At 70.9% G+C, this 57,671-nt stretch carries 50 protein-coding genes (2 of these 50 running past the window's edge); 27 read left to right on the forward strand and 23 right to left on the reverse strand.

The genetic code is table 11. The features are described 5' to 3' along the window. On the forward strand, positions 1-770 hold the 3' portion of the coding sequence (locus BLT21_RS08420) for an intradiol ring-cleavage dioxygenase (protein ID WP_091501000.1). 214 nt of this gene lie to the left of the window's left edge; only the last 770 of its 984 coding nucleotides appear in the window; the start codon falls outside the window, past its left edge; its stop codon occupies positions 768-770. 31 nt (positions 771-801) lie between these two features. Here the strand turns inward: BLT21_RS08420 and BLT21_RS08425 are convergent, their stop codons facing one another. Continuing rightward, the gene (locus tag BLT21_RS08425; RefSeq protein ID WP_091501003.1) at positions 802-1,800 is read right to left on the reverse strand and encodes a bile acid:sodium symporter; all 999 of its coding nucleotides are present in this window, start codon (positions 1,798-1,800) and stop codon (positions 802-804) included. An 86-nt stretch (positions 1,801-1,886) separates the two neighbouring features. On the opposite strand from BLT21_RS08425, the gene BLT21_RS08430 reads away from it, so the two are divergent. Then, positions 1,887-2,909 (forward strand): zinc-dependent alcohol dehydrogenase family protein, encoded by a 1,023-nt coding sequence (locus tag BLT21_RS08430; protein WP_091501005.1) that lies wholly within the window; start codon positions 1,887-1,889, stop codon positions 2,907-2,909. A gap of 6 nt (positions 2,910-2,915) precedes the next feature. Here the strand turns inward: BLT21_RS08430 and BLT21_RS08435 are convergent, their stop codons facing one another. Next, on the reverse strand, positions 2,916-4,271 hold the full coding sequence (locus BLT21_RS08435; protein WP_091501007.1) for an APC family permease: 1,356 nt from the start codon (positions 4,269-4,271) through the stop codon (positions 2,916-2,918). Between the two features lie 112 nt (positions 4,272-4,383). Between BLT21_RS08435 and BLT21_RS08440 the strand changes: the two genes are divergently transcribed. After that, entirely contained in the window at positions 4,384-5,148 is a 765-nt protein-coding gene (locus tag BLT21_RS08440) for an EI24 domain-containing protein (RefSeq protein WP_091501009.1), read from the forward strand. A gap of 3 nt (positions 5,149-5,151) precedes the next feature. On the opposite strand, the gene BLT21_RS08445 is transcribed toward BLT21_RS08440, so the two are convergent. Then, positions 5,152-6,102: a cation diffusion facilitator family transporter gene (locus BLT21_RS08445; RefSeq protein ID WP_091501011.1), complete on the reverse strand. Its 951-nt coding sequence runs from the start codon at positions 6,100-6,102 to the stop codon at positions 5,152-5,154. After that, on the reverse strand, positions 6,102-6,494 hold the full coding sequence (locus tag BLT21_RS08450; RefSeq protein ID WP_091501013.1) for an ArsR/SmtB family transcription factor: 393 nt from the start codon (positions 6,492-6,494) through the stop codon (positions 6,102-6,104). Before BLT21_RS08450 ends, BLT21_RS08445 begins: the two co-directional genes overlap by 1 nt. 146 nt (positions 6,495-6,640) lie before the next feature. Here BLT21_RS08450 and BLT21_RS08455 point away from each other — a divergent pair, with 146 nt between their 5' ends. The 10 genes from BLT21_RS08455 to BLT21_RS08500 all read left to right on the forward strand — a co-directional run bounded on the left by BLT21_RS08455 (position 6,641) and on the right by BLT21_RS08500 (position 16,915). Further along, a complete protein-coding gene (locus tag BLT21_RS08455; RefSeq protein WP_371113433.1) occupies positions 6,641-7,555 on the forward strand; it encodes a phosphodiester glycosidase family protein in 915 nt (304 codons plus the stop codon). A 4-nt stretch (positions 7,556-7,559) separates the two neighbouring features. Then, positions 7,560-8,687 carry a glycosyltransferase gene (locus tag BLT21_RS08460; protein WP_091501017.1) on the forward strand — a complete coding sequence of 376 codons (1,128 nt, stop codon included), beginning with the start codon at positions 7,560-7,562 and terminating at the stop codon, positions 8,685-8,687. Then, a complete protein-coding gene (locus BLT21_RS08465) occupies positions 8,684-9,277 on the forward strand; it encodes a DUF4956 domain-containing protein (RefSeq protein WP_091501019.1) in 594 nt (197 codons plus the stop codon). Before BLT21_RS08460 ends, BLT21_RS08465 begins: the two co-directional genes overlap by 4 nt. Beyond that, positions 9,274-10,107: a polyphosphate polymerase domain-containing protein gene (locus BLT21_RS08470; RefSeq protein WP_091501022.1), complete on the forward strand. Its 834-nt coding sequence runs from the start codon at positions 9,274-9,276 to the stop codon at positions 10,105-10,107. The genes BLT21_RS08465 and BLT21_RS08470 overlap by 4 nt, the downstream gene beginning before the upstream one ends. Further along, positions 10,092-11,915: a carbohydrate-binding domain-containing protein gene (locus BLT21_RS08475; protein ID WP_091501025.1), complete on the forward strand. Its 1,824-nt coding sequence runs from the start codon at positions 10,092-10,094 to the stop codon at positions 11,913-11,915. Before BLT21_RS08470 ends, BLT21_RS08475 begins: the two co-directional genes overlap by 16 nt. Before the next feature lie 71 nt (positions 11,916-11,986). After that, the gene (locus BLT21_RS08480) at positions 11,987-12,721 is read left to right on the forward strand and encodes a response regulator transcription factor (RefSeq protein ID WP_091501027.1); all 735 of its coding nucleotides are present in this window, start codon (positions 11,987-11,989) and stop codon (positions 12,719-12,721) included. Next, positions 12,718-14,160, forward strand: coding sequence for a sensor histidine kinase (locus BLT21_RS08485; RefSeq protein ID WP_091501030.1), 1,443 nt, complete (start codon positions 12,718-12,720; stop codon positions 14,158-14,160). The genes BLT21_RS08480 and BLT21_RS08485 overlap by 4 nt, the downstream gene beginning before the upstream one ends. A gap of 54 nt (positions 14,161-14,214) precedes the next feature. Beyond that, on the forward strand, positions 14,215-14,931 hold the full coding sequence (locus BLT21_RS08490; RefSeq protein ID WP_143024957.1) for a FadR/GntR family transcriptional regulator: 717 nt from the start codon (positions 14,215-14,217) through the stop codon (positions 14,929-14,931). A gap of 77 nt (positions 14,932-15,008) precedes the next feature. Then, a complete protein-coding gene (locus BLT21_RS08495; RefSeq protein ID WP_256335997.1) occupies positions 15,009-15,743 on the forward strand; it encodes a YoaK family protein in 735 nt (244 codons plus the stop codon). Further along, positions 15,740-16,915: an acetamidase/formamidase family protein gene (locus BLT21_RS08500; RefSeq protein ID WP_091501036.1), complete on the forward strand. Its 1,176-nt coding sequence runs from the start codon at positions 15,740-15,742 to the stop codon at positions 16,913-16,915. Before BLT21_RS08495 ends, BLT21_RS08500 begins: the two co-directional genes overlap by 4 nt. Here BLT21_RS08500 and BLT21_RS08505 read toward each other — a convergent pair. The 9 genes from BLT21_RS08505 to BLT21_RS08545 form a co-directional block, all read right to left on the reverse strand. Beyond that, a complete protein-coding gene (locus BLT21_RS08505) occupies positions 16,816-18,519 on the reverse strand; it encodes a glycoside hydrolase family 13 protein (RefSeq protein WP_091502178.1) in 1,704 nt (567 codons plus the stop codon). The genes BLT21_RS08500 and BLT21_RS08505 overlap by 100 nt on opposite strands. Positions 18,520-18,645: 126 nt before the next feature. Then, complete coding sequence (locus BLT21_RS08510) at positions 18,646-19,035, reverse strand: DUF2256 and DUF3253 domain-containing protein (protein WP_091501038.1); 390 nt, start codon at positions 19,033-19,035, stop codon at positions 18,646-18,648. Positions 19,036-19,097: 62 nt separating this feature from the next. Further along, a complete protein-coding gene (locus BLT21_RS08515) occupies positions 19,098-19,817 on the reverse strand; it encodes a Type 1 glutamine amidotransferase-like domain-containing protein (RefSeq protein WP_091501040.1) in 720 nt (239 codons plus the stop codon). Continuing rightward, positions 19,814-22,579 (reverse strand): glycoside hydrolase family 2 protein, encoded by a 2,766-nt coding sequence (locus tag BLT21_RS08520; protein ID WP_091501042.1) that lies wholly within the window; start codon positions 22,577-22,579, stop codon positions 19,814-19,816. Before BLT21_RS08520 ends, BLT21_RS08515 begins: the two co-directional genes overlap by 4 nt. Positions 22,580-22,582: 3 nt before the next feature. Beyond that, a complete protein-coding gene (locus BLT21_RS08525) occupies positions 22,583-23,419 on the reverse strand; it encodes a carbohydrate ABC transporter permease (RefSeq protein WP_091501045.1) in 837 nt (278 codons plus the stop codon). Next, entirely contained in the window at positions 23,416-24,408 is a 993-nt protein-coding gene (locus BLT21_RS08530) for a carbohydrate ABC transporter permease (protein ID WP_091501047.1), read from the reverse strand. The genes BLT21_RS08525 and BLT21_RS08530 overlap by 4 nt, the downstream gene beginning before the upstream one ends. Further along, the gene (locus tag BLT21_RS08535) at positions 24,405-26,504 is read right to left on the reverse strand and encodes a DUF6259 domain-containing protein (RefSeq protein ID WP_091501049.1); all 2,100 of its coding nucleotides are present in this window, start codon (positions 26,502-26,504) and stop codon (positions 24,405-24,407) included. The genes BLT21_RS08530 and BLT21_RS08535 overlap by 4 nt, the downstream gene beginning before the upstream one ends. A 119-nt stretch (positions 26,505-26,623) precedes the next feature. Further along, positions 26,624-27,886, reverse strand: a complete 1,263-nt coding sequence (locus BLT21_RS08540) for an ABC transporter substrate-binding protein (protein WP_091501051.1) — start codon at positions 27,884-27,886, stop codon at positions 26,624-26,626. Further along, entirely contained in the window at positions 27,883-29,145 is a 1,263-nt protein-coding gene (locus BLT21_RS08545) for an ABC transporter substrate-binding protein (protein ID WP_091501053.1), read from the reverse strand. The genes BLT21_RS08540 and BLT21_RS08545 overlap by 4 nt, the downstream gene beginning before the upstream one ends. A gap of 181 nt (positions 29,146-29,326) precedes the next feature. Here BLT21_RS08545 and BLT21_RS08550 point away from each other — a divergent pair, with 181 nt between their 5' ends. Continuing rightward, complete coding sequence (locus BLT21_RS08550) at positions 29,327-30,643, forward strand: DUF3863 domain-containing protein (RefSeq protein WP_091502181.1); 1,317 nt, start codon at positions 29,327-29,329, stop codon at positions 30,641-30,643. Then, positions 30,640-33,174 carry a family 78 glycoside hydrolase catalytic domain gene (locus BLT21_RS08555; protein WP_176786847.1) on the forward strand — a complete coding sequence of 845 codons (2,535 nt, stop codon included), beginning with the start codon at positions 30,640-30,642 and terminating at the stop codon, positions 33,172-33,174. The genes BLT21_RS08550 and BLT21_RS08555 overlap by 4 nt, the downstream gene beginning before the upstream one ends. Before the next feature lie 13 nt (positions 33,175-33,187). On the opposite strand, the gene BLT21_RS08560 is transcribed toward BLT21_RS08555, so the two are convergent. Further along, the gene (locus tag BLT21_RS08560; RefSeq protein ID WP_091501057.1) at positions 33,188-33,940 is read right to left on the reverse strand and encodes an SDR family NAD(P)-dependent oxidoreductase; all 753 of its coding nucleotides are present in this window, start codon (positions 33,938-33,940) and stop codon (positions 33,188-33,190) included. A gap of 62 nt (positions 33,941-34,002) precedes the next feature. On the opposite strand from BLT21_RS08560, the gene BLT21_RS08565 reads away from it, so the two are divergent. Genes BLT21_RS08565 through BLT21_RS08575 form a run of 3 tightly spaced genes read left to right on the forward strand, consistent with a single transcriptional unit; the run spans position 34,003 to position 36,916 of the window. Next, positions 34,003-34,965 (forward strand): SIS domain-containing protein, encoded by a 963-nt coding sequence (locus BLT21_RS08565; RefSeq protein WP_256335999.1) that lies wholly within the window; start codon positions 34,003-34,005, stop codon positions 34,963-34,965. Then, complete coding sequence (locus BLT21_RS08570; RefSeq protein WP_091501060.1) at positions 34,962-35,930, forward strand: NAD(P)-dependent oxidoreductase; 969 nt, start codon at positions 34,962-34,964, stop codon at positions 35,928-35,930. Before BLT21_RS08565 ends, BLT21_RS08570 begins: the two co-directional genes overlap by 4 nt. Further along, positions 35,927-36,916: a phosphotriesterase family protein gene (locus BLT21_RS08575; protein ID WP_256336000.1), complete on the forward strand. Its 990-nt coding sequence runs from the start codon at positions 35,927-35,929 to the stop codon at positions 36,914-36,916. The genes BLT21_RS08570 and BLT21_RS08575 overlap by 4 nt, the downstream gene beginning before the upstream one ends. A 30-nt stretch (positions 36,917-36,946) precedes the next feature. Here the strand turns inward: BLT21_RS08575 and BLT21_RS08580 are convergent, their stop codons facing one another. Further along, complete coding sequence (locus BLT21_RS08580; RefSeq protein ID WP_091501062.1) at positions 36,947-39,415, reverse strand: glycoside hydrolase family 2 protein; 2,469 nt, start codon at positions 39,413-39,415, stop codon at positions 36,947-36,949. A gap of 134 nt (positions 39,416-39,549) precedes the next feature. Here BLT21_RS08580 and BLT21_RS08585 point away from each other — a divergent pair, with 134 nt between their 5' ends. From BLT21_RS08585 to eda, 7 genes are read left to right on the forward strand one after another with little or no spacing between them, the layout of a single operon-like run. Further along, positions 39,550-40,155 carry a glucose-6-phosphate isomerase family protein gene (locus BLT21_RS08585; protein ID WP_256336050.1) on the forward strand — a complete coding sequence of 202 codons (606 nt, stop codon included), beginning with the start codon at positions 39,550-39,552 and terminating at the stop codon, positions 40,153-40,155. Then, positions 40,148-40,867, forward strand: a complete 720-nt coding sequence (deoC, locus tag BLT21_RS08590; RefSeq protein ID WP_176786849.1) for a deoxyribose-phosphate aldolase — start codon at positions 40,148-40,150, stop codon at positions 40,865-40,867. The genes BLT21_RS08585 and deoC overlap by 8 nt, the downstream gene beginning before the upstream one ends. Beyond that, positions 40,864-41,835, forward strand: coding sequence for a shikimate dehydrogenase family protein (locus BLT21_RS08595; protein ID WP_091501069.1), 972 nt, complete (start codon positions 40,864-40,866; stop codon positions 41,833-41,835). The genes deoC and BLT21_RS08595 overlap by 4 nt, the downstream gene beginning before the upstream one ends. A gap of 2 nt (positions 41,836-41,837) precedes the next feature. Beyond that, the gene (locus BLT21_RS08600; RefSeq protein ID WP_091501071.1) at positions 41,838-43,349 is read left to right on the forward strand and encodes a xylulokinase; all 1,512 of its coding nucleotides are present in this window, start codon (positions 41,838-41,840) and stop codon (positions 43,347-43,349) included. Then, on the forward strand, positions 43,346-44,071 hold the full coding sequence (locus BLT21_RS08605) for an SDR family oxidoreductase (protein ID WP_091501074.1): 726 nt from the start codon (positions 43,346-43,348) through the stop codon (positions 44,069-44,071). Before BLT21_RS08600 ends, BLT21_RS08605 begins: the two co-directional genes overlap by 4 nt. Next, positions 44,071-44,463 (forward strand): D-ribose pyranase, encoded by a 393-nt coding sequence (rbsD, locus tag BLT21_RS08610; protein WP_091501076.1) that lies wholly within the window; start codon positions 44,071-44,073, stop codon positions 44,461-44,463. Before BLT21_RS08605 ends, rbsD begins: the two co-directional genes overlap by 1 nt. Next, complete coding sequence (eda, locus tag BLT21_RS08615) at positions 44,460-45,119, forward strand: bifunctional 4-hydroxy-2-oxoglutarate aldolase/2-dehydro-3-deoxy-phosphogluconate aldolase (RefSeq protein WP_091501078.1); 660 nt, start codon at positions 44,460-44,462, stop codon at positions 45,117-45,119. The genes rbsD and eda overlap by 4 nt, the downstream gene beginning before the upstream one ends. Before the next feature lie 17 nt (positions 45,120-45,136). On the opposite strand, the gene BLT21_RS08620 is transcribed toward eda, so the two are convergent. Genes BLT21_RS08620 through BLT21_RS08650 form a run of 7 tightly spaced genes read right to left on the reverse strand, consistent with a single transcriptional unit; the run spans position 45,137 to position 52,852 of the window. Next, positions 45,137-46,291 (reverse strand): ROK family transcriptional regulator, encoded by a 1,155-nt coding sequence (locus tag BLT21_RS08620; protein ID WP_176786850.1) that lies wholly within the window; start codon positions 46,289-46,291, stop codon positions 45,137-45,139. Positions 46,292-46,307: 16 nt separating this feature from the next. After that, complete coding sequence (locus tag BLT21_RS08625) at positions 46,308-47,612, reverse strand: hypothetical protein (protein ID WP_091501082.1); 1,305 nt, start codon at positions 47,610-47,612, stop codon at positions 46,308-46,310. Continuing rightward, entirely contained in the window at positions 47,609-48,397 is a 789-nt protein-coding gene (locus BLT21_RS08630; RefSeq protein WP_091501085.1) for an ABC transporter ATP-binding protein, read from the reverse strand. The genes BLT21_RS08625 and BLT21_RS08630 overlap by 4 nt, the downstream gene beginning before the upstream one ends. Further along, the gene (locus BLT21_RS08635) at positions 48,394-49,242 is read right to left on the reverse strand and encodes an ABC transporter ATP-binding protein (RefSeq protein WP_091501088.1); all 849 of its coding nucleotides are present in this window, start codon (positions 49,240-49,242) and stop codon (positions 48,394-48,396) included. Before BLT21_RS08635 ends, BLT21_RS08630 begins: the two co-directional genes overlap by 4 nt. Continuing rightward, positions 49,239-50,147, reverse strand: a complete 909-nt coding sequence (locus BLT21_RS08640; RefSeq protein WP_091501090.1) for an ABC transporter permease — start codon at positions 50,145-50,147, stop codon at positions 49,239-49,241. Before BLT21_RS08640 ends, BLT21_RS08635 begins: the two co-directional genes overlap by 4 nt. Positions 50,148-50,150: 3 nt before the next feature. Then, positions 50,151-51,140: an ABC transporter permease gene (locus BLT21_RS08645; protein WP_091501093.1), complete on the reverse strand. Its 990-nt coding sequence runs from the start codon at positions 51,138-51,140 to the stop codon at positions 50,151-50,153. A gap of 41 nt (positions 51,141-51,181) precedes the next feature. Then, a complete protein-coding gene (locus tag BLT21_RS08650) occupies positions 51,182-52,852 on the reverse strand; it encodes an ABC transporter substrate-binding protein (RefSeq protein ID WP_091501095.1) in 1,671 nt (556 codons plus the stop codon). A gap of 253 nt (positions 52,853-53,105) precedes the next feature. Between BLT21_RS08650 and BLT21_RS15750 the strand changes: the two genes are divergently transcribed. Next, positions 53,106-56,324, forward strand: coding sequence for a chitobiase/beta-hexosaminidase C-terminal domain-containing protein (locus BLT21_RS15750; protein WP_143024960.1), 3,219 nt, complete (start codon positions 53,106-53,108; stop codon positions 56,322-56,324). 57 nt (positions 56,325-56,381) lie between these two features. Here the strand turns inward: BLT21_RS15750 and BLT21_RS08665 are convergent, their stop codons facing one another. Beyond that, complete coding sequence (locus tag BLT21_RS08665) at positions 56,382-57,413, reverse strand: LLM class flavin-dependent oxidoreductase (RefSeq protein WP_091501097.1); 1,032 nt, start codon at positions 57,411-57,413, stop codon at positions 56,382-56,384. Positions 57,414-57,553: 140 nt separating this feature from the next. On the opposite strand from BLT21_RS08665, the gene BLT21_RS08670 reads away from it, so the two are divergent. Beyond that, positions 57,554-57,671 carry the 5' portion of an ATP-grasp domain-containing protein gene (locus BLT21_RS08670; RefSeq protein WP_091501099.1) on the forward strand. The gene runs 839 nt beyond the window's last position, so the window shows 118 of its 957 coding nt (coding positions 1-118); the start codon lies at positions 57,554-57,556; the stop codon falls past the right edge of the window.

Below are 57,671 nucleotides of genomic sequence, written 5' to 3' on the forward strand. Positions count from 1 at the left end.
CATCCCCGTCCGGCACGCCGACGACGTCGCCCTCGGCGATCGCGACGCCCGACGCGGGTTCCTCGGCCGGCGCGATCGAGCTTCCCGCGGGCGAGATCCCCGACGAGACCGCAGGTCCCTATCCCGGCGACGGCTCGAACGGACCCGACATCCTCGAACAGTCGGGAATCGTCCGCGGCGACATCCGATCATCGCTCGCCGGCGGCGCGACCGCCGAGGGCGTGCCCATGAGCCTGCGGCTGACCGTCCTCGACGCCGCCGGCGGAGACATCCCGTTCGTGGGAGCTGCGATCTACGTGTGGCACTGCGACTCCGCGGGCGGGTACTCGATGTACTCCAGCGGCATCGAGAACGAGAACTACCTGCGCGGCGTCCAGATCGCCGACAGCTCGGGCGCTGTGACCTTCACCTCGATCGTCCCCGCCTGCTACTCCGGACGCTGGCCCCACATCCACTTCGAGGTCTACCCCGACGCGAACTCGATCACCGACGCCGCCAATGCGATCGCGACATCGCAGGTCGCACTGCCCCAGGACGTCTGCGAGAGCGTCTACGCTCTGCCCGCCTACGACGGCTCGACCCGCAACCTGTCGCAGGTGACGTTGAACTCCGACAACGTGTTCGGCGACGACGGCGGTGCGCTTCAGCTCGCCACGGTCACCGGCGACGCCGCATCCGGCTACACGGTGTCGCTCATCGCACGCGTCGACACCCGCACCGCCCCCACTGCGGCAGCCGCCCCGGGCGGCGGATCACCCGGCCGCCCCTGACGCACGGCCCCACCCCCGGCCCCCGTCACGATCACGACCCCACCCCCGGCCCCGCGCCGACCGCCGGCCCCCGATCCCGAACGAGACGCGGCGCCACCGCGACGAGCACGACCATCACCACCAGTTCGACGAGCGTCTGGGTCACGACCACGAGCGGCGTCATCGCGAACGACCCCGGCAACGCCAGCGCCAGAGGAAGGACCACGAGCGAATTGCGCGTCACCGCGGAGAAGACCACGGCGCGCCGCCGCGGTGCGTCGAGCCTCGCGACGCGTCCGACCACCGCGCCGACGACCGCGGCGCACAACGCGAAGGCGACGAAGATCGGCACGACCGGAGCGAGCGACGCGAGCGCAGCCCCGACCGCCGCGGTCTGAGTCGACGCCGCGACGAACAGTGCGATCATCACCACGGGCACCATGCCGGACCCCACCCCGCCCGCGAGGCGTCGGACCCGGGCCGAGCGGCCGGCGAGCGCCTGGGTCACCCCGGCGAGGCCGAGCGGCACCACGATCAGCAGCACGAACGCCTCCACGAACGGGCGGGGGTCGATCGCGGCGACCGTGCCCGGCGCGGCCATGAGCCAGACATAGCCGGGCAGCAGCGCGAGCTGCGCGACCATCAGCAGCGGAGTCGCCGCGAGCACGCGATCGCGGGCACCGCCGGCGAGACCCGTGAAGACGACGACGTAGTCCACGCACGGCGTCAGCAGCACGAGCAGGACCCCGACCAGGAGCGCCTCATCCCCGGCGACGAACCTCGACAACGCCCACACCACCAGGGGGACCACGACGAAGTTCGCGACCATCACGGACACGAGGAATCGCACGTCGCTCACGGCGTCGCGCAACCCCGCGAACGGAACCGAGAGGAACGTGAGGAACAGGAGCACCCCGAGGACCGGCATGAGCACGGGCCCGGCCGCGCCGCCCACCGCGGGCACCGCGATCCCGACGGCCGCGCCCGCGGCGAGGGCGAGCAGGAAGAGGCCCGCCTGATGGCGTTCGGCCGCCGCGAGAGCCCGCATCATGCCAGCATGCCGCACGCCTCGCCAGCACGGCCCCGGCCCGGCCCCGGTGGGGTGGAATGGGAACACCGCTACGGAAGGACAACACCATGCGCGGAGTCATCATGCACGCCCCCGGCGACGTCCGCGTCGAGGAGCGCGACGACCCCATCATCGAGAAGCCGACGGATGCCGTCATCCGCGTGGCGGCAGCCTGCATCTGCGGGTCGGACCTCTGGCCCTACCGCGGTGAGGACACGCTGCGACGCCCGACCCCGATGGGGCACGAATACGTCGGGGTCGTCGAGGAGATCGGCGATGACGTGGGCAGCCTCTCGGTCGGCGACTTCGTCGTCGGCTCGTTCATCGCCTCCGACAACACCTGCGAGATCTGCCGCGCCGGCTACCAGTCGCACTGCGTCCACCGCGTGGCGATGGGCCGCATGGGCTCGCAGGCCGAGCGCCTGCGCGTGCCCCTCGCCGACGGCACGCTGGTGGTCGTCCCGGGCGAGCCGACCGAGCACCAGGTGCGCGGACTGCTGGCAGCGTCCGACGTCCTGGGAACCGGCTGGTTCGCCGCCGTCGCCGCCCAGGCCGGGCCCGGCACGACCGTCGCGGTCGTCGGCGACGGCGCGGTCGGGCTCCTCGGCATCCTCGCCGCGAAGCAGCTCGGCGCCGAGCGGATCATCGCGATGTCGCGCCACGCCGACCGGCAGGCCCTCGCTCGGCGGTTCGGCGCGACCGACATCGTCGAGGAGCGTGGCGCAGACGGCGTCGCGCGCATCAAGGACCTCACCGACGGGCTCGGCGCGCACTCCGTGATCGAAGCCGTCGGCACCCAGGAGTCCATGATGCAGGCGATCCGTTCGACCCGCGCCGGCGGCCACGTCGGCTACGTCGGCGTCTCGCACGACGTCGAACTGCCCGGCGCCGAGCTCTTCGGCTCGGGCGTGCACCTGCACGGCGGGCCCGCGCCGGTGCGCCAGTACCTGCCCGAGCTCATCGAGCTCATCATGTCGGGCGCGATCGATCCCGGCGCGGTCTTCGACCTCGAGCTCCCGCTCGACGAGGCGGCCGAGGGCTACCGCGCCATGGACGAGCGGCGAGCCACGAAAGTGCTGCTCACCCTCTGAACCGGCTCACTCCTGCGCCGCCGCGCCGGCCGCCTTCCGCTCCGAGCGACGGCGGCCGGCGCGCGCGATGAAGAACAGGACGGTACCCACGACGATGTAGCCCGCCGTGCCCAGCCAGACCGGGCCGGTCTGCTGCGTCAGAAGGACGACGCTCGCGATGATGGCGAGCACGGGCACCACCCGGGGCACCGAGAAGTGCTTGTGGTCGACCTTGTCCTTCTTCAGCACCAGCACACTGACGTTGGCCGAGAGGAAGACGAGCAGGAGCAGCAGCACGGTCGTCTCGGCGAGCGTGCCGATGTCACCCAGCACCGTGAGCAGGATCGTGCCGCCGGCGACGACGAGGATCGAGACCCACGGCGTCTGGCGCTTCGGCAGCACCCGGCTGAAAGCGTGCGGCAGCAGGCCCGACTCGGCGAGCCCGTACCCGACCCGGCTGGCCATCACCATGAACAGCAGCGCACCGTTCGCGATGGCGACGAGCGCGATGAGGCTGAACAGCCACGGCGGCACCGGGAATCCGCTGGCGTTCACGACGTCGAGCAGAGGCCCGGTCGACGTCGCGAGCTCGGTGGGCGGCACGACGATCACGGCGCCGACCGCGATGAGCAGGTAGATGACGGCCGCGGTGATGATCGCACCGAAGAGCGCACGCGGGTACGACCTCGAGGGATCCTTGACCTCCTCGGCCATGTTGGCCGCCGCCTCGAACCCGAGGAACGAGAAGAACGCGACGATCGACGCCGCGAAGGCCCCCTGCAGGGGCGGCACGTCGGGCGCGAACTCGAAGATGCGCGCCGGCTCGCCGCCACCGCTGCCGAACACCATCGCCGCGAGCACGATCACGATCACGAGACCGCTCACCTCGATGACCGAGGCGACGAGGTTCGCACCCAACGACTCGCGCACGCCGCGGAGATTGATGAGGGTCAGCACCAGGATGAAGCCGATCGCGGTCGGGATCGCCGGGATGTCGAAGAGCGCCGACAGGTAGTCGCCGGCGAAGGCGTTCGCGAGGGCCGCAGCGGTCGTGATGCCCGACGCCATCATCAGGAAGCCCACGAGGAACGACAGGAACGGGATGCCGAACGCCTTGTCGACGTACCGGGCCGCGCCGCCGGCGTGGGGGTACTTCGTGATGAGCTCCGCGTAGGTTCCCGCCGTCAGCAGCGCGACGACCAGCGCTATCAGCAACGGGAGCCAGATCACGCCGCCGACATCGTTCGCCATCGTCCCGACGAGGGTGTAGATGCCGGCGCCGAGGGTGTCGCCGACGATGAACGCGAACAGGAGGGGGGTCCCGATGGCCCGTTTCAGCCCGGGCCGGTCGTCCGCGATCGGCGCGCTGGTGTCGTTGGTCATCGCAACAGTGCACCGATCCCGACCCGGATCCGACAACCCCTGGCGCAAGAACACGATCTGTGGTTGAGGGAGCCGGCCGCGGGGCGCCGCGGATTGCAGGCAGGATGTCAGCATGCCGGATGCCGTCGCCCCGCCCGCCGCGCCCGCGCGCTCATTCCTGCGCGGTGCCGCCGACCTCGGCCGCGGCTTCGGGTTCTGGTCGCGCCGGCCGGGCGTGATGGCGCTCGGCCTCATCCCCGCCGCGATCGTCGGGCTCGTCCTGCTGGGTGGGCTCATCACCCTCGTCGCGTTCCTGCCGCAGATCGTCGACGCGCTCACCCCCTTCGCGGACCGGTGGCCCGACCTGTGGGCGGACGTCGTGCGCATCGCGGCCGGAACCGCCCTGCTCGGAGCGGCGATCGTCCTCGTCGCGGTGTCCTTCACCGCGCTCACCCTGATGGTGGGCGAACCCTTCTACGACCGCATCTGGCGCGCCGCCGAAGCCGACCTGGGCGGGGCCGTGCCCGCCAGCGAGAGCGGCTTCTGGCGCTCCGTCGGCGATGCGATCGGGCTCGTCGCGCGCGGCCTGCTCGCCGCCCTGATCGCCGCACTCGTCGGGCTCGTGCCCGTCGTCGGCGGCGTTCTGGGGTCGGTCACGGCCGTCTCGTTGACCGGCTGGCTGCTCGCCGACGAACTGACCTCCCGCGCCCTCGCGGCGCGCGGCGTGCAGGCGGCGGGACGGCGCCGACTGCGCCGTGCGCACCGCGCACGATTCCTCGGCTTCGGGGTCGCGACGCAGCTGTGCTTCCTCGTTCCCCTCGGCGCCGTCGTGGTCATGCCCGCCGCGGTCGCCGGCTCGACCCGACTCGTCCGCACGGTGCTCGCCGACCGCGACTGACGATCAGGCGTGACGGACCGAATCGGGTTCGTCGTCGCGTATCTGCTCGTTCTCGATCTGGAACGTCGAGTGCGGCACCGACACCTCGAAGTGGTCGGCGACGCACGAGCGCACCTCCTGCAGCACCTCAGCGGCATGACCGTCGGTGAAGCAGCGGTCCTCGACCACGACGTGCGCCGTGATGGTCGGCAGGCCCGACGCGACGGTCGACGCGTGCAGATCGTGCACGTCGGTCACGTGGTCGAGGCGCATGATGTGCGCGCGGACGTCGTCGAGGTCGAGCCCGCGCGGCGTGAACTCCATGAGCACCGAACCGGTCTCGCGCATGAGCTTCGCGGCCCGCGGCACGATCAGACCGGCGATGAAGAGACCGGCGATGGCGTCGGCCTGCGCGAAGCCGGTCGTCGCGATGACGATCGCCGCCACGATGACCCCCACCGACCCGAGCGCGTCGTTCAGCACCTCGAGGAACGCGGCGCGCATGTTGAAGTTCGCGCCGCGGCTCGAGGCGAGCAGGGCGATCGCGACGATGTTCGCGACGAGCCCGACGATGCCGAAGACGAGCAGTTCGAACGCGGGCACCTCGGGCGGCTCGAAGAGTCGACGGATCCCCTCGATCGCGGCGTAGACGCCGACGCCGAGCAGGAGCGCCGCCTGGGCGAGAGCCGCGATCACCTCGATCCGGCGGAAGCCCCACGTGCGGCGCGCAGTGGCGGGACGCAGCATCAGAGTCGCCGCCACGAGCGCGACGAGCAGTCCCGACGCATCCGTGAGCGCGTGGGCGGTATCGGTCAGGAGGGCGAGACTGCCCGTGACGACCGAGCCGACCGCCTGCGTCACGACGATCGCGGCGGTGATCCCGAAGGCGATCCAGAGGCGCCGACGGAAGTCGCCGGGGGCGCCGTCGCCCGACCCCGCGGCGTCCGAGGGGCCGTGGTCGTGCCCGGCGCCCATCAGCCGGCAGCCTCGGCGACCGGACGCGGCCGACGGAGGTGGGTGCAGAGCGTGGCGCGCGTGCCCGTCGCGCGCAGCAGGGCCTCGGCGGCATCGACCAGGCCGGCCGTCGCGTCCGGCTCGGCGAGCGCGTACCACGACGAGCGGCCTTCGGGACGGAGGGTCACGAGCCCGCACTCGAGCAGGAACGCGACGTGCTTGCTGACGGTCGACTGGGCGAGGCCCACGTGCTCCACCAGATCGCGCACGCGGTGCTCGCCATAGGACAGGTGCTGCAGCACCGCGAGGCGGGTGGGATCGGCGAGCGCCTGGAACAGGTGTGCGTAGATCTCGGTCGCCCGCTCGTCGATCTGCGCCGGCTCGCGGCCGACCAACGCGGGATTCATCGTCATGCGGCGATGATATCGCTCGCATGCGAGAAAGGCGAGCACCGTTAATGCCGCTCTCAGGAGACCGCGATGTCCTGCCGACATCCCGCACGTATCCCTGAGGAATGCGTCGCACAGCCTCACACCCCCGCCCGATTCGTACCACCCTCATGGTCGGCAGTCTCGTGCTCGCCCTCTCGATCGCCGGCGGCGGCGTGTGGGCGGCCGACCGCTTCCTCATCGAGCACGTCGAGATCGCCGACGTCTCCTCCTACGAGAGCGCGAACTCCGCCGTCGACCCCGCGGCGCTCGGCGATGCCGGAGATCCGGCGGGCACCGTCGACGGCGACACGTACACGGACGGGACGACGAGCGTCACCGTCTCGCAGGTCGTCACCGGCACGGGCGACGACACCCTGACCTACTACGTCGCCGACGTCGTCCTCTCCGAGGCGACCAGATTGCGCTCCGCGTTCGCGAAGGACCAGTACGGCGAGAACATCACCGAGACCACCAGCGCGATGGCCGCCGACAACGACGCGATCTTCGCGATCAACGGCGACTACTACGGATTCCGCGACACCGGCATCCTCATCCGCAACGGCGTCGTCTACCGCGACTCGCCCGCTCGAACCGGGCTCGCCTTCTCGACCGACGGATCCGTCCGGCTCTACGACGAGACCGAGACGACCGCCGACGAGCTCGTCGCCTCGGGGGTCTGGAACACGCTGAGCTTCGGTCCGGCCCTCGTCGACGACGGCGCGGTGGTCGACGACATCGAGGATGTCGAGGTCGACACGAACATCGGCAATCACTCGATCCAGGGCGAACAGCCCCGCACCGCCGTCGGCGTCGTCGACAAGAACCACCTCGTCTTCGTCGTCGTGGACGGCCGCTCGCCGGGATACAGCCGGGGAGCGACGCTCACGGAGCTCGCCGAGATCCTGATCGGCTGGGGCGCCGAGACCGCCTACAACCTCGACGGCGGCGGCTCGTCGACGATGTACTTCGACGGCGAGGTCGTGAATCAGCCGTCCAACGGCGGCGAGCGCGGCACCAGCGACATCCTGTACATCGCGGAGTGACGCCGTGCTCGTTCTGATCCCCGCGTACGAACCCACGGGCACGCTCATCGATCTGATCGACGACCTCATCGACTCCGCCCGGGTCGTGGTCATCGACGACGGCAGCGGGGATGCGTTCGCCCCGGTCTTCTCCCGGGCTCGCGAGGCGGGGGCAGAGGTGCTGACTCTCGCGACGAACCGAGGAAAGGGCGCCGCGCTGCGCACCGGCTTCGAGCACGTCCTCCGGACCGACCCCGCACAGATCGTCGTGACCGCCGACGCCGACGGACAGCACACGCCCCGCGACATCCGGCGCGTCGGCGAAGCGGTCGCCGAAGGCGGCGCGCTCGTCCTGGGCTGCCGGCGCTTCGACGGCGCGGACGTCCCGGCTCGCAGCCGCTGGGGCAATACGGCGGCTCGCGCCGCCTTCCGGGTCGCCGCCGGCTGGGCGCTGTCCGATACGCAGACGGGGCTGCGCGGCATCCCTCCCGCGATGCTGACGTGGCTGACGGCGCAACCGGGCGACCGGTTCGAGTACGAGCAGAACGTGCTGCTGCGCTGCCAACGGGCCGGGTGGCGCACGCGCGAGGTCGCCGTCGACACGGTCTACATCGCCGGAAACGAATCGAGCCACTTCCGCCCGCTCGCCGACAGCATCCGCGTGGGTCTGCCGCTGCTGCTGTTCGCCGCTTCCTCGCTCGGCGCCTTCGTCGTCGACACCCTCGTCATGCTGCTGCTCACCGAGCTCACCGGCTGGCTCGTACCGTCGATCATCGCCGCGAGACTGCTCAGCGCATCGCTGAACTTCGCCGTCAATCGGCGCGTCTTCGCCCCCGGCCGAGATCGCGCGAGCACGGCGCGGGCGGCAGCCCGGTACGCGGCTCTCGCGGCGACCCTGCTCGCCTCGAACGTCGTGTGGATGACCGCCCTCACGGCGGTCGGCCTGCCCCTGCTGCTCGCGAAGGCGACGACCGAGGCGGCCGTGTTCGCTCTCGGCTACCTGCTGCAGCGGACCGTCGTGTTCGCGCCGCCGCGCTCCGCGCCCTCATCCCGCGTCGACATCGAATCCACCGTCAAAGCGCCTCTTAGGAACGGTGAAGGAATCGGGACTCGAATGATCCCAGCAACCGACAACACACGGAGAAACCCATGACCCTCCCCTCGCTTCTGCTGATCGCGATCGACCTCGTCGCGGCCGTCGTCCTCAGCGTCGCCCTCTATTACCGGCGTCACCGCCGCCGCGACCTGGTCGTCGCGTTCCTCGGCGTGAACGTCGGCGTGCTGTCGGTCGCGACGGTGCTCGGCACCGCAGAGGTCGCCCTCGGCCTCGGACTCGGGCTCTTCGGCGTCCTGTCGATCATCCGCCTGCGGTCGTCCGAGATCTCCCAGCGCGAGGTCGCCTACTACTTCGCCTCTCTCGCCATGGGCCTGATGGCCGGGCTCCCCGCCGCCGATCCCGCACCCATCGCCGGCCTCATCGGCCTCATCCTGGTCGTGCTGTGGATCGCGGACCACCCGAAGCTGCTCGCGCGCAGCCGGCACCAGATCATCCGCCTCGACCGGGCCGAGGCCGACGAGCAGGTGCTCCGGATGCTGATCGGCGAGCGCATCGGGGCGACCGTCACGTCACTGACCGTGCAGGAGCTCGACCTGGTCAACGACACGACCCTCGTCGACGTGCGGTTCCGCCTCGACGCCGGAACCCGCGCGGCCCACCGGACGATGGCCGAGGCTCTCCGGTGAACCCAACGTCGGACGCCCTCGACCGCTTCGGCGTCGTCGCCCTCGATGAGATGGTCGCCGAGGCCGCACTGCTCGCGCGCGTCGACCGGAAGTACGTCGTGCCCCGCGCCGAGCTCGACCCGATCCTGCGGACGATGGACCCGGCGACGCGCGTCCTCGAGATCGACTGCGCCCGCCGCTTCGCCTACGAGTCGGTGTACTTCGACACCCCCGACCTGCTGAGTTTCCGCATGGCGGCTCATCCGCGGCGGCGTCGATTCAAGCTGCGGACGCGGGCCTACCTCGACACCGACACGGCGTTCCTCGAGATCAAGACACGGGGAGCCCGCGGCACCACCGTCAAGGAGCGCTCCGCCTACGATCTCGAGCTGCGGTCGACGCTGACCGACGTCGCCCGCGAGGAGGTCACCGCGGCTTTCGTCGCCATCGGCGTCGATCCGGGCCGCGCGGATGAACTCGAGGCGACGCTGGTCACGCGGTACTCGCGAAGCACGCTCCTCGCCCCCGACGGCTCCGCTCGCGCCACCATCGACACCGGACTGCGTTGGGACGGCCTGAACGGGGCGGGCTTCACCCTCCCGGGGCTCGCGATCGTCGAGACGAAGTCGCCCTCGTCTGCCTCGGCCATCGACCGACTGCTGTGGCGATCCGGCCACCGTCCCGTCTCGGTCAGCAAGTACGCCACGGGGCTCGCAGCCCTCCGATCCGAGCTCCCGCGCAACCGCTGGGACCGACTGCTGCGCGGCGCCTTCTCCGACGCGCGGCACCATCCGCACGCACGACCCACCACCCCGTCCCGAACCGAGGAGCTGCCATGCGCCGCCGCCTGATCCTGCCCGCCATCCCCCTCGCCCTCGCCGGCGTCGTGCTGGCCGGCTGCACCGCCACCGGAGTGACCGCTCTCGGGCAGTCCGTCGACGACACCGCCGCGACGCAGACCACCACTGCCGTCGTCGACACCGATCTCGCGTCGAGCGCGGTGCTCGCCGCGAACGACGCGGCCACCGTCGTGACCGACGACGAGTGGTCGGATGCCGCAGCCGTCGACATCGATCTCGAGGACACGACCGCGAGCACGACGGGAGAGGGCGTCGCCATCGACGGTGCGACGGTGACCATCACGGCGGCGGGCGTCTACCGCCTCAGCGGCGAGCTCGACGGCTCGGTCGAGGTCGCCGCGGCGGACGACGCCCAGGTCGTGCTCATCCTCGACGGGGCGACGATCTCGAGCAGCGCGGGGCCGGCGATCACCGTCGTCACCGCGGACGACGTCGTGATCTCGCTCGCGGCGGGATCGACGAACACCGTCTCGGACGCATCCTCGTACGCCGACGACGCGGCGGCGAACGCGGCGATCTACGCCGACGCCGATCTGACCGTCTCCGGGACGGGGGCGCTCGATGTCGCCGGGAACGGCAACGACGGCATCGCGAGCACCGACGACCTCGCTGTCATCGGAGGCACGATCACCGTCGACGCGGTCGACGACGCCCTTCGCGGCAAGGACGCGCTGGTGGTCTCGGGCGGCACGCTCGATCTGACCGCCGGCGGCGACGCGATGAAGAGCGACGATGACACGGCGACCCGCGGGTACGTGTGGCTCTCGGGCGGCGACATCACCGCCGCGAGCGGCGACGACGGGATCGCCGCGGCGACCGACGTCGTCGTCACCGGCGGCTCGGCGACGTTCTCGGCCACCGGCGATTCCAGTGACGCCGACGCGTCGGCGAAGGGCGTCACCGCCGGCGTCGTCATCGCCATCGACGGCGGTGCACTCGAGATCGACGCGACCGACGACGCCCTGCACTCGGACGGCTCGATCGGCATCGGCGGCGGCACGGTGACGCTCGCCGCGGGCGACGACGGCGTGCACGCCGAGGCAGCCCTGACCATCGCCGACGGGGTCGTGACCATCACGTCGTCGTACGAGGGGCTCGAGGCCACCGACATCCTCATCAGCGGAGGGACCGTCGATGTGATGGCATCGGACGACGGCCTCAACGGAAGCGGGAGCGCCTCCGCCGATGAGACCAGCACCGGTGGGACGAGCGCCGACGGGACCGACGCCGAGGGGACCGCGGGCGCACAGGCAGGCGCCCCCGGCGGCGGCATGGGCGGCGGGATGGCCGACACCGGCGAGACCATCGTCGTATCGGGCGGCACGTTGACCGTGGACGCGGGCGGCGACGGCATCGACTCGAACGGCTCCGTGTCGATCACCGGCGGCGACATCCTCGTATCGGGACCGACGACAGCGGGCAACGGTGCACTCGACAGCAACGGCGGCATCAACGTCAGCGGCGGCACGCTCGTCGCACTCGGGAGCGCCGGCATGGCCGAGTCGCCCGACGCCTCGTCGGCTCAGGCGTGGCTCGCCGCGTCGGTCACCGGCTCGGCCGGCGACACGATCGAGATCACGGATGCCGCGGGCGCGGTGGTCGCGACCTTCACCGCCGAGAAGGACTTCGAGACCGTCGTGTTCTCGTCGGCCGAACTCGTCTCGGGGTCAAGTTACACGATCACCGGCAGCGGCGGCACGAGCGTCACGGCGACGACCGGAGAGGCGTTGGCCGGCGGCATGGGCGGCGGGTCGGCGCCGGGCGCCGGCGCCCCCGGCGGCCCCGGCCAGCGCCCGTGACCGCGGCGACCGTGCGGCGCCCCTCGCGCCGCACGGTCGCTTTCCGCCCGAGAAGAAGGAAAGCTGAACGCATGACCGTCCCCGGTTCCCGCCCCCTCCCCCTGACCCGCGTCGACGGGTCGCCGATCCGCGTGGCCGTCGTCGACGACGAGGCCAACCTCAGCGATCTGCTGCGCATGGCGCTGCAGAACGAGGGCTGGGACGCGCGCACGGCAGCCAACGGCCAGGAGGCCCTCAACCTCGTCCGCGAGTTCGCGCCCGACCTGCTGGTGCTCGACATCATGATGCCGGGCATCGACGGCATGGAGGTGCTCCGCCGCATCCGCGACGCGGGCAACGACGTGCCCGTCCTCTTCCTCACGGCGAAGGACGCCGTCGAGGATCGGATCGCCGGGATCAGCGCGGGCGGCGACGACTACCTGACGAAGCCGTTCAACCTCGAGGAGGTCGTCGTGCGTCTGCGCGCCATGGCGCGACGACACGTCGCCGCCGTGGCGAACGCCGACACCGTGCTGCGCGTGGCCGACCTCACCCTCGACGAGGAGTCGTACGAGGTCTCCCGGGCGGGGGTGCCGATCGCGCTCACGGCCAAGGAGTTCGACCTGTTGCGCTACCTGATGCAGAACCCTCGGCGCGTGCTGACCCGGGCGCAGATCCTCGACCAGGTGTGGAGCTACGACTTCGGCGGCACCTCGAGCGTCGTGGAGATCTACATCTCCTACCTGCGGAAGAAGATCGAGCCGCTCGGGGAACCGCTCATCCACACGGTGCGCGGTGTCGGCTACACCATCAAGCCCCCGCGATGAGGCACTGGACACTGCGCCGCACGCTCGTCGTCGGCATCGGCGCCCTCGTGGCGCTCGCGCTGCTCGCCACGGGCGTCGCGACCTCGGTCGCGCTGCGCAGCTTCGTGTACGAGCGACTCGACGCTCAGGTGCTCGAGACGCTGCAGATCACCCGTGTCGATCAGGGTCAGACATCCGGCGGACCCTCGCAGCAGAACGGCGGATTCCGTGGCGACGGCCCGGCTCCCCGGATCGGGACGCTCCACCTCGTGGTCGACGGCGGGGGTACGGTGATCGACTCGAGCTACACGGCGAACGACGGGCAGGAGACCGACCTCGACGCCGATCAGATCGCCACGATCGAGGCGGCCTCGCTCTCGGACCGGACCCCGACGACCGTGGACCTGGGCGGTGAGCTGGGCTCGTTCCGCCTCGCGCAGGAGGAGCGCGACGGCGTGAGGGTCACCGCGGGGAACTCCCTCGAGGAAGTCGAGGCGACGACGAGCGCGCTCACCGTCATCCTCGTGAGCGTCGCCGGCAGCGCCCTGCTGCTCGTGCTGCTGGGGCTGTCGTTCTGGGTGCGGCGCACGCTGCGCCCGCTCGACCGCGTGGCGGCGGTGGCTCAGCGGGTGGCGGCTCGGCCGCTCGCCGCGGGCGAGGTCGACATCCCCGAACGGGTCGCCGAGCCCGACACCGATCCCGTCACCGAGGTGGGCCGCGTGGGCCATTCGCTCAATGTGCTGCTCGCCCACATCGAGGACGCCCTACGATCTCGTCAGCACAGCGAGGACCAGCTGCGCCGGTTCATCGCGGATGCGAGCCACGAGCTGCGCACTCCGCTGGCATCGATCCGCGGGTACGCGCAGCTGTCTCTCGGCGAGGGCGCCCCGATGACCCCGACCCAGCAGCGTGCTTTCGACCGGATCGCATCCGAGTCGACCCGCATGGCCGATCTCGTCGAGGATCTGCTCCTTCTCGCCCGACTCGACGCCGGCCAACCGCTTCGGCGAGAGCAGGTCGACCTCACGCTGCTGGCCATCGACGCCGTCAGCGATGCCCACGTCGCCGATCCGGGGCGAACGTGGCTGCTCGATGTGCGCGAGGAGGACGTCGTCGAGGTCGTCGGCGACGACAACCGCCTCCGCCAGGTCGTCGCCAATCTCCTGCGCAACGCGCGGACTCACACCCCGCCGGGCACGAGGGTCGTCACGACCCTCCGGCGCGACGAGCAGCACGCGGTCATCGAGGTCGTCGACGACGGGCCGGGCATCGATCCCGCGGTGCGACAGCGACTGTTCGAGCGTTTCGCTCGGGGCGATGCCTCGCGGAACCGCGATGCGGGGAGCACGGGCCTGGGCCTGTCCATCGCGGAGGCGATCGTCTCCGCGCACGCGGGCAGCATCGCGGTCGCGAGCGAGCCGGGCCGGACCGCGTTCACCGTGCGCCTCCCGCTCGGCTAGCACGAGGACCTGCAAGACTGCATCGTGGCATCGCCCGGACGAGGAGGACGCGTCGTGCCCGACACCGCCAACGCGGACCTCGGTCCGCTCCCCCGGACGCACGCCCTCGTCGCCGACGACATCGCCCGTCACCTCGAGCGGCTGATCGTCGCGGGCGACCTGCCCGCGGGGACTTCGCTGCCGCCCGAGCGCACCCTCGCGCAGACGCTCGGCGTGTCACGAAACGCGCTGCGCGAAGCGCTCACGAGCCTCACGGGGCTGGGTCTCGTCGAACGGCGTCAGGGCAGCGGGACCCGGGTCAGCGAAACGGTCCCGCTCGCCGCCGCCCTCGCTGGACGGATGCGCGACGTCGCCGCCGAACTCCGCACCGCGGCCGAGTTCCGCGCGGTGATCGAGCCGCAGCTGGCCCGGCTGGCGGCGGACCGGATCGACGCGCGACAGCTCGATGGGCTCCGCGCTCTGCTCTCGCCGGGCACCGCACCCGAGGTGCCCGCGGGCGCCGAGGAGTCCGCGCGACGCGACATCGCCTTCCACACCGCGATCGCCGCCGCCACCGGGAACTCCCTACTCGCGGCCCTCGGCGAGCTGACCGCGTCGTGGACGGTCGAGGCGCGCCTCTTCTCGCACCTCGACGAGGACGGCCGGCGACTGTCGCACGAGGGCCATGCCCGCATCCTCGCGGCGATCGCGGACCGCGACCCGGAGGCGGCCGAGGACGCCATGCGCCGTCATCTCAGCGAGATCCGCGACCTCGTCGACCGCGTCCTCTGATTGGTAGGACCAATCAGAGCGACATCCGCTACTCTCATCTCGAACCGGCCCACTGCGGCCCCGACGAGAGGCGGACCGTGCGACGCGATCGATCGACGACCCGACCCGCGCGTCGTGACGTGGCTCCGGCGCAGCGCCGGACCGCCCTCATCGCGCTCATGATCCTGACCTTCGTGACCGGCATCGTCGATGCGGTCGGCTACCTCGCGCTCGACCGCGTGTTCGTCGGCAACATGACGGGCAACATCGTCATCCTCGGCATGGCCGTGGCCGGCGGCGACGACCTGCCCGTGCTCGGCCCCGCGATCGCCCTCGCAGCGTTCACCGTCGCCGCCTTCGCGGCCGGGCTCTTCCTGCGGACCCGCCGCAAGGAGTGGGGCGGAGCGGTCTCCGGCCTCCTGACAGCGGGCGCCGTCGTGCTCGCCGCCCTCGGCGTGACGTTCCTCATCCCCGGCGCGGTCGACTCGGATGCGGTCATCCTGACGGCGTCGACCGTCACCGCCGCCGCCATGGGCATGCAGGCCGCCGTCGCCCGCAGCCTCGCCGTCGCCGACATGACGACCGTGGTCGTGACGTCGACCCTCACGTCGCTCGCGAGCGAGTCGTTCGTCGACGACGGCGTCCGCGGCGTCTGGAACCGTCGCCTCGGGGCGATCGTGGTGCTGTTCCTCGGCGCCCTGCTGGGAACCGTCCTGCTCCCCCTCACCCCGGGCGTCCCGCTGCTGCTCGCCGCTGTCCTCACGGTCGCGGTCGTCGTGCTCGGGCACCTGCGCCTGTTCACCCCCGCGCGCCGCGAGCCGGTCGCCGCATGACCGTGCTGCAGCCCGGCGCGGGCGAGCGCCCCGGCGACCACTACCTGCCCGCCGGCCCCGACACCGTCCTGTGGGGCCGCCTGCCCTGCGCCGCCGACGCCCCGGTCTTGTCGATCGCGCCCGGCGCATCCGTCACGGTCGACACCGTCAGCCACGAGGGCATCCTCGAGGACCAGGGCAAGGACCCCCGCGCGTACTTCGGCCGTCACGGTGTCGCCCCCGAAGACGTGCTCGACGACGCCGCGGCGATCGCGGCGGCCCTGTCACGGGATGTCGCGCACGACGGGCCGCACGTCGTCACCGGCCCCATCCACGTCGAGGGCGCGCAGCCCGGCGACCTGCTGAAGATCACGGTCGAGCGACTCGTGCCGCGCGTGCCCTACGGCGTCATCTCGAACCGGCACGGCAAGGGCGCACTCGTGGGGGTGCTGCCGCGAGGCCCGCATCCGGTCAGCGTGTTCACCCCCGTCGAGGAACGCCCGACCGGACTCGTCGGCACGATGCCGCTGACCGACGACGCCGACCGCGTCGTCGAGTTCCCGCTCGCACCGTTCCTCGGGACGATGGGCGTCGCCGTCGCCGGCGACGAGCGCCCCCACTCCGTACCGCCGGGAGCGCACGGCGGCAACCTCGACGTGAAGCTGCTCACCGAAGGGGCGGTCCTCTACCTGCCCGTACAGGTGCCGGGGGCCCTGGCGTACGTCGGCGACCCCCACTTCGCACAGGGCGACGGCGAGGTCGCCCTCACGGCGCTCGAAGCCTCACTGCGGGCGACCCTCCGGTTCGAGGTGGTGGCCCGCAGCGAGGCCGTCGCAGAGTTCGGCGAGCTCTCCGGCCCCCTCGTCCGGACCGACGAGTTCCTCGTGCCGGTGGGACTCGACGTGGATCTCAACGAGGCGATGCGCAAGTGCGTGCGGGCGGCGCTCGACCTCATCACGGCCCGGTGGGGCATGGACGAGCATCTCGCGTACGCCTACCTGAGCGCGGCGACCGACTTCGACATCTCGCAGGTCGTCGACATCGTGTGCGGCATCCATGCCCGCATCCGCGAAGCGGACTTCGACCGGGTTCCTCAGCGCGCCGGAGCGAGCCAGGCCGTCGCCTCGCCGGGCAGCGACCCGTCGACCACGGGGAGCGTCGAGAGCGCGACCTCGCCCGCCGGCAGCGCATAGGGCTCGTCGCCGAACGCAGTGATCACCTGCCAGCCGTTCGGCCGGACGAAGTGCAAGACGTCGGGGCGACCGGTGTCGACCCATCGCAGCTCTTCGCCGCTCTGGAAGAGGTGCCGCAGCCGCAGTGCCTCGCGGTAGAGCGCGAGCGTCGACGAGGGATCGGCGTCCTCGACCTCGACGGCGTGCCGCGCGAACCACTCCGGCTGGGGCAGGTGCGACCCGCCCGTGCCGAAGCCGAAGGCCGCCCCGGAGACGGTCCACGGCAACGGCACTCGGCAGCCGTCGCGACCGACCTCGGCACCGCCCGTGCGGAAGAACGTCGGGTCCTGACGCTCGGATGCCGCGATGTCGGCCACCTCGTGCAGCCCCAGCTCCTCGCCCTGGTAGATGTAGGTCGACCCGGGTAGGCCGAGGATGAACATCGTCGCCGCGGTCGCGCGGCGCAGGCCGCGGTCGCGATCGAGGCCTGCCTCGTCGCCGCCGTCGCGCAGCCACGCGGCTCCGTGGCGGGTGGGGATGGCCGTCTCGGCGGTCGGGGTCCTCAGTCCGTATCTCGTCGCATGCCGCACGACGTCGTGGTTCGACAGCACCCACGTGCTCGATGAGCCCGACTGCCGGGCGAGCGCGAGGTTGTCGGTGATGATGCGGCGGAACTGCCGGGCCTCGAAGTCGGCCTCGAGCAGGTCGAAGTTGAACGCCTGTCCGAGGCTCTCGGGTCGCGCGTACAGGTGGATGCGCGACGGATCGACCCACGCCTCCGCGACCGCGGTGCGCGGCGGGTCGTACGAGTCGAACACCGCGCGCCACTCCGCGTAGACCTCGTGCACGTCGTCGCGGTCGACGAGCGGGTGGTTGCCGTCGCGCGGGATGCGCTCGAGCTCGGCACGCGAGGGCAGCGGCTCCGCGAGGTCCTTCGTCAGCATGTGGGCGACGTCGATGCGGAATCCGTCGACGCCTCGGTCCGACCAGAAGCGCAGCGTCTCGACGAAGTCGGCGTGCACGTCGGGGTGGTCCCAGTTCAGGTCGGGCTGTTCGCGCGCGAAGTTGTGGAGGTACCACTGGCCGTCGGCGACGCGCTCCCAGGCCGATCCGCCGAACAGTGACAGCCAGTCGGTGGGCGGCTCGGCGCCGTCGGGGCCTGCGCCCTCGCGGAAGATGTAGCGGTCGCGCGCGGTCGATCCGCGGCCCGCGGCGAGCGCCTCCTGGAACCACACGTGCTGATCGGACGTGTGGTTGGGGACGATGTCGACCACGACCTTGATGCCCCGGCCGTGCAGCGCCCCGAGCATCGCGTCGAAGTCGTCGAGCGTACCCAGACGCGGGTCGACGTTCCGGTAGTCGGCGACGTCGTATCCGCCATCGGCGAGCTCGGAGGGGTAGAAGGGACTCAGCCAGACGGCGTCCACCCCCAGCTCGGCCAGGTAGTCCACCCGCGCGGTGACGCCCGGCAGATCGCCCAGGCCGTCGCCGTTCGCGTCCGAGAAGCTGCGCGGGTAGATCTGATACACGACGCCCTGACGCCACCACGGCGGAGCCGCCTCCCCCGGCGCCGCGGCGCCTTCGGGACCGGTGGCGCGGACGGGATCGGCGGTGGTGTCGGTCACGAGGTCGGTGTCGTCGAGGTCGGAGGTCACAGAGATGGTGTCCTTTCAGCGCAGCAGTGATCGCAGAAGCCCTGGCCACGACATTAGGGCCCCGGGGGCGGAACGGGGTACCGCAGGGGCGGGCGATCAGCGCACGCGACGGATGCGGATGGGGCCCTTCGCGGTCGACGGATCGACGACGGCGCCGCGCTGGGTGATCTCGACCTCGCCGTCGGCCACGAGCCGCCGCGCCGCGCGCCGCGCGGGCTCCATGAGGTCACGCCACTCGTCGCCGCCGAGGGCACGCGCCGCCTCGGACGGGCAGATCGTCGCCCCCGCGGAACGCGCGCTTAGCAGCTCCAGGATCTTCTCGCTCAACTGCGCGTCGACGGGACGGATGCCGCGGCGGCGGCAGGCGTCGGAGCAGTAGCGCACCTCATCCCAATTCCTGGCCCACTTGGCTCGCCACTGCATCTCCCGCCCGCATGACGCACAGGTCTTCGGCGGCGGGGTCGCAGCGGCGGCGGCTCGGGACATGCGATCAGTATCGGCCCGCGCCCCGCATCCCGGCCGCGCTCTTGACAGCCCGGCGTTCCGCGTCAGGTGATCAGGCGGGTCTCGCAGCGCGACTCGGCGACCCCGTCACCCTCGCGCTCGACCGCCCAGACGGCACCCTCCGGCGCCTCGGTGAGCATCTCGACCGGCTCGCCGTCGACGTAGAGCACCGCGGCACCCTCGTCGAGACCGAACCCGTCGGGCAGGGTCCCGTCGGCGACGGCGCGCTGCAACGCGGGGCGGCGGTCGGGCTGCGAGTCGTAGTGCACGCCCACCGAGCGGTCGACGAAGGCGAGCGCGTCGTCGATGACGGCGACGGGACCGAACGTCGTCGTGGGGCCGCCGACGTGCCAGCAGATCGCGCCGGCCGACGTGCCCGCCAGCACGGTGCCCTGGTCGGCCGCCTCGGCGAGCACCTCGGGAAGCCCGTGCACCCGCCAGACGGCGAGCAGGTTCGCGACGCTGCCGCCGGCGACCCACACGAGGTCGCTCGCCAGCACGACCTCGCGCAGATCGGGCTGGTTGCGACCGAACAGACGCACGTGCACGGCGTCGACCCCGAGCTGCTGCGCGGCGGCGAGCTCGCGCCCTTCGTCCAGACGCTGATCGCCCGCCGCGGTGTTGATGAAGGCGACGCGCGGCCGCCGTCCCGTGACGCCGGTCGCGTCGAGGGCGTAGCGCTGCAGCGGGCTGAACTCGACATCGCCCCACTGCGCTGCGCGCCAGCCCCCGCAGGTCGCGAGGATCGTCCGCCTGCCGCTCACGAGACCGCCACCTCCGACGCGTTCCAGGCGCGCATGCGGACCGCCTCGAGAGCGGCAGGACCCGAGCCGCCGGGCAGCACGAAACCGATGCGACGCTCCTCTCCCGCTTCGAGCCCGAACGCGTTGTCGTCGAGCACCGCCCCCAGCCCGTGGGGGAAGCCGTCGATGACGACGATCGGGGCGGGATGCTCCCCGACGTTCCGCACGACGATGACGTCTCCTTCCCGGCGCGCAGACAGCGTCGTCCGCGGCAGCTCGGACAGCGGCGACGTGAGCTCTGCGTAGGGTCGCAGCAGATCGGCCACCGGCGTGCGGGCCGCCTCATCGAGGGGTCGAGCCTCGAGCGCGCGCAGTTCCGCGTCCTTGCGCTGATGATTGAACGGATACCACTGCGACGAGATCCGCTCCCCCGCGGCATCCTGCAGCGTCACCGAGAGCACGAGCGGCTCGATCGGCCGCCCGACGAGCGGCGCGACGATCTCGGCGACGTCGACGCGCCCGTCGGCCGCGACGTCGACGCTCGACTCGTGCTCCGCGACGGCCGCCAGCTCGGCGTCGTACAGGCGCACGCGCACGTGGGCGTCCGACAACGGTGAGGGGGTGTCGTTCGACACGTGGATGCGGGCGCGGAACGTCTCGTCGCCCGCCCAGTCGAACTTCTCGTAGGTCGCGTAGGCCGACACGGGGGCCCCGAACTGTTTCGCCCGGTAGTACGAGAGCTTCGGGACGCCGTAGTAGTCGATGATCGCCCACGACGCGCCGGGGAACGCCTCCCCGATCTTGTAGAACCAGTAGGCCGAGGTCTCGTCGCCGCTGTGCGCGCGCATTCGCTCCGATGCGAACCGCAGAGCGTCGCCCTGCCCGAGCTGCGAGTACTCGACGAAGGTGCGCCAGTCGCGAATGGGCCCGTAGGCGGCGTATCGCGCCTGCTTGAAGAGGTCGAAGAGCGAGAACTGCGACTGGTGCTGCATGATCGCCCCGTGCTCGGGCGGCGGCCACTGCTCGAGCAGCGCCGGATCGAGGAAGCGCGCCATGCTCTCGAGGTCGCACTGGCTCGATAGTCCGTATTCGCCGAACACCGCCGGCAGCAACCGCGTGTATGCCTCGACCGGCATGCCCTCGTGATAGACCCCGTAGAAGTGTTCGCTGCCGCCCCACGGGTCGGTGCGGTGGAACACGCGCCCGGGGTCGTACTGCGCCACGCGTCGTCCGATGACCGTCAGCAGGTCGTCGGATGTGATCGTCGCCGGGTTCTCGTTGCCGCCGCCCCACATGACGAGCGAGGGATGGTTGCGCAGCCGGCGCACGATACGCGAGACCTGCTCGTCGATCGTCGCCAGATCCGCGCCGCTCGCGTCGAGCCCGAAGGTCAGCGGGAACTCCTGCAGCACCAGGATGCCGCGCCGGTCGCACTCGTCGTAGAACTCGTCGCTCTCGATCGTGCCGCCGCCCCACGCGCGGAGCATCTGCAGATTGCCGCGCTCGACGAGGTCGAGGATGTGCCGGTCGACCTCGAACCCTCGGCGGGCCATCGGATCGGTCCAGCACCAGTTCGCGCCCTTGAGGAAGAGCTCGCGCCCGTTCACGACGAAGCGCCAGTCGTAGGTGTCGGGGCCGTGGTTGCCCGCGAGGGGCTCCATCCGCACCGAGCGGATGCCGAACCTTGCACTGAGGGCCTGCCCCGCGGCCCGCACCTCGGCCGTGTACAGCGGCTGCGCGCCATAGCCGAACGGCCACCACAGTTGCGCATCCGGCACGTCGACCTCGACGTGGTGCCGCGTCAGATCGGCACCGACCGCGGTCGACAGCCCGAGCTCTGCGACCACGACGCCCGCCGGATCGCGGACGGTCACCGAGGCCGGCAGCGGCTCCGCGTGGTCGTGCGGAGCGACGACGTCCCACTGCACGCGCACGCGCGACGCGCCCTCGCGGGCATCGGTCACCACCACCGCGAGATCGGCGAGCTCGACCTCGGGCACGCGCACGAGACGGACGCCGCGCCAGATGCCCATCGAGATGAGGTGCCCGTAGTGCCAGCCCCACCCCGGCGACGGCTTCATCACGCCATGCCAGTCGTGCGGCGGCGGATCGATGCGCACGACGATCTCGTTCTCGGCGTCGGGGTCGAGCACCGAGGTCACATCGACGTCGGGACCGCCGTACATGCCGACGTGGCGCGCGACGGGCCGCCCATTCACGAACACGGAGGCGGCGTAGTCGAGGCCGTCGAACGAGAGTCGGATGCGGCCGCCCCGCCAGTCCGCGGGCACCCGGAAGCGACGGGCGTACCACCACTCCTGCTGCTCGATGCGGGTGCGCCGGAAGTACCACGGCCACTCCTCGGGCACGCCGTGCTCGATCAGCTCAGCGTGCGTGTTGTCGTCGACCAGCGGGTCGGCGATGACCCCGGCCGCGACGAGCGCGCCCTGCACCGTGCCGGGCACCGACGCCGTCACCCACGTCGACCGGTCGGTATCGGACCGGTGCCAGCCGACGGGGCTGCGACGCGCGGCATCCGATCGGTCGCCGAGCCAGCGCTCGATCGAGAACTCCCGCCCCGGGAGGGCTCCCGCGAGCAGCCAGTCGCCGTCGAGAGACACCACGTCGGCCTCGCCACCGGCGGGAGCCTCCGCGATCGTCGCCTCGCCCACCTCCTGCGCGGAACGGGACGGAACCGCCGCGTGGTGCTCGACCCACCGGTCTCCGAGCAGGGGCGAGCTCAGCCAGCGCGCGCGTTCGATGTCGTCCAGCGAAGCGGTCACCGGCTACTTCACCGCGCCCGCGTACAGGCCGCTGACGAAGTAGCGCTGGGCGAAGACGAACAGCAGCAGGATGGGCAGGCTCATGATGAGCACGGCGGCCATGATGTTCCCCCAGTCCGCCAGGTACTGCGCCTTGAAGTACAGGACGCCCGTCGTCAGCGTGCGCTTGCCGGGATCGGTGAGCAGCAGCTGCGGCACGAGGTAGTCGTTCCACACACCCACGCCCTGCAGCACCCAGAAGGTCGCGACGGCGGGCCGCGCGAGCGGGAAGAAGATGCGCCAGAACAGCTGGAAGTACCCGGCGCCGTCGATGACCGCCGCCTCGACGATCTCGCGGGGCACCTGGCGCATGAACGCCGCCATGAGGAAGACGCCGAAGGGCAGGGCTCCCGCGATGTAGAGCAGGATGACGCCGGCGTAGCTGTTGATGAGCCCGAGGTCGCGCACGACCCGGAACTGGGGCACCAGCGCGAGCTGCATCGGCAGGAAGATCCCGGCGGCGAGCAGCAGGTAGATCCCCGAGCCGATCTTCGTCGCCTGGCGCACGATCGCGTACGACGCGAGCGCCGCAACGAAGGTCGCGACGGTCATGCTGACGATGGTCAGCAGGATCGAGTTCGCGAACAGGTTGGTGAAGTTCGCCTCGTTCCACGACGTCACGAAGTTGTCGAGGGTGGGCGAGATCGGCAGGCCGGTCGGGTTCGTCAGCACCTCGAGGTTCGGCTTGAACGCCGTGATCACGATGATCACGAGCGGATAGATCATCAGGATGCTGAGGACGATCAGCAGGACGTTGACGGGGACGCGTCGCAGCAGACGCGTGGCGGTGCGGCTGTTCATCGGCCCTCCTCCTCTGCGGCGATGCGGTTGTTCAGGCGGTTCTGGACCGCGGCGATGGCGATGAGCACGATGATGACCAGGACGGCCATGGCCGAGGCGTAGCCGAAGTTGTTGTTGACCATGCCCTCTTGGAAGACCTGGGTCATATACAGCTGAGTCGAGTTCCCCGGCCCACCCCGGGTCATCAGGTAGACGGTGTCGAACGCGCGCAGCGCACCGTTGATCGACAGCACCAGCACGAGGCCGATCGAGGGGATCATGAGCGGCAGGGTGATGAAGCGCAGCGCCTTCCAGCCGCGGGCGCCGTCGACCTTGGCGGCCTCGAGGATCTCGCCGGGGATCGTCGACAGCCCGGCGAGGAAGATGACGATGTTGAAGCCCAGACCGCTCCACAGGTCGACGAGGATGACGCTGTACAGGGCGAGGTCGTAGTTGCCCAGCCAATCCTGCGCCAGTCCGCCGAGACCGAGGCTGCGGAGGATGGTGTTGAACGTCCCCGTCGTCGGGTCGTACATGAAGCTCCACACGAACACGATCGCGACCGGCGAGATCACCATCGGCGCGAAGAAGATCGCGCGGTAGATGTTGCCGAGCCGCAGCTGCCGGTGGAGCAGCACCGCGAAGAGGAACGCCAGCACCGTCTGCACGACGATCTTGAAGAAGCCGTAGATCGCGGTGTTCCCGACCGCCTCCATCAGCACGGGGTCGCCCGAGAAGATGCGCACGAAGTTGTCGAGGCCCAGGAACTCCCACGCACGGTTGAACCCACGGGCATCCGTGAAGCTCGCCACGACGACCTGTCCCATCGGGTACACCGTGAACACGAGATACAGGATGAGTGCCGGCGCCATGGCCACCCAGAACTTCCCGGTGGAGCTCCTGCCGGTCCAGAGGCGCTCCGCGAGCGTCGTGCGCTTCCGGAGCGCGGTCACGTTCTCCGGGTCGTCCAAGGCGAGGACGCGAGGATCTTCGACGCGCGTGCTGCTCATGTCGTTCCAATCGGGTCGGTCGGGGGAACCACGACGACGGCGTCGCGGGGGTCGATGGTGAGGATCGCGCCGGTCGACGCGAGGCCGGTGCCGGCCGAGCCGTCGAGAGGCACGACGGTCGAGCCGTGCGGGACGCCGGCGATGCGCACCCGCGCGGGCGCGTCGCCGAAGTTGGCTACGACGACCAGGCGCGAGGGATCGTCGGCGTCGCGCCGCCAGACGGTGCGGCGCACGAGCCCGGCGCCATCGGACCCGCCCGCGTCCGCCACCGTCACGGTGTCGTCGAACACCGGCTCGCCGTTCCACAGCCAGTCGGCGTAGCGGCCGCGCACGTCCTCGGCGAGACGCGCGCGGGCGACGGTCGCCGGCATGTCGCGGGGACGTCCTTTGAAGTTGAAGGGCTCCAGGCTCATCGCGTATCCGTCGAGGATGCTCTGGGCGATCATCCCGTGCTCGTCGAATCCGGTGAGCGCCGTGACGATGCGGGCGTCGGGGCGCAGCATCCTGCCGACGGGACGGTGCTGCGCCGATGCGCTGCGGAAGTATGAGACGTCGTAGTCCTCGAACTGCGCGTCGTAGGCGCCCTCGGCGGCGATGACGAAGGTGTCGGCGGCGTCACCGAGGCGCGCACGGATGTCGTCGATGTAGGCCGCATCCCACGTGAAGGCGCTCGCCCCGACGGGGTGGCCGTGATCGTCGGCGAAACACAGCAGAGCGCGCCCGTGGTAGAGCGACTCGTCGGCGAGGACGCCATCGGCGCCCCATGACGCCAGCTCGGCGACCTCGGCGGCGATGCGCTCTCGCAGCTCGCGCACGCCGAAGCACAGCGGCACGTACCAGGGCGTACTGATGCCGTAGCGCTTGCGCGAGGAGTGGTAGACGGGACCGGGCTGCGCGTAGGGCTGACCGTTCGGGTCGCGCGACACGAAGCGCTCCAGCTCGTCCCAGTTCGGGCCGGGCTTCTCGACCCACACGTACTTGACGTAGAGCACCGTGGCGACGTCGAGTTCACGGGCGCGATCGAGGGCTCGCCGGAGGCCTGCGGCTCCGCCGAGCTTCGCCGCCGGCCGGTGCCACGGTACGAGTCCGTCCTGACCGCCCTCGTTCCACCCGACGATCTGGATCGCGCCGATGCCCGCCGACGCACACTCCTCGATGATGTCGACGAGATCGTCGAAGTCGTACCGCGGCTCCCCCTCGGTCGACATGAGCTGCACCTGCAGCCAGAGTCGGGGCTCGCCGAGCCAGGCGGCGCGCGAGCGTCGGGTCGGCGCCTGGTTGCGGCGGTAGGGCTCGATCGAGCCGGTCCACTCCCCCGCATAGGGCGCGAGCGCCATCGTCGGCACCTCGATGCGACCCTCGGCCGGGGCCGGGAAGTGGATGGCGTCGAGCGTCACGGCTGCGTCGGGGCCTGCCATACGGGCGAGACTGTCGGCGTAACCCGGTTCGAGCGAGGCGCGCCATCCGATGAAGTCGAGGGTCGGCGCCGCCGGCAGGACCGTGATGCCGCCGGCGTCGGCCACGAGTGCGACGAACGGCGAGGTCGGGTTGCCCACGAGCTCCGGCCGCAGGTTGCCGCTGGCGTAGTCGGGGAACATCGTGCCCCAGTAGGGCGCGTTGCTGTCGAACACGGGGAGCAGGTCGACGCGCGTGCCCGTCGAGTAGTCGACACCGCGCAGCTCGAGCTTCCGCGACGCGGGGCGGACGCCGCGCAGGGACGGGAAGCGCACGGCTTCGACCCCGCCCGCCTCGATCGCGAGCGCGAGACCGAGGCGGAGCACGCCCGCATCGATGGCAGCCGTGACGACGATCTCGCCGCGCAGCGTCTCGCCGGTCGAGGTCACCGGGTCGGTCCACCGCAGCGTGAGGACGCCCGCGTCGTCGTCGCGCTCGTACCCCGAGAGCGTCTGCTGCGACGTCTGGACGACGACCGTACGGTCGCCTCCGCGCGGGATCTCGACGACGAACAGCGAACCCGCGCTCGCTTCTTCCAGCCACGGGCCGACCCTGCCATCATCGAATCGCACGAGCCCGCCGGTGCGGGCGTCGAAGGCGATCGACAGATGCGGGTCCTCGAGGGTGAGGAGCTGAGTCACGGAACACTTCCTTGAGTTGCGTTTGTGTAGCCATACTACACGGATGGCCAGAGAAGACCCCCGAATTCGCCATGTGAGAGCGAATATCGGGGGTCTTGGGTAGCGCGGCTACCGATGATTCAGCGGGACGCTCGAATCTCATCGAGAGTCGCGTCGAGCTCGGTGACGACTGCGGCCGAGTCCGTCCGGCCCGCGATGAGGTTCTGCATCCCGACGAGCAGAGTCTCCTGGAGCTGCGGGTGGGCGGGGAGCACCATCGGGCGGAAGGTCTTGCCCTGCCAGGCGGCCTCCATGTCGCCGAAGAGCGGGTCGACCGACGAGACGTCGACGCCCTCGGTCACCGGGAACGCCTTCACCCCGGTGAGGAACTCGGTGTACACGTCGTCCTCGAAGAAGAAGTCGATGAAGCGCTCGGCCGCGTCGACCTTGTCGTTGCCGGGATTGATCCCCCAGGCCACGAGGTAGCTGCCCCACATGTCGGCCACGTCGGCGTCGAGCGTGGGGAAGTTCATGTACCCCGGGTCGACGCCCGCGGCGCGTGCGTCGGAGAGGATCCAGGTCGCGGGGAACATCGCGGCCGTGCCCGAGAGGAACGCGGTCTTGGCGGCCGACTGGTTCGTCCCGACCGGATCGGGCATGTAGTACGGCACCAGCTCCTCGACGACGTCCAGCGCACTCTCGTAGCCGGGCGTCTCGGCGAACGTCGTCTCGCCGGCGAGCAGCTCGTCGATAATGTCGGGCGAATCGGGGAACACGTGCTGCGCCATGGCGTAGTACGCGATGAACTGCGGCCACCAGCTGTCCTGCGCCGACATCGCGAACGGCACGATACCCGCGTCCGACAGCTTCGCCGCTGCATGCGTCAGCTCGGTGTACGTCTGCGGGATCTCGCCGATGCCGGCCTGCTCGAACAGCGCCGTGTTGTAGATGATGCCGTTACCCGACTGCGAGATGGGCACGTAATAAGCACCTTCGCCGCCGGAGTCGCGGGTCGCCTCCAGCGCCGCGGCCTCGTTGAGCCGGCCGAGGAAGTCCGTCGACGACAGGTCGGCGGCGAAGCCGTCCTGGATGAAGTCGGTCAGGTTCTTCGGGTCGAACCCGTAGACGTCCGGGCCCGCGCCGCCCGAGAGCCGCGTCTTGAGGACGTTGTCGTAGTCGTTGGTGTTGACGAACTCGGCATTGACGGTGACGTCGGGGTTGGCCTCCTCGAAGGCCGCGATCACCGTCTCGTACGCCTTCTGGTTGTCGCCGCCGTCGCCCCACATCAAGAAGCTGAGCTCCGTACCGCCGCCGCCGGCGCTGCCGCATCCCGTGAGCGCCGCCGCCGCGAGCGCGGCCACGCCGGCCGCGCTCGCGAGACGGACACGGGGACTGTGCGTCATCGGTTGTTCGCCACGTATTGGGCGAGGGCGGTGTCGAGATCGGCGAGAACCTGCTGGGTGTCGCGCTGGCCGCTGATGATGTTCTGCAGCCCGACGAGAAGGGCGTCCTGGATGCTGGGGTCGGTCGGCGAGAACGCCGCGACGAACTGCTTGCCCTCCCACGACGCCTGCATGTCGGGGAACAGCGGGTCGACGTCGGCGCCGATCTCGATCCCCGTGGTGGTGGGGAAGAGCTTCACCTTGCCCAGGAACTCCGTGTACACGTCGTCCTGCATGAAGTAATCGAGGAACTTCTGGCCCGCGTCGAGCTTGGCGTCGCCGTTGTTCGGGTTCAGCCCGAAGCGCACCTGGTACGTGCCCCAGATCGAGTCCGATCCGTCGTCGGTGGTGGGGAAGTTCATGTACGCGACGTCGAGATCGGCGTCACGCGCGTCGGAGAGGATCCACGTCGCGGGGAACATCGCCGCCTGGCCGCTGAGGAACGCCGACTGCGCGGCGGTCTGGCTCGTGCCGACGGGGTTGGGCATGTAGTACGGAGTCAGCTCGCGGACGATGTCGAGGGAGTCCGCCCACGCCTCGCTGTCGGAGAACGTCGTCTCGCCGGCGGCCATCTCAGCACCCAGCTCCTCGTTGGCGCCGTGCTCGGCCAGCGGGTAGTACACGATGAACTGCGGCCACCAGTTGTCCTGCGCGCTCATCGCGAAGGGCGTGATGCCCGCCGCCTTGAGCTTCTCCGACGCCGCGAGCAGCTCGGTGTAGGTCGTCGGCTCCTCGGTGATGCCCGCCTGATCGAAGAGCGCCGTGTTGTAGATGAGCCCGTTGCCCGAGAGCGAGATCGGCAGGTTGTAGGTGCCGCCCGCCCGCTGCGCATCCTCGGCCGCCTCGGGGTTCAGCTTCGAGAGGTAGCTCTCGCCGCCGTCGGAGAGATCGGCGGCGAAGCCGTCGGCGACGAAGGTGTCGATGTTGCCGAGGTCGAAGCCGTAGACATCCGGACCGGCGCCGCCCGAGAGGCGCGTCTTGAGGATGTTGTCGTAGTCGTTGGTGTTGAAGAACTCCGCGTTGACGGCGATGTCCGGGTTCGCGTCCTCGAACGAGGCGATGACGTCCTCGTAGGCCTTCTGCGTGTCACCGCCATCGCCCCACATCAGGAAGCTGATCTCGGTCTTCCCGCCGGCGGCATCACCCGCGCACCCGGTCAGGGTGCCGATGGTCGCGAGCGCGACTCCGACGAATGCTGTCCCCTTGAGCCACTTCTTCATGGCTTCTCCCTGTCTTCATCGATGGTCTACGCCAGCTGGCGGCGCGACGTCCGGGTATTGGTAGCGATACTACACATGAGTGCCGCTTTCGTCGCGTGTTTATCGAATCGAGACGTTCATACCCTCGATTTCGCTAGTGCCACTACTTTCTCGCGCTCGATCGTGGTTAGGGTGATGCCTCATGGAATCCTCCCAGCACCCGGGCGCCGTCGGCCGGCGCATCACCGTCAACACCGTCGTCCGACGCCATCAGATCGAGGCCACCCGAACCCGATCGCTGTGGGAGGACGAGACCGAGCTGCACTCCGCCGCCCTCGTCGAGCGGTTCTCCGATGCGGTGCGGGCGGCGATCCCCGACGCCCGCCTGACGTGGGCCCTGTCGTGGGGGGCACTCACCGACGAGTCGTCCCGCTATCGCGACGTGCGCGCCGCGGTCCGGCGCGCGGCCGACGCGCACGGCGACGACGTCGCTTTCGTGCCGGGGGGCTTCTTCGCCAACCTGTATGGTTCGCGCGAGGACGTCGGCCGCGACATCTCCGACGCCGCCGATCTGATCGCTCAGGAGTTCGGGCGGGCCCCGCGCTCGCTCGTCGCCGGCTTCCTCTCGGCGCGGAACATCGCCGACGCGCGGGTACGCGGGATGCGCACCGTGCAGGGCAACATCTGGAGCCAGTTCGACATCGACCTGCAGGACGGCGACGGCTCGATCGCCTACCCCTACTACCCGTCGCCATCGCACTTCCTCGTCCCCGGTCGGGGCGGCGAGCGCGTCGACGCCGTCCAGCTCGACGGCTGGACGGTCGATCTCGTCGCCGCGCGCACCGCGGGGATGTCGTCGGACTACAACTCGCGCCTCGGCCTCGGCCCCATCGAGACGCTGCACCGCCTACCCCGCGCCGACGCGCTCCGCGAACTCGATGCGACGAGCGAGGCGCACCTGAACGACCGGAACGTCGAGCGCAACGGTCTCGGCTGGCTCACCGTGAACTACGAGATCAGCGAGGTCGCGCGCGGACTCGAGACCGATCCGACGATGCTCGATGCCTGGGGCGGCTGGCTCGGTGGGCTTCGCGACCGCTGGCCCGACCTGCGGATGCCGACGATCGCGGAGTTCGGCGAGGAGTGGCGCGCGCGGCATCCCGACAACGAGGGCCTCGCGTACCTGCTGCAGCAGAGCGGCAGCGGCGTGCAGGCCTCGCGCCTCGGCGAGACGGTGACGTGGTTCATGACGGCCGGCTTCCGCCTGGGCGTGGTGTCGGATGCCGACGGCGTCCGGGTCTTCGACTACACCGCCTACGACGGCACCGCCGTCGAACCCGCGGCCCTCGGCGACCGCCGGTGGAGCCTGCTGGGCGAGATCAATCAGAAGCGCACGCGCCCGCAGGACGAACCGGTGCCGCTGCGCGCCTTCCTCGCCGCGCACCCCGAGGTCGATGCGGCGCTCGATGCGAGCTACGGAGACGGCGTCGAGCTCGCAGCGCTGCGGGACGACGCGTGACCCGGCTGCAGCGGCTGACCGTCGACCACGAGGTCGACCGGGTGGGCACGGGCGCGCGGCCCGTGTTCGGCTGGGAGATCGTGGCCGATGAGCCCGGCGCGCGGCAGACATCCTGGCGCCTCGACGTCCGCAACTCGGCGGGCGCGGTGGTGTGGGACTCCGGCGCCGTCGCCGATGAGCGCTCGGTCGACATCGCCTACGCAGGGCCGGCCCTCGCCCCGCTCACGCGGCACCGGTGGCGCCTCTCCGTCCAGACCACCGCAGGCCCGGCCGAGGCGGACGGCACCTTCGTGACGGGTGTCGTCGACGACGATTGGCGGGGATCTCGCTGGGTCGGGGCGAGCGAGCCTTCGGCGGCGGCACCCATCGTCCGCGGGGCCTTCGATCTCGAGGTCGCGCCGACCGAGGCCTATCTCGTCGTCGCGGCGGGCGGGCTGGCGCACGTCGAGCTCGACGGGCGGCCCGTGGACGACTCGGTGCTCGGCCCGGGATTCACCGACTACGACGTCGTCAGCCAGTACACCGTCGTCGACGTCACCGATCGTCTCGCCGCTGGAGCTCATGTGCTGACCGCCGAGCTCGGACGCGGCTTCTACGGGATGCGTGGGCGCAACACGTGGAACTGGGAGACCGCTCCCTGGCACGACGACCCCTGCGTGCGCCTGCTCCTCGTCGCGCGGGGGCCCGGAGGCGAACGGGTGGTCGCGACCGGCCCGGACTGGCGCGTGGCCGACGGGCCCACCCGCAGCGACGACCTGTACGCGGGCGAGGACTTCGACGCCCGCCTGCGCATCCCCGGTGCGGGCAGTCCCGGGTTCGACGACTCCGCCTGGCCGCCCGCGCGTCAGGCCGCAGGCCCCGCGGGGACGCCCGAGCCGCAGCGGCAGCCCCCCATCGTCGTCGCCGACCACCTCGAGCCCGACTCGATCGTCGAGCTCGGCGAGGGGCGCTGGGTCGTCGGATTCGAGCGCGTCATCGCGGGCTGGGTCGAGGTCGAGGCCGAGGGCGAGTCGGGCGAGGTGGTCGAGCTGCGGTTCGGTGAGACGCTCGAGGCCGACGGCTCGCCGAACTACGAGGACGAGAAGGGGTACTTCGACGGACGCTTCCAGTCCGACCGCATCACCCTCGACGACACGCGCGAGACCGGTCCGCTGCGCTGGCATCCGCGGTTCACGTGGCACGGCTTCCGCTATGTCGAGGTGCGCGCGGCCCGCCTTCCCCGGCTGCGCGCGGCGATCGTCCACACGCGGGCGCCGCGGATCGGACGCTTCTCGTGCTCCGACCCGCTGCTGAACACCGTCCACGAGCTCACGGTGCGCACGATCCTGAGCAACCTCCACGGCATCCCGACCGACACGCCCAAGTACGAGAAGAACGGTTGGACGGGTGACGGCATGGTCGGCGCCCGGATGATGCTCCAGAACCTCGACACGCACGAGCTGCTGGCCAAGTGGTCGTCCGACATCGCGCACTCGCGCCATGGCGTGGGCGCCCCGCAGGTGATCGTCCCGCACGGCGGCTGGCGCATGGACTGGTCCCCCGCGCCGACCTGGCATTCGGCGCTCCTGCTCGTGCCGTGGGAGGTGCATCTGCAGCGCGGCGACCGCGACGTGCTCGCCGCCGTCTGGCCCGACGCCCGCGACTACCTCCGTTTCGAGATCGATCGTTCGGCGGACGGCATCGCCGAGACGACGCTCGGCGACTGGGTGGCGCCCGACACGGATGCCGGGGGCGGCAACCCGCCCGAGGATGCCCGCGTCGCGGCCACGGCGTTCCTCATCGCGATGTGCGACGCGGCCGCGCGGTTCGCGATCGAGCTCGGCGAGCCGGCGGACGAATGGCTCGACGCGGCGCAGCGCAGCCGTGACGCATTCGTCGGCACCTTCTGGGATGCCGAGCGCGCCGAGGTGCGGGGCGTCGGCGACGACGGGTACCGGCAGGCGCACGCCGTGCTCGCCCTCGCGTTCGACATCCTGCCCGAGGAGGCCCGCCGGCCCGCGGCCGATCGTCTCGCGGCCGACGTGCGCGACCGGGACGACCACCTGTGGACGGGGGCGCTCGCGACGAAGCACATCCTGCCGGTGCTCACCCGGTTCGGTCACGCGGATGCCGCCGTCGCCGTCGCGACGCAGACGACGTTCCCCAGCTGGGGCCACTGGGTCGAGCTCGGTGCCACGTCGCTCTGGGAGCACTGGAAGCCCGAGTCACGATCGCGCGGGCACTACTTCCTCGGCACGATCGACGACTGGCTCTACGCAGACGTCGCGGGCCTGCGGCCACTCGCCCCGGGCTGGCGGCGTGCCCGCATCGAGCCCGGCGTCACGGCGACGTCGCTGACCGGCGCCCACGGCGCGGTGCGAACGCCCTACGGCGACCTCGCGGTGCGGTGGCGGCGCGGCGGTCCGGATCTGGCCGACGACGAGATCGAGCTCACGTGCGAGGTGCCCGTCGGCATCACGGCCGAGATCGTGCTGCCCGGCGCGCGACGGGAGGTCGGCTCGGGCATGCACACGCTGCGCGCGCGGACCTGAGCCGCCCGGTCCGTCACCAGGCCGAGTAGCCCCCGTCGGCGAGCACGATCGATCCCGTCAGGTACGACGCGGCGTCCGAGGCGAGGAAGGCGACGAGCGAGGCGACCTCCTCCGGCGCACCGAGCCGCTGCATGGGCGTGCGGCGGATCCAGTCGTCCCACCATTCGCCCGGCACGCCGTCCTTCGTGAGGTCGGTGCCGATGTAGCCCGGCGCGACGGCGTTGACGCGGATGCCGGCGTCGACGTACTCCACGGCGAGCGACTTCACGGCCAGGTGCACCGCGCCCTTCGACGCGTTGTAGGCGGCCTGCCGTTGCGGCGCGTTGGCGAGCTCTCCCGACATCGAGCCGATGGCGATGATCGAGGCGCCGCGCGTCATGTGACGGGCGGCCTCGCGGGCGCACCAGAACGTGCCCGTCGCGTTCACAGCGAGCACGGCGTCCCACGCCTCGCGCGAGATCTCGGCCGACGGCTGGTGGTTGGCGATGCCCGCCGAGGTCACGAGGATGTCGAGGCGCCCGTGGCGGTCGGCGACCTCGGCGAAGACCCCCGCGACACCCGCGGCGTCGGTGACGTCGAGATGCACGTACTCGACTCCCCCGTCGAACGACTCCGCCGCGGCGCGACCGACGTCGTCGAGGAGATCGGCGATGACGACGGTCGCTCCGAACTCGCGCAGCGCCGTGACGCAGGCGAGTCCGATGCCCCGGGATCCGCCGGTGACGACGGCTACTCTGCCGCCCAGTTCGAGCCGTTCGCGGTACATCTCTGTGCCCTTCGGAGGTGGTGGGGTAGGATTTGTAGCGATACTACATGGAGGGGGGATCCGTGACCACGGACACCGCACCCGGCGCATCCGGCACCACCGCAGCGCCCGCCGAGGACTCGAGCGACACGCTCCTCGAGCGCATCACCCGGCAGCTGCCGAGTCTGCGACGCTCCGAGCAGCGCGTCGCCGCGATCGTGCTCGACAACCCCGTCGGGGCGGTGCAGTTCACGATGGCGGGGCTCGCCGAGGCCGCCGAGGTCAGCGAACCGACGGTCATGCGCTTCTGCGCGTCGGTGGGCTGCGAGGGCTTCCAGGACTTCCGCATCCAGCTCGCCCAGACCCTCGCCCTCGGGCTCCCCGTGACGCACTCGTCGATCACCCCCGAGGACTCGAGCGCCGACCTGTCGGAGAAGATCTTCGATCACACGATCTCGAGCCTCGACCGGGCGCGGCGCACGCTCGACGCTGCCGCGGTCGAGGAGGCCATCGCGCTCATCCTCGGCGCATCCGACATCCTGTTCGTCGGCTTCGGCGCGAGCGGCATCATCGCTCAGGACGCGCAGCAGAAGTTCCCCCTGTTCGGCGTGCCCTGCCAGGCACCCGAGGACTTCCACCAGCAGTTCATCGCGGCGACCATGAGCGGACCCCGGTCGGTCACGGTCGCGATCTCGAACACCGGCCACACCGAGCAGACGATGATCGTCGCCGAGGCTGCACGCAAGGCCGGCGCCACCGTGATCTCGATCACCGGCCGTCCGAGCCCCCTGTCCGACATCGCCGCCGTGCCGCTCATCGCGCGCACGTTCGAGGACACCGACGTCTACACGCCGTCGACGAGCCGCCTGGCGGGCCTCGTCGTCATCGACATCCTCGCGACGGGCGTCGCGCTGCGGCGCAGCCCCGAGCACACCGCTGCGATCCGCCGCATGAAGAGCGAGCTCGCCTCGATGCGCCACCGTGGCGCCGAGGACGATCAGGCCGCGGACGGCGAGCGGACGTCGGACGGCGAGCGGGCCTCGTGACCGCCGAGCGTCCGCGTCGCGTGCTCGTCACCTCGCGGTCGTTCGGCAGCGGCGGCGTCGACCTCGCCGCCGAACTGGACGCCGCCGGCTACGAGGTCGTGCGTTCGGGTCCCGCCCACGACCTCGACGAGCTCGCGGTCCTGCTGCCCGGGGTCGACGGATGGATCGCGGGCACCGGTCCCGTCACGGCCGCCCACCTCGACCTCGCTCCCGACCTCCGGGTCGTCGCCCGATACGGCGTGGGGGTCGACAAGGTCGATGTGGCGGCGGCCGCGGCGCGCGGCGTCGTCGTCACCAACACCCCGGGCGCCAACTCCAGCGCGGTCGCCGAGCACACCGTCGCCCTCCTGCTCGCCGCCCTCCGCGGAGTGCCGGCCGCCGACCGCCGGGTGCGCGCCGGCGACTGGTCGGGCTGGCAGGCTCGCGAGCTGTCGGCGCTCACGGTGGGCGTGCTCGGACTCGGACGCATCGGGCGCCTGGTCATCGAGCGCCTCGGCGGATTCCGCCCGCGCGTGCTCGGCGCCGACCCCTGGGTACCGGCCGACGACCCGATCTTCGACGAGATCGAGCGCGCGTCCGCCGACGACCTCGCCCGATCGTGCGACGTCGTCACCCTGCACGCCCCGGGCGGGCAGACCGTCGTCGACGACGCCTGGCTCGCGGCATCCGACCGCCCCGTGTTGCTGGTCAACACCGCCCGTGCCGACCTCGTCGACGAGGACGCCGTCGCCGCCGCGCTGCGCTCCGGCCGCGTCTGTGCCTACGCCGCCGACACCCTCGCGACCGAGAACCACGGCGACGGGGCGTCACCCCTGCTCGCCCCCGACCTCGCCGATCGCGTCATCGTCACGCCGCACCTCGCAGCCCAGACGCGCGAAGGTGTCGACGGCATGGGAGGCATGGCCACCGCCGACCTCCGCGCCGTGCTCGAGGGCCGCGCGCCGCGGCATCCGGTCACGCCATGAGCGGTGCCGCGACCGGGATGCGCGGGCAGGTCCGCACGGTGACGGGCGACGTCGAGCCCGACGCCCTCGGCACCGTGAACTACCACGAGCACCTCTTCCAGCGCTCCCCGCTGCTGCCCGGCGACGACCTCGACGACGAAGACGCCTCGGGGCGCGAAGCCGCAGAACTGCGGGAGTCCGGATTCGCCACGCTCGTCGACGCGACCCCGCTCGGCCTGGGACGACGACCCGACGCGATCCGGCGGATCTCGCTCGCGACGGGCCTGACCGTCGTCATGACCACCGGCGCCCACCGGCGCGAGCACTACGCCGCGGATCACCCGCTGCTGACGGCGAGCGAGGACGACCTCGCGGCCGCATTCCTCCGCGATCTGACGGCGGGTGCGGCGGAGGGACTCGCGCCGGACGCCTCCGCCCCCGAGCCCGATCCGGAGGCGGGTCCGGAGGCCGCGCCGCGAGCCGGGGTGCTCAAGGTCGGGCTCGGCTACTGGCGCATCGACGACGCGGCCCGCCGGGCGATCAGCGCCGTCGGCGCCGCGCACCGTGACACCGGCGCCCCGGTGATGGTGCACCTCGAGCACGGCACGGCGGCCCACGAGGCCCTCGACGCCCTGACCGCCGTCGGCGTCGCCGCCGACCGGGTCGCGCTGGCCCACATCGATCGCAACCCCGACCCGGGGCTGCACGTAGAACTCGCGGCGCGCGGTGCGTTCCTCGGCTACGACGGCGCGGCGCGCGCTCGCGACTGGCCCGACTCGGTGCTGATCGACTGCCTCACCGAGGCCGCGCGGCGCGGCGGTGCCGACCGCGTGCTACTCGGGGGCGACGTCGCCCGCGCGACGCGTTACCGCGCCTACGGCGGCATCCCGGGCCTGCGCTACCTCGGCGATCGCTTCGTGCCGCGCCTGCGCGACGCCGCCGGAGACGACGTCGTCGACCGCATCCTGCGACGGAACCCCGCCGCCTGGCTCGCCTGGCGCGTCTGACGCGGGCGAGCCGGCAACGAAGCCGGTGCGTCAGGCGTCGACTCGGGCAGGGGTGAGATCGCCGGCCGAGCGGATGATGCCGGGTGCCGCGAAGGCCCCCGGATCGATCCCGGCGCGAGCCGTGATCGTAAACGTCTCGCTCTCGCCCGCCAGCAGCGTCACGAGCCCGCGGTCGACGCGCGCGGCCGGATCGACCCGGTCGACCTGCAGCGTGAGATCCTTCACGAGCGACCGCGCCGTGATGCGCACCTCGTAGCCGGCATCCGTCGCCCTGGTCGCCACCTCGAACCCGTCGGGCTCGAGAGCGAGCGCGGGGTCTTCGGCGAAGTACCAGAGCGCACGCTCACCGGTCGACAGCTCCGCCGAGACGAGCTCGCGGCCCGGATCCGATGCGGCCACGACCGTGTCGGGCACCGCCACCGTCATCGCCCGTCGCGGATCGACGCTCACCGTGACGCGCTCGTCGGCCGACACGGCGCCGTCGAAGCCGGTGCGCCGCAGCGTCAGAACGGCATCCCAGACGGCATCGGTGTCGTTGTGCAGCACGACCGCGAGCCCGTGCTCGCGCGGCTGGATCGTCACGAACCGGTCGGCGTACACGGCGCGCAGCGCGTGCCAGAGCGGTTTCCGGTGGCCGTGCCCGTCGACGGCGGCCCACGAGATGACCGGCCAGCAGTCGTTGAGCTGCCAGACGATCGCGCCCTGATTCAGCGGATGCAGCGACCGGAAGTGCTCGATACCGAACCGCACCGCGCGCGCCTGGTTGAGCTGCGTGGCCCAATGCCAGTCCTCGATCGTGCGGGGCGCGGCGATGTGGTCGCCGAGACCGCGTTCGAGCTTGCCATTGCCGTCCTGCGCCTTCTGGTGCACGAGCATGAGCGGGCCATACGGATCGGCGGGCTCGTCGTGCACGACGGAGAACAGGGTCGACCATGCCGGCGGCCCCTGGAAGCCGAACTCGGACACGAAACGCGGTCGGTACGTGCGGTAGACGTCGTAGTCGACCTGATTCCAGACGTCCCAGATGTGCGTCGTGCCGTGCGCGGGATCGTTGGGGTGCACGTACGAGCTGAAGCCGTACGGGCTTCCGGGCGAATACGGCGTCGTGGGCGCGAGCTCGGCCACGATCTCGGGGAAGAGCCGCTGGTAGTAGCCGTCGCCCCACGTCGCACCGCGCAGCCGCGGCCGCCACTTCCAGTCGACCCAGCCCCAGATGTTCTCGTTGCCGCCGTTCCAGATCACGAGGCTCGCGCGGCCGGTCAGGCGGGCGACGTTGTCGCGCGCCTCAGCGGCGAACTCGTCCCACAGCTCGGCGTCCTCGCTGTAGGCCGCGCAGGCGAGGAGGAAGTCCTGCCATACCAGGATGCCGCGCTCGTCGGCGAGATCGTAGAAGTCCTCCGACTCGTAGATGCCCCCGCCCCACACGCGCAGCAGGTTCATGTTCGCCTCGGCGGCGTCGTCGAAACGCTCGGCGAGCCGCTCGCGCGTCACGCGCGGGAAGAAGGTGTCCTCGGGGATCCAGTTCGCCCCCTTGATGAACACGGGACGCCCGTTGACGGCGAGCGCGAAGGGGCTGCCGTCCTCGTCGGCCTCGACGTCGAGCGTCACCGAGCGGAACCCGATGCGACGACGCGCCTCTCGCTCGCCCACCGCGACCCGCAGGTCGTAGAGCGGCTGGTCGCCGTAGCCCCGGGGCCACCACAGCTCGGCATCCGCGGCGCGCAGCGACAGCGTCGCGTTCACGTCACCGCGATCGACCGACGCGGTGACGCGCTCGCCCGCGACCTCGGTCGCGATCTCGTGGGCCCCCGCGCCGCCGCCGTCCGCGGCGGGCTGCTGCCACTCGAGCTCCACGTGCACGTCGACTCGGTGCGGGTCACCGTCGACGCCGACGACGGGACGCACGCCTGCGATGCGGACGTCGCTCCAGCCCTCGATCCCGATGTCGCGCCAGATGCCGGCGGTGACGACCGCGGGACCCCAGTCCCACCCGAAATTGCACGCCGACTTCCGGATCGCGTTGAAGGGGTGCACGTACGAGTGCGGGCGCTCCCCGAGAACGGCCTCGCGCTCGCGGGCGTAGGCGATCGGCGACGAGAACTCGACGCGCAGCACGTTGTCGCCGGCGCGGAGCAGCTCACCGAGCCGCCACCGGTAGGTGCGGTGCTGATTGATGGTGCGTCCGAGCTCCCGCCCGTTCAGGATGACGCGCGCGACGGTGTCGAGTCCCTGCGCGACGAGGTCGTGGACCGCCTCGCCGTCGTCCGACCAGGCGAAGGTCGTCTCGTACGCCCAGTCGGAGTGGCCGATCCATGCCAGCGCCGACTCGTTGTCGTCGACGTAGGGGTCGGGGATCAGGCCGGCGGCCAGCAGATCGGTGTGCACGACGCCGGGGACGGTGGCGGGGATGCTCGAACGGGTGGTCTCGGCGTAGGTCTCCGGCACGTCTCCAGCGACGTGCGTGAGGTGCCAGCCGGAATGCAGGGCATGGAAAGTCACCCCTCTAGAAGTAGCACAACTACCGGAAAATCGAGCGAAATCCGGCGCTCGGCGGTCTTCATTGCACCCCTACGGCCGATTCGCGTAGTATCACTACCGATCCGAGACCCGGGTCGCAAGGAATGGATGTGAGCATGTGCGCCGCTGCACGACCGGCTGAACCCGCCGCCCTCACCGTCGAGGCCCTCGCCGGTGCACTCACGGGGCCCACCGAGCGCTACGAGAAGCACCTCGCCGATCTGCGGGGGCTCTATCGGGACGCCGCCGCGTTCGACGCCGCCCTCGCGGCCGACGACGGCGCACCGGTGTACTGGGTCGACGGCAGCACCCCCGACACCGGACGCGGCGCCCTCACGATCGGCCTCAGCGTGCTGCGGCCCGGTCGCGTCGGCGCGGAGTTCGCGATGACCCGCGGTCACCTGCACGCTCAGGCCGAGTTCGCGGAACTGTACTTCGGCATCGCCGGTTCGGGAGTCATGCTCCTCGACAGCGTCGACGGCGAATCACGAGCGGTACCCATCACCCCCGGCGTCGCGGTCCACGTTCCCGGCGGGTGGGTGCACCGCAGCGTGAACGTCGGCGAGGAGCTGCTCGCGACCCTCTTCGCCTACGCCACCGAAGCGGGGCAGGACTACGGCATCATCGAACGCGCGGGCGGTATGAGCCAGCTCGTGGTCGCCGACGATGCCGGCGGCTGGACCACTCGTCGCAACCCGGATCACGGAGGCTACCGTGCCTGAGACCACGACCGCAGCGGACGCCGAGGCCGTCCTGGGCGACCTCGCCGCCCACATAGACATCAGCTGCGTCCAGGCGCAGCACGCGCGCGCCGACATCGAGGAGCTCGCCCGCCGTGCCGCCGCCGGAGGATTCGTCAGCGCGCACGTGCTGCCGGGCTGGCTGCCGGTGATCCGCGATCTTCTCGCCGGTACCGGAGTGCTCGCGGGCTCGCCCGTCGGCTTCCCCAGCGGCGGCGCGACGACGGCGACCAAGGTCGCGGAGGCACGCGAGCTGCTGCAGCTCGGCGCGCAGGAGCTCGACGTCGTCGTGGCGATCGGACGCCTGCGCTCGGGCGAGACCGGCTACGTGACCGATCAGCTCACCGCCGTCGCCGAGGTCGTCGACGGCCGGGTGCCGCTGCGCGCGATCCTCGAGGTCGGCCACCTCGACGAGACCGCGATCCGCCGGGGCGTGGACGCCGCCGTCGCGGCCGGCATCCCCTGGATCAAGACGGGCACCGGGTGGTCGGGACGCCCCACGACGATCGACCACATCCGGATCATCGCCGACCAGGTCGACGGCCGTGCCGCGATCAAGGCCGCCGGCGGCATCCGCGACATCGAGACGATTCGAGCCATGGCGGCCCTCGGGGTCACCCGGTTCGGCATGAACGCGGATTCGGCCGTCGCGGCGGTCGCGGCGGCGACGGACGCACGGGGAGACGACGCATGAGCATCATCCAGACCATGGACGCCACGGGACTGCGCCCCGCGCAGACTCCGACGCTCTACTTCATCGGGGTGACGACCGGCCGGTCGTCGATCCAGCAGGTGTTCCCGCGCTGGGCCGACGAGCTCGGGCTCGACGGCGCCGTGCTGCAGGGCATCGATCTGCCGCTGCACGCGCCGCGCGAGGACTACCGGAGGGTGGTCGACTTCATCGCCAACGACCCGTTGAGCCTCGGCGCCCTCGTCACGACCCACAAGATCGACCTCTTCGCCGCCTGTGCCGACATGTTCGACGAGATCGATCCGTTCGCGCGCCTCATGGGCGAGACGAGCTGCATCTCCAAGCGCGACGGCCGCCTCATCTGCCACGCGAAGGACCCCATCTCGAGCGGCCTCGCCCTCGATGCGTTCCTGCCCCGCGGTTTCTGGGAGGGCACGGGCGCCGATGCCCTCTGCATGGGCGCCGGCGGCTCGACCATCGCGATCAGCTGGTACCTCTCGCGACGCGAGTCGGGACCCGACCGCCCCGAGCGCATCATCGTCACCAACCGTTCGGCGCAGCGACTCGATCACATCCGCGAGATCCACGCCGAGCTCGACACCGACACCGCCTTCGAGTACGTCCTCACCCCCACCCCCGAGGACAACGACCGCGTGCTCGCCGGCCTCGCGCCACGCTCGCTCGTCGTCAACGCGACCGGACTCGGCAAGGACGCACCCGGCTCGCCGCTCACCGGCGCCGCGGTCTTCCCCGAGCGATCGGTCGCCTGGGACCTGAACTACCGCGGCGACCTCGTCTTCCTCGACCAGGCGCGCGCGCAGGAGCAGTCGCGCTCGCTGCAGGTCGAGGACGGGTGGATCTACTTCGTGCACGGCTGGACGCAGGTGATCGCCGAGGTCTTCGACGTCGACATCCCCACCTCGGGGCCGTCGTTCGACCGGCTCGGCGAGCTCGCCGGGTCGACGCGCTGACGATGACCGGACTCGGCATCGAGCGCGACCTCGTCCTGGCCTACGACCTCGGCACCGGGGGCTGCAAGGCATCACTGTGGACCCCGGCGGCGACGATGCTCGCCGAGACCGTCGTACCCTACCCGACGAGCCATCCCGCGCCCGGGCGCAACGAGCAGGCGCCCGCCGACTGGTGGGATGCCGTCGCGGCGTCGACCCGGCACCTGCTGGAACGCTCCCCCGGAGCGCGCGAGCGCATCGCCGGCATCGCCCTGTCGGGCCAGAGCCTCGGCGCGGTGCAGCTGGACGAGCGCGGCGAGCTCGTCGCGCCCACGACCCCGATCTGGTCCGACACCCGCGGGCGCCCCGACGCCGTCTTCGGCGGCACCTCCGAAGCCGAGTGGTATCGCCGCACCGGCAACGGGTTCGGTGCCGCGCTCTACCCGCTGACGAAGGCGGCGGCGTTCCGCGCCGACGACCCGGACGCCTGGGGGCGCACGCGGCACCTCGTCGGGTCGAAGGACTGGATCAACCTGCGTCTGACCGGCGAGCTCGCGACCGACCCCTCGATGGCCTCGGGGAGCGGCGCGTACGACCTCGCGACAGGCGGATACGACGACGAGCTCCTCGCCGCTGCAGAGCTGCCGCAAGACGTCTTCCCCCGCATCGTGCCGTCATCGGAGCGGGTGGGCTGGATCACCGCGGCGGCCGCCGGCGACCTCGGCCTGCCGACCGGCATCCCCGTCTTCGCGGGCGCGGTCGACAACGCGGCCATGGCGCTCGGCTCGCGCGGCACCGCCGAAGGCCGCATCTACGCGGCACTCGGCTCGTCGAGCTGGATCACCGTGACATCGGCGCGACCGGTCATCGACGACCATGCGCGCCCCTACGTCTTCGCGCACGCGATCCCCGGGCTCTTCATCAGCGCACTGTCGACCTTCAGCAGCGGCACGAGCCTCGAGTGGCTGCACCAGACCCTCGCGCCGGGCACCGACACCGCGACGTTCATCGATCTCGCGGCCGGCAGCGTTCCCGGGGCTCGCGGCGTGAGCTTCGTCCCCACCCTCGCGGGAGGCACCCCGCTCGAAGGCGGCAGCGACGTGCGCGGCGGGTTCACCGGCCTGCACCTCGGCGCCGGCCCCGCGGATCTCGTGCGCGCCTGTCTCGAGGGCATCGCCTTCTCGCTCGACCGCAGCCTCGCCCGCATGCGCGAGCTCAGCGGTTCGCGCGAGCCGCTGCTCATCACCGGTGGCGGAAGCCGGTCGGCCCTGTGGAACCGCGTCTACGCCGACATCCTGCGGTCGCCCCTGCAGCGTTCGACGGTCGACCAGCAGGCAGCCACTCTCGGCGCTGCCGCGATCGCGTTCGTCGGACTCGGCATCTGGGACGACTACGCGCGGGCGGATGCCGCGCACACCGGCCTCGACGAGATCGTGCCCGCCGACCCCGAGTCGTACGCCGACGCCCGCGGGCGGTTCGATGCGGCCGTCTCGGCCCTCGCCTCCCTCACCCCGACACAGGAGAACCCCTCATGACCGACCTCCCCCTCGTCGTCATCACCGGTGCGAGCTCCGGCATCGGCGCCGCCACCGCGCGCGCCTTCGCCGCGGCCGGCCATCCGCTGCTGCTCATCGCCCGCCGACTCGAGCCCATGGCCGAGCTCGGTCTCGACGACGCCGAGCTCGCGGCCGTCGACGTCACCGACACCGCAGCGGTGGCGGAGGCGCTCGCGCGGGCCGAGGAGCGGTTCGGTCCCACCGACCTGCTCGTGAACAACGCGGGCCTCATGGCGCTGTCGTCGGTCGCCGAACAGGACCCCGCGCTCGTCCAGGAGCAGTTCGACGTCAACTGCGTCGCCCTCATGAAGAACAGCCAACTCGTACTGCCGGGGATGCAGGCGCGCGGGCGCGGCACGATCGTCAACATCGGCTCCATCGCCGGCAAGCAGCTCTACACCGACCACACGGTCTACAACGGCACGAAGTACGCGGTCCACGCCATGACCGAAGGACTGCGTCGCGAGAACGCCGCACACGGCGTGCGGGTACTGCTCGTCGCCCCGGGCATGGTCGACACCGGCCTGCTGGGCAACACCGGCGAAGGCGACGTCCTCGACGGCTACCTCGACTACAAGAGCAGCATCGGCGGGGGCCTGCGTCCCGACGACATCGCGCAGGCGATCCTCACCGCCTACCAGCTGCCCCAGCACATCAGCTTCCGCGAGATCGTGGTCGCCCCGACGTCGCAGGACGCCTGATGAAGCGTCGCGGCATCCTCAACGCCGACCTCGCGGGCCGCCTCGCCGGGCTCGGCCACACCGACCGGTTCCTCGTGACCGACTCCGGCTTTCCCGTTCCCGCCGGGGTGCCCGTCGTCGACCTGCGGGTCGTCTACGGGCTGCCCGGCTTCGCGCCCGTGCTCGACGCGATCCTCGCCGAGGTCGTCGTGGAGGCCGCCGTCGTGGCCGAGGAGCTCGCCACCGCCAACCCCCGCATCGCCGGCGAGGTGCAACGCCACCTGCCCGACGCCACGACCCTCTCCCACGCGGACCTCAAGCGGGAGGGCGACATCCGCTTCGCCGTCCGCACCGCCGAGGACACCCCATACGCCAACGTCCTGCTGACCGCGGGCGTCGGATTCCCGGTATGACCGGGCCGCGGGGCGAGGCCGGGCGGCTGGGCGGCACGGGGCCGCTCCACGGAACGGGACCGCTGCGGGGGGAACGGGTCGTTCCGGTCATCGTGCTGCACGATGCCGCAGCCGCCCACCCGCTCGCCGACGCGCTCGTGGCGGGCGGTATCCGGTGCGCTGAGATCACGCTGCGCACCCCCGCGGGCATCGACGCGATCCGCGCGCTGCGCGATCGAGACGACATTCTCGTGGGCGCCGGCACCGTCGTCGAGCTCGATCAGGTCGACGCCGTCGCCGACGCGGGGGCCGCGTTCGCCGTCTCGCCCGGCTTCGACGCCGACGTCGTCGATCGCTGCGCCGAGCGCGGCCTGCCGATCGTGCCCGGCGTCGCGACGGCCAGCGACATCCAGGCGGCGCTGCGCCGCGGCATCCGGCACCTCAAGCTCTTCCCCGCCGGCCTCGTGGGCGGACTCGCCGCGGTGCGGGCGTTCGCCGGGCCGTTCCCCGACGTACGGTTCCTGCCGTCGGGCGGAGTCTCGGCCGACAACGCTCCCGCGTACCTCGCCGATCCCGCGGTCTTCGCGGTCAGCGGCTCGTGGATGGTGCCCGCCGACGCGCTGCGCACCGGCGACTGGGCCACCGTCGAGCGCCTCTCCCGCGCGGCCTCGGCCTGACCCGCCGAGCGGATGCCTCAGAGCGGGGCGCGCGGGCCGGCCAGAGCCTCACGCAGCACGATCGCGGCGCCGCCGAGGGCGGCTGATCGGTCCGGGTCGGCCGAGGCCACGACCCGCACGGGGTGCGAACGGCGCGCGAAGAACGTGCCCGCGAGCACCGTGCCGATCCGCTCGGCGAACACGGGTGCGGCGCCGGCGAAACCGGCGCCGGTCAGCACCACGAGGTCGAGATCGAGCAGGTTCACGAGGCTCGTGACCGCGACGGCGAGCGCGTCGGCCGATCGGGCGACCGTGGCGACGGCGTCCGCGTCGTCGCCGGCGCCCGCGCGCTCGGCGATGTCGAGCCAGCCACGGCGCCGGCCCGTGAGCGCGAGGTAGCGTTCCTCCGCCGCGGGCGGTGCGGCGAACAGCTCGAGGCAGCCGCGGTTGCCGCAGTGGCAGCGCGGGCCGTCGAGGTCGATCGAGACGTGGCCGATCTCGCCCGCGTTGCCGCTGACGCCGCGCAGCAGCTCGCCCGCGATCATGATGCCCGCCCCGATGCCGATGCCCATGTGGATCGTGGCGAACGTGCCCTGGCCGCCCGTCGCGCGCGACCAGTACTCCCCCGCGGCGGCGGCGGTGGCGTCGTTCTCCATGACGACCGGCAGCCCGAGGGCATCGGCGAGCGCGTCCCTCACGCTGAAGTCCGACCAGGGCAGCGACGAGGGAAGCTGCACGGCGGCGCCGCTGCGGATGTCGATCGGCCCCGGCACGACCATGCCCACGCCGGCGACGATCTCGCGCTCGATGCCCGCCTCGGCGATGATCGAGTCGACCTCTCCCGCGATGCGCCGGACGACCTCCGCGGGCTCGAGACGGTCGGCCCCGGCACCCGAACGCTCGGCGACGAGCTCACCCCACACGTTCACCACGACGTACGAGGTGGCGGCGAATCCGAGCACGATCCCGATCGCGTACCGCGAGTCGGGCCGCGCCTCGAGCAGCGTCCGCCGTTTGCCGCCGGTCGGCTCGCCGACCCCCGTCTCGACGACGAGACCGTCGGCGATGAGATCACGCACGACCGTGGTCATGGTCGCGGGTGTCAGCGCCGTCGCTTCGGCGAGCTCGGTGCGGCTGATCGGACCCGCCACGCGGATGAGCTCGAGCACGACCGCCCGGGTGGGGCGGCGCACGGGTGCGCCATCCGGTTCAGGGGCGGGACGCATCGGCATCCGGATCGGGGCGCGCGTCGGCGTCCCGTCGCGGCAGCAGCGCGAGGGTCGTGCCGAGCGGGTCGGGCATCACGAAGTGCCCGAACGTGTCGTTGGCGAAGAACATGACGCCGTCCAGCATCCCACTCAGCTCGCCGTAGACGGCACGCTGGCGATGCCAGAAGTGCGGCGAGTCGAGGTAGACCCGGTACCAGTACCAGGGGTCGACGAAGTCGAGCGAGTAGATGACCTCGAGCTCGCCGCCGAGGCGTTCGCGCAGCGCGATCTTGCTGCGGGCGGATGCGTCGATGTTCTCCTCGCGCGCGAGGACGGCGAAGTTCGAGACGACGATGCCGCTCAGCGCCGCGTACGCCTCGTCGGTCATCCCCCAGACGTCCTGCTCCACCTCGACGGGCCAGAACGAGTCCTGCCAGTAGATCCGCGCGCCGGCGCCCGCACCCGAATCCGAACCCGCGCCCGAACCCGCGTCGAGCAGCTCGCGCAGCCGGGTGAAGAACCGTGTGACCGATGCACGCCGCTCCGGCGTCGACTCGACCGCGTGCTGGGGATGCCAGATGCCGATGAGCCCGAACTGGTTCCCGAGGGTGATGCCGTCGAGCCCGAGGTCGGCGACGAACGCCGCGATCTGTCGTGCGGCGAACCGCTCGACCGGCTCGCCGGCGGGGATGCCGTCCGGGTAGGCCGCGTACGTCTCGACGTCGGCGTCGAGCACCGCGGCGACGTCGAGCAGGCCCGGGGCGATGTTCCCGCCCGCGTCGACCCACCCGGACGCCGCCTCGGGATGCCGTTCCGTCTTCCACACGCATGCGCAGAACTCCGAGCCCGGCTCGAGGTACTCGAGCAGCACGAGCGGGATGCCGCGGCCGCGCGCCTCGTCGCGGAACGCGCGGTAGATCGCCGCGAGCGTCGCATAGTCCATCGGCTGCTCGCTGAGGACGAACGCCGGCCCCGCGTGGAACGGGTTGCCGGCGATCACGCGGTCCTCGCGTGCGACCCGCAACCAGTGTCCGTTGTGGTCCCGCGTCGAGACGGCGGTGCCGACGTACGAGTTGTAGCGGCCCCAGTCGAACCGCGTCGTCTCGTGGCCCGAGCCCGGGTATGCGAGCACGTGGTCGCCGTTGCCGGCGCAGAAGGTGACGACGACCTCGTCGACGCGGGCGAACCAGTCGCCGTAGTGGTCGAAGAACGCGACGACGCCCGGCGCCGGGTCGGCGAGGTCGGCGAAGATCTTCGGGGTCACCCACGTGTGCGCCCGCTGCGGACGCCGCGATGCGCCGGTCACGGGACGTCCGCGAACCGGCGGTGCGGGTCGGGTGCGGCATCCGCGAGCCGCTGCGTGTAGGCGTGCTGCGGATGCAGGATGACGCCGTCGGCCGGCCCGCGTTCGACGATCTCGCCGTGGTACATCACCAGGATCTCGTCGGAGAAGTGCCGCGCGGTCGCCAGGTCGTGCGTGATGTAGAGCACGGCGAGCTCGTCCTGCTGCTGGATGTCGGCGAGCAGGCGCAGCACGCCGAGCCGGATGGAGACGTCGAGCATCGACACCGGCTCGTCGGCGATCAGCACCCGTGGCGCGGGCGCGAGGGCGCGGGCGATGGCGACGCGCTGACGCTGACCGCCCGACAGCTCGTGGGGGCGGCGGTGCAGGTACTCGTCCGGATCGAGCTGAACGCGTTCGAGCAGTTCGGCGGCGGCACGCTGCACCTGTGCCCGCCCCCGCGCGCGTCCCGACATCACGAGCGGTCGGGCGATGTGGTGGTAGATCGAGTGGAAGGGGTTGAGCGACGCGAACGGGTCCTGGAAGACCATCTGCACAGCTGTGCGGTACTCCCGCGCCGCCCGCCCCCGCGTCGGCGGCTTCTCGCCGTCGAGCAGGAGCTCACCGCCGCTGGGCTGCTCGAGCAGCAGCAGCATCTTGGCGATGGTGGACTTGCCGCTGCCGCTCTCGCCGACGAGCGCGACCGTCTGCCCGTAGTCGATCGCGAGGTCGACGCCCTTCACCGCCTCGACGGCGCCGCGCCCCGTACCGTACGTCTTGCGCAGCCCGATGGCCTCGATCGCACTCATGCGTCCTCCTCCGTCCGCGTCGTCGCGCCGGCGTACCCGAGCCGTTCGCCCGTCAGGCTCGGGAACGCTGCGAGCAGTTCGCGCGTGTACGGGTCCTGCGGCCGGTGGTAGATGTCGCGGGTGGGAGCGAGCTCGACGATCTCGCCGCGCCGCATGATCGCGATACGGTCGCTGATCTCGAGCAGCAGCGGCAGATCGTGCGTGATGAAAATGACGGCGAAGCCGAGCTCGTCGCGCAGCCGCGTGATCTCGGCGATGATCTCGCGCTGCACGACGACGTCGAGCGCGGTCGTGGGCTCGTCCATGATCATCACGGGCGGATCGAGTAGCAGCGCCATCGCGATCATCACCCGCTGGCGCATCCCGCCCGACAGCTCGTGCGCGTAGGCGTCGAGCCGCTCGACCGGCACGCCCACGACGCGCATCAGGTGCTCGCAACGGGCGCGGCGCTCCGGCTTCGTCATGGCGGGCCGGTGCGTCGTCAGCACGTCCTCGAGCTGGGCTCGCACGCGCAGCACCGGGTTGAGCGCGTTCATCGCGCCCTGGAAGACCATCGAGATCTTGTCCCACCGGAACGCGCGCAGCTCCCCGCCCTCGAGCTGGTCGACGCGCACGGACTCATCGCCGCCCCGGAAGAGCACCGACCCGCCGACGAGCTCGGCCGGCGGCTTCAGCAGCTGGGTGATGCCGTAGGCGAGGGTGGTCTTGCCGCAGCCGGACTCGCCGGCGATGCCGAGGATCTCGCCCCGCTTCAGCTCGAAGCTCACACCGGCGACCGCGTGTACCACCGGGTCGGAGGCGTAGTCGATGCGCAGATCGTCGATGCTCAACACGACGTCGTTCATGAGGCGGCCTTCCGACGCGGGCGCGCGGCGACGGGCAGTCGCAGCTTGGGGTTCACGATCTCGTCGAGCGCGAAGTTGACGAGCGACAGCGCCGCGCCGAGAGTGGCGATCAGCAGACCCGGCGGCACGAACCACCACCACGCGCCCGCCCGGAGCGCGGAGCCCATCTGGGCGTCGTACAGCATGCGGCCCCACGTGTAGTCGGTCGTCACGCCCAGACCGAGGTACGAGAGCCCGGCCTCGGCGAGGATCGCCGACACGACGCCGAAGATGAATGACGAGGCCAGGATGGGGAGCAGGTTCGGCAGGATCTCGACCGTGATGATCCGGAACGTCCGCTCGCCGGCGACGCGGGCCGCGGCGACGTAGTCGCGGCTGCGCAGGCTCAGGGTGACCGCACGCAGCACGCGTGCCCCTCCCGCCCAGCTCGTGAACGCCAGGATCAGGGCGACCACGCCGAGACCGCGGCTCTCGACGTAGCTCGAGACGACGATGATGAGCGGCAGGCCCGGGATGACGAGCGCGATGTTCGTGATGAGCGAGAACGCCTCATCGAACCAGCGGCCGAGGTACGCGCCGACGATGCCGAAGAACGCGGACAGCACGAGACTGAGCACGCCGACGATCACGCCGATGAGCAGCGAGTTGGTGGTCGACACGGCGAGCTGGGCGAAGATGTCCTGCCCCTTCTGCGTCGTGCCGAGCCAGAACTCGGCACTCGGGGCCGTGGTCCCCACCGGACGGATGCGGAAGGGGTCGCCCACGAAGAGGGGGGCGACCAGCCCGAAGAGCACGATTGCGCCGGTGATCGAGAGCCCGACGACGAGCTTGGCGCTCACGGGACGGCGCCGACGACGACGTGGGGAGAGCTGAGCGAGGGTGGCCGTGACCGACTGCGACGACATCCGTTACCTCCGGATCCGGGTACGCGGGTCGATCACTCCGTAGAAGAGGTCGACGATGAGGTTGGCGGCGAGCACGGCGAGCGTGATCACCAGGAACAGGCCCTGCATCAGCGCATAGTCGTTGTTGTTCACCGACTGCAGCAGGGCGTATCCGATGCCCGGATACGAGAACACCTGCTCGGTGACGAGAGATCCCGAGACGACGAATCCCAGCGACAGCGCGAACCCGGCGACGGAGGGCAGGATGGCGTTGCGCGCCGCGTATCGCTGCCGCACCCGCACGGGCGAGAGGCCCTTCGCCTCGGCCGTCGTGATGTAGTCCTCCGACAGCGTCGCGACCATCATGTTGCGCATGCCCAGCATCCAGCCGCCCACCGAGCTGATGACGATCGTGAGGGCGGGCAGGAACGCGTAGTACACGGCGCTGCCGAGGAAGTCGGCCGACCAGCCGGGCACCGTCGTGTAGATGTCGTACCCGCCGAAGGCCGGGAAGATCGGCCAGATCACGGCCAGCAGGTACACCAGGATGATGGCCATCCAGAAGTACGGCACGGCCTGCAGCATGGTGGTGACGGGGATGAGGTTGTCGAGCCAGCCGCCCCGCCGCCATCCGGCGATCGTGCCGAGGGTGATGCCGAGCACGAACGAGAGCACGGTCGACACCCCCACGAGCACGATCGTCCAGGGCAGCGCCTGCGAGATGACGTCGACGACGGGCGTCGGGTAGTACGTGATCGACGGCCCGAAGTCGAACGAGAGCACGTTCCGGAGGTATCCGAGGTACGCCTCCCACACCGGAGCGTCGGAGTTCGTGCCGAGCAGCAGCTCCAGGCTCTGCCGCGCGCTGGGGCTGACGGGCCCCTTCTGCGCGAGCTTCGCGAGCATGATGTCGACGGGGTTGCCCGGCAGCAGACGCGGGATGAAGAAGTTCAGGGTCACCGCGGCCCACAGCGCGATGCCGTAGAACGCGAGCTTCTTTCCGTAGTACTTCATCCCCGCGCCTCCCGCACGGCTCGACGCCTCATCCGCATCGGTTACTCGCCGACCGGCTGCAGGTTGGCCGCCACGACGCCGAGGTTCCAGATCGACCACGCGGCGGGGAACGCGTAGAGGTCGTCCTCGGTGGGCCAGCCGGTCGCGTCATCGGTGTTGTAGTAGGTCACCGTCGGCACGACGAGGACCGGGATGTACGGCATGGATGCCGCGATGATGCGCTGGATGTCGAAGTACAGCTCGCGGCGCCGCTCGGGGTCGACCTCGACGCGGGCCTGGTCGACGAGGGCATCGACCTCGGGGTCGGTGTAGCGCGCGTAGCTCGTGGGCGCCTGCTCGCCGACCGGGGCGGTGGCGGCGGTCGTGTAGTAGTTCGCGTAGATGTAGTACGGGTCGGCCGACGGCCCCTGGTAGACGCCGTCCATCGTGAACGAGAACTCGCCCGAGAAGCGGTTCTCGTTCCACTGGGCGCCCGGGAGCGCCTCGACAGTGAGATCGATGCCGATGTCGGTCAGCTGCTGCGAGGCGACCTCGACGGCGGTGACGTACGACGTCCACTCCTGCGGCACCTGCACCGTGACGCTCAGCCGCTCGCCGTCCTTCTCGTAGACGCCGTCGGCGCCCGGGGCCCAGCCCGCCTCCTGCAGCACGGCCGCGGCCGCGGCCGCGTCGGCCGACGGCGATGTGGTGTCGTCGAGGTCCGACGCGATGTACTCGGCGTCACGCTCGGGCAGCAGCATGGCGGGCGAGACGGCCGCGCCGAGACCCTCGAACGCGATGTCGATGATCTCCTGACGGTCGAGCCCGAGGCTGATCGCGAGGCGCACGGCGGGGTCGGTCTGCGGCCCCGTGCAGCCGAGCGAGGCGTCGGCGCACGCGATCCAGGCCGTCTGATTGATAGGGGTGTTGATCTGGTTGAGTGTCGGGTTCGACTCGACCTCGTCGGTGAAGTCGGGCACGAGGCCGGTGTTCCAGTCGAGCTGCCCGTTGACCATCGCGGTCGTCGCGGCATCGCCGCTCGCGAACGAGACGTAGCGCAGCGTCTCGAGCGCGGGCTTGCCCTCCTGCCAGTAGGAGGTGTTCTTCTGCAGCACGTAGCTCTGCGGCGTGAAAGTCGACAGGGCGAAGGGACCGGTGCCGACGGGCTCCTCGTTGACGAAGTTGGCGACGTCGTCGAACTGCGACCACAGGTGCTCGGGGACGATGGCCGTGCGGCCGATGAGCTCGGGTCCGATCGGCAGCGACGGCTCGTCGAACGTCACGACCACGGTGTCGTCGTCGACCGCCTCGGCCGAGCCGGTGTAGCCGATCGTGTTGATCTCGGGGGTGTCGGCGATCAGGTCGAAGGTGAATGCGACGTCCTCGGCCGTGAGGGCCTCGCCGTCCGACCAGGTGACGCCGTCGCGGACCTGGATTGTCAGCTCCGTCGCCTCGTCGTTCCAGGAGTACTCCGTGCCGAGCATCGGCTGCGGCTCGCCGACGGCGAGGTTGTTGTAGAAGAACAGCGGCTCGTAGATCGCCCCGAGCGTCGGCTGCAGGACGTTCGGGGAGAAGGGGTTGAAGTTCTTCGTGATGTCGCCGATCGCGCCGGTCGAGATCGAGATGCCGCGGTCGTCGCCGCTCTGCGGAGCGCAGCCGGCGACGAGCAGGAGGGCGAGCGCTCCCGCGGCGAGCGGCGCAGCGCCACGGGACCAGGGGGTACGGAGGATCATCGTCGTTCCTTTCCGACACGTCGATGTGCGGGCTCGGGGCCGGGTGGTCCGGCGAAAAGTAAAGTACCTGAAATTAGTTCATATGGGTAGCCCGACTACAAATAATCACGGAATGGGCCTCCTTGTGGCTCCTGGTCGCCCTGATATACCGTGCTCCACATCAGATGTTCGTAGTCGCACTACCTGGTGTCGCCATCGACGGTCCCGAGCCGTGAGCGACTGCGCTCCATCGACGCAGATAGGAGATCCCCCCGTGAAACGACGAATCGGCGCTGCCTCCGCAGCGACCGCCACCGTCATCGCCGGTTCCGTACTGGCAGCCGCCTTCGGACCCGTGACCCCCGCCACCGCCGATGACACCGCACCCGCAGAGCAGCGGACGGTGACCGTCGACCTCGATCAGGTCGTGCAAGAGGACTATCTCGGCATCGGCGTGAACGTCATACCGTGGAGTCTGCTCGAGGGCACCACCCGCCTCGGCTACGACGACGCCGACTGGGAGGTCGACGTCGAACGCATCCTCACGCTTCAGCCCAAGGTCGCGCGCGTCTGGTTCCAGATCGACTGGATGGAGCTGGAGAAGGGCCAGTATGACTTCGAGAGCCCCGAGATGCGCGCGTTCTACCGCTATCTCGACGCGTTCGAGCAGGCCGGCACCGAGGTGCTGCTCAACTTCGGCTGGAAGGTCGGCGAGCGGGTCCACGACTGGTTCCTCTACCCAGGCGTGACCAAGCCCTACGAGAGCGCCCCCGGCGACCTCGACACCTACGGCCGATCCGCGTCGGCCCTGCTCGACGAGCTGATCAACGCGCGCGGCTACGACAACATCGACTTCCTGACCTTCTACAACGAGCCCAACGGCAGCTGGGACTTCGAGGGACCGGCCGACCAGAAGGCGTACTACGCCGAGATGGCGCGCAAGGTCCACGACCAGCTCATCGCGGACGGACTGCGCGACGAGCTGCAGATCTGGGGACCCGAGGAGGTCAACGCGCCCGACTGGACGCAGTACATGGCCGAGAACGCGGGCGACGTGTTCGACCAGTACTCGTTCCACCTCTACGGGGAGTCGTACGAGTTCCTCGGTCATGCGATCGATCAGCGCCGTGCGACGATCGGCGACGCGCCACTGAACCTCTCCGAGATGGGGTGGACGAACCCCGGAACGAGTGTCTGGGAGACCGGATACGCGAACTACATCATCGGCAGCGCCAACAACGGCGTCCACTCGAACCTCGTGTGGCAGCTCAACGGCGTGATAACGCACGACCCGGCCGGCGACACGAACGGCTCGTACAACCTGTGGGACTCGCTCGTGCTCGGTCTCGAGCCGACCGCGGCGTTCTCCGAGGCCGGCCTGCTGATGCGCTACATCCCCGAGCACAGCACGGTGCTCGGCACGGAGACCTCCCACGACGACATCCGCGCGACCGCCTTCCGCGATCGCGACGGCGAGCTCACGGTGCTCGTCGAGACCCAGTCGGGATCGCCGAAGGACGTGCGCGTCGAGTTCACCGGCGGCGAGGTCACCGAGCCGTTCACGCGCCTCGCGTACTCGGATTCGATCGTCGAGCCCGACAAGAACGCGCTGCTGCCCGCGTCGTCGGGAACGCTGACGCCCGAGGCCAACGCCTTCGTCGACGACGCCGTCGGAGACGAGAACACCTTCGCCGTCTACACGACGTCGTCGGCGGCGACGCAGGTGGCCGTCGACCCGGTCGAATCGGTGATCGCCGGGGGCGCGCAGCTCGACCTCGATGCGCGCATCATCGACGGGGCCGGCGACCTGACCTGGTCGGTCGTGGGCGAGGGCAACGGCTCGATCGACGAGGACGGCGTCTTCACGGCCCCGGATGTCGAGACCGAGCGCACCGTCGCGATCCGCGCGACACTGACCGAGGGCGTCTACGGCGTCGCCCAGGTGCTGGTCACGCCGGCATCGAAGGCCGGTGTGGCGGATGCACCGGTGTTCAGCCTCGAGCCGGGCCTGTACGAGTCGGTCGAAGCGGTCAGCATCACGACCGGCACTCCCGGCGCCGAGATCCGTTACACGACGGACGGCAGCGTCCCGACCGCCGAATCGACGCTGTACACGGGCCAGATCGTGCTCGAGCCCCTCAAGACGACCTACCTGCGAGCTATCGCGGTGGGCGACGGCCTCGAGGACTCGGGCGTGACGTCGCGTCTGTACAAGGTGCTCGACGTGCAGAACGCACCCGACGGGTACGTCTTCTGCCAGTACCAGGACGGCGGCGACTGCACCTTCGAGGGCGAGGCCAGCGTGGCCTTCGGCTCCGACGGCCTGTTCCGCTTCGGCACCTTCACCGACGGCGTGGATTGCGCCGCGGCATCCTTCGGCGGCGACCCCAACCCGGGCGGCGACAACCGGTGCTTCGTGAACCCGGACATCCCCGAGGAGGAGCCGATCGTCACGATCTACAACGCCGGCTTCGAACGCCCCGCCACGGGCGGCACCTCGAACGGGCCGATGGTCAACGGATGGACGTTCAGCGCTCGTGCCGGCATCCAGCACAACAACAGCGTGTTCCAGCCCGCCTTCCCCGCCCCGCAGGGCGAGCGCACGGCGTACCTCAAGAGCGACTCCGGACTCGCGAGCCGCATCGATCAGACCGTGCGCTTCCCGGCCGGCACCTTCGCGATCACCTTCGCGGCCGCCAATCGCGTGGGCTTCGGCGGTCAGCAGGAGTTCGACGTCCTCGTCGACGATCAGAAGCTCGGGCACTTCGTGCCGACCCGCGACGGGAAGTACACCGCCTTCGAGTCCGAGCCGTTCACCGTCGAGGAGGGCGAGCACACGATCTCATTCGTCGCCACGACGACCGACGGCGACAACACGGGCTTCGTCGACGACGTGCAGATCGTCCCGGCCACGACGCCCGAGCCGGAGCCCGACACCGTCAAGCCGGTCGTGACGCTGGCCGCTCCGACGACGGCCGGTCCGCACCGCGCGCTCGACCTGCGGGTCGATGCGACGGACGATCGGGGGCTCGCTCGCATCGTGGCTAACGTCTACCGCGACGGCACGCTCGTCAGGAGCACGCAGACCGCGGTCGACGGCGCTGCGGCGGCGACGCACACCGCCTCGGTGACGCTTCCCGACGGGAAGTACACGGTCCGCTTCAACGCGCACGACCTGGCCGGCAACGTCGCGCAGACGAAGACGTTCGACGTCACGATCGACGCCACCCCGCCGACCGTGACGGTGAAGGACGGCGCGTCGTTCACGACCCGTGACGGCGATGACTACTCGCTCGTGAGCTTCAAGCTGCACGACGCGGGGAAGATCGACAAGGCGGTGCTCAACGGTGTGACGAAGGATCTGACGGACAACGCGTGGTCCGACGTCAACTTCGTCAAGCCCGGGATGTTCGGCGCGGTGCCGGGCGCGAACACGCTCGTCGTGCACGACGTCGCCGGCAACACTACGACGGTCGAGTTCACTCTGAGGTGAGTCGAGTCGTCGTCCGCGAGGCGGGTCCGGTGTCTTCCGGACCCGCCTCGTGCGTCGTCAGGCGGGCGCGTCGTTGACGAGCGGGATGACCCGCTCGGCGAAGCGCTCCAGCTCGTCGAGCGCGGGCGAGAACTGCAGCAGCAGGGTGTCGACGCCGACGTCCTGGAACTCCCGGATGCGGTCGGCGACCTGCTGCGGCGTTCCGATGAGCTCGGGGCGCAGACCGCGGTTCGACACCGAGTACTCCCGCAGGCTGATCTCGACGTCGAGCTGCGACTTGGTCACGAAGTCCTGGTACGACTCGTAGGCCGCGCCCGAGCGCACGTCGGTGATCCGCGCGAGCTCGGCCTGCGCTTCCTCCTCGGTGTCGCGGACGATCGCGAACGCCGCCATGCCGAAGTGCCGGAACGCGGGCTTGCCGACGCGCTCGCGGCGCGCCCGCATGTCAGCGATCTTCGTCCGGAGCTCGTCGACCGTGCCCCCGTGCGTGACGTAGGCGTCGGCGAAGCCCGCGATCGCCGCCCGGCCCGCCTCGCTCTCACCGCCCGCGTAGATCAGCGGCGCCGTCACGGGCTTGGGTTCGAGGTGGGTGCCCTCGAGCGAGAAGTGACGCCCCTCGTGGCTGTACGGCGTCTGCGACCACAGCCCGTGAAGCACCTCGACGTACTCGGTCGTCAGCGCGTAGCGGTCGTCGTGGTCGGCGAACGAGATGCCGTACTGCCGCGCCTCCTCGGCCCACCACGCCGAGACGACGTTGAGCGTGAAGCGGCCCTGAGCGATCTCCTGGATCGTGGCGGCCTGCTTCGCGGCGAGAGCGACGGGGTGGTAGCTCGGCCGCAGCGCGGCCATGATCTCCAGCCGGGATGTCACGGCGGCCGTCGCGGTCGCGATGGCCCAGGCGTCGAGGGCGGGGCCGGAATGACCCTTGATGTCGTTGAGGTTGAGCTCGGGAACGAGCGTCACGTCGAAGCCGCCGTCCTCCGCGGCCCGGGCGATACGAGCGATGTGCTCGAAGGTCGCGGGCGTGTGCTCGTCGGCGACGTTGCGCAGCCAGCCGCCGTAAGTGGGGGTCCAGTAGCCGAACCTCATGATGCTCCCTCTCCGGCGGAGCATCCGTCGGTCCCGTCGATCCTCACACGCCCGGTACGTGCCGGGCTCGCGGAGGTCCATGTCGCGTCACGGTCCGTCACGCGGCCCGCGGCCCGGCTCGTTCGGCTTAGCCTGACGGGATGTCGACTTCGCCGCAGGTGTACGTGATCCACGAGAACCCCGAGTGGTGGGCGCCCTTCGCCGCCGCCTTCGCGGCCGCGGACGTGCCCGCCGAGCAGTGGCTGCTCACCGACGGCT

It is taken from the genome of Microbacterium sp. cf332 (assembly GCF_900102175.1).
Classification (GTDB): Bacteria; Actinomycetota; Actinomycetes; order Actinomycetales; family Microbacteriaceae; genus Microbacterium.

Bases quoted from the DNA above. Each gene is read 5' to 3' on its own strand.
- BLT21_RS08425 (WP_091501003.1), bottom strand. From the start codon at position 1,800: ATGATGCGGGCTCTCGCGGCGGCCGAACGCCATCAGGCGGGCCTCTTC.
- BLT21_RS08585 (WP_256336050.1), top strand. From the start codon at position 39,550: ATGTGCGCCGCTGCACGACCGGCTGAACCCGCCGCCCTCACCGTCGAG.
- BLT21_RS08530 (WP_091501047.1), bottom strand. From the start codon at position 24,408: ATGAGCAGCACGCGCGTCGAAGATCCTCGCGTCCTCGCCTTGGACGAC.
- BLT21_RS08435 (WP_091501007.1), bottom strand. From the start codon at position 4,271: ATGACCAACGACACCAGCGCGCCGATCGCGGACGACCGGCCCGGGCTG.
- BLT21_RS08545 (WP_091501053.1), bottom strand. From the start codon at position 29,145: ATGAAGAAGTGGCTCAAGGGGACAGCATTCGTCGGAGTCGCGCTCGCG.
- BLT21_RS08480 (WP_091501027.1), top strand. From the start codon at position 11,987: ATGACCGTCCCCGGTTCCCGCCCCCTCCCCCTGACCCGCGTCGACGGG.
- BLT21_RS08600 (WP_091501071.1), top strand. From the start codon at position 41,838: ATGACCGGACTCGGCATCGAGCGCGACCTCGTCCTGGCCTACGACCTC.
- eda (WP_091501078.1), top strand. From the start codon at position 44,460: ATGACCGGGCCGCGGGGCGAGGCCGGGCGGCTGGGCGGCACGGGGCCG.
- BLT21_RS08455 (WP_371113433.1), top strand. From the start codon at position 6,641: ATGGTCGGCAGTCTCGTGCTCGCCCTCTCGATCGCCGGCGGCGGCGTG.
- BLT21_RS08595 (WP_091501069.1), top strand. From the start codon at position 40,864: ATGAGCATCATCCAGACCATGGACGCCACGGGACTGCGCCCCGCGCAG.
- BLT21_RS08630 (WP_091501085.1), bottom strand. From the start codon at position 48,397: ATGAGTGCGATCGAGGCCATCGGGCTGCGCAAGACGTACGGTACGGGG.
- BLT21_RS08440 (WP_091501009.1), top strand. From the start codon at position 4,384: ATGCCGGATGCCGTCGCCCCGCCCGCCGCGCCCGCGCGCTCATTCCTG.
- BLT21_RS08560 (WP_091501057.1), bottom strand. From the start codon at position 33,940: ATGTACCGCGAACGGCTCGAACTGGGCGGCAGAGTAGCCGTCGTCACC.
- BLT21_RS08650 (WP_091501095.1), bottom strand. From the start codon at position 52,852: ATGATCCTCCGTACCCCCTGGTCCCGTGGCGCTGCGCCGCTCGCCGCG.
- BLT21_RS08510 (WP_091501038.1), bottom strand. From the start codon at position 19,035: ATGTCCCGAGCCGCCGCCGCTGCGACCCCGCCGCCGAAGACCTGTGCG.
- BLT21_RS08465 (WP_091501019.1), top strand. From the start codon at position 8,684: ATGACCCTCCCCTCGCTTCTGCTGATCGCGATCGACCTCGTCGCGGCC.
- BLT21_RS08500 (WP_091501036.1), top strand. From the start codon at position 15,740: ATGACCGTGCTGCAGCCCGGCGCGGGCGAGCGCCCCGGCGACCACTAC.
- BLT21_RS08640 (WP_091501090.1), bottom strand. From the start codon at position 50,147: ATGTCGTCGCAGTCGGTCACGGCCACCCTCGCTCAGCTCTCCCCACGT.
- rbsD (WP_091501076.1), top strand. From the start codon at position 44,071: ATGAAGCGTCGCGGCATCCTCAACGCCGACCTCGCGGGCCGCCTCGCC.
- BLT21_RS08475 (WP_091501025.1), top strand. From the start codon at position 10,092: ATGCGCCGCCGCCTGATCCTGCCCGCCATCCCCCTCGCCCTCGCCGGC.
- BLT21_RS08575 (WP_256336000.1), top strand. From the start codon at position 35,927: ATGAGCGGTGCCGCGACCGGGATGCGCGGGCAGGTCCGCACGGTGACG.
- BLT21_RS08445 (WP_091501011.1), bottom strand. From the start codon at position 6,102: ATGGGCGCCGGGCACGACCACGGCCCCTCGGACGCCGCGGGGTCGGGC.
- BLT21_RS08550 (WP_091502181.1), top strand. From the start codon at position 29,327: ATGGAATCCTCCCAGCACCCGGGCGCCGTCGGCCGGCGCATCACCGTC.
- BLT21_RS08665 (WP_091501097.1), bottom strand. From the start codon at position 57,413: ATGAGGTTCGGCTACTGGACCCCCACTTACGGCGGCTGGCTGCGCAAC.
- BLT21_RS08540 (WP_091501051.1), bottom strand. From the start codon at position 27,886: ATGACGCACAGTCCCCGTGTCCGTCTCGCGAGCGCGGCCGGCGTGGCC.
- BLT21_RS08605 (WP_091501074.1), top strand. From the start codon at position 43,346: ATGACCGACCTCCCCCTCGTCGTCATCACCGGTGCGAGCTCCGGCATC.
- BLT21_RS08645 (WP_091501093.1), bottom strand. From the start codon at position 51,140: ATGAAGTACTACGGAAAGAAGCTCGCGTTCTACGGCATCGCGCTGTGG.
- BLT21_RS08450 (WP_091501013.1), bottom strand. From the start codon at position 6,494: ATGACGATGAATCCCGCGTTGGTCGGCCGCGAGCCGGCGCAGATCGAC.
- BLT21_RS08525 (WP_091501045.1), bottom strand. From the start codon at position 23,419: ATGAACAGCCGCACCGCCACGCGTCTGCTGCGACGCGTCCCCGTCAAC.
- BLT21_RS08635 (WP_091501088.1), bottom strand. From the start codon at position 49,242: ATGAACGACGTCGTGTTGAGCATCGACGATCTGCGCATCGACTACGCC.
- BLT21_RS08485 (WP_091501030.1), top strand. From the start codon at position 12,718: ATGAGGCACTGGACACTGCGCCGCACGCTCGTCGTCGGCATCGGCGCC.
- BLT21_RS08430 (WP_091501005.1), top strand. From the start codon at position 1,887: ATGCGCGGAGTCATCATGCACGCCCCCGGCGACGTCCGCGTCGAGGAG.